Raw genomic sequence first — 57,270 nt, forward strand, 5'->3', positions numbered from 1 at the left:
ATCTCTCGTTGACGTGCAGGGCGACGATGTGAGTGCCCGCCGTCATACGGCGGGAACGGACGTCGAGGCGGATCGGATTCAGGCCAGCCACCGTGGCGAGCGCGATCTCGCGGGTGCCCGCGTCCGCGCCGAGGTCTCTTGCCACCTGTGGGTTCCCGAGGGCCTGAAGCTTGGTCAGGCAGGCGGCATCCGCGTCGAGCATGTCAACTTGGTTGTTGCGCCACCACCACGCCGTTCGACCGAACCGAACGAGGTCCGATGCGTGGAGCCGAAGGCGCCGCCGCCACACTTGCTGCGCATCCCCCTCGAGCGCCCGGTACACCTCCCGCAGCCGAGACGTCGGCAGTGAGTTGAGGTGAGCGATCGCCGAGTCGACCACGCCGGTCTTGTAGCGGAGCTCTTCGGTGACGAGATGGGCGTACTCCTTGTCAGCGCGCTTGCTGCTGCCCCGCGGGCGTCCGCGAGCCTGGTGGATGGCGTCGGAGCGGGCATTGGACAGACGCGCGCCGGGCGTGTGGTCGCTCGCTGTGATCTTGTCCGAGACCGCGCGGTGGTCGAGCGCAACGGTGGCGGTAGCCCACCTGACGAGGTAATCGAGGCGACCGCTGTCGACCATAGGTCCGCCAGCGACGAGGTGGCGTGCGACGACGTCGCGCAGGTTGACGAACGGAGTGCGCAGCTTCATCGCGCGGGCGCGATCTTCCTCGAGGAGGAAGCTGACTGCGAGGCGCTGGTGGGCGGTGAGCGGCGCCGGCACGGTCGCGGGCTCGCCGTCGAAGGTCAACGCCGGGCGGCCCATCTCAAGGTCCCGCTTCCAGCGCAGGCGGCTGGTTTCCACACCGGCCAATGAGTCGGCGATGGAGACGAGCACATCGCATGTCACCTGATCGGGGACCACGATGTGCAGTGGGCTTGGTGCACCGGGAATGAGGTCCTCGAGGTCTGCCATTGAGGTCGAGATCACCTCACCGAGCAGCTCCATGAGCGCGAGACGCGTGGCGGGCGACTGCGGCTCGTCGAACGTGTGGTACGACCACCGTGTCGGCTTGCCGGACTTCCGGACCCGCTGGATGGCCACCCCGTGGACGCCTAGGGCGGCGGCATCCGACTTCGCCAGCACCACGTTGACGGACCCGGCCACGCCGGCAGGGTCTATGCGACGTTGACCCGAGCTCAGCGGCATACCGCGAAGAGTGGCACGCACGGCCGCCACCACGGACTCGGGAACACGGCCGACCACTCCGGACCCGTCTACTACGCCGCGCAGCGCCGGGCGCAGCTCTCGGCGGATACCCAGCTCGATCAACAGGGCCTGTGGATCGTGGGCGGACCGGAGCTCGTCGCGGCAGTAAGTGAACATCGAGCATGCGGCGCAGGAGTTCGGGTCGTACTCGGCCGCGAGGTGGCCTACGAACGTGCACAGCCTTTCTATGTCGAGCACCGCCCAGTCGTTGCCCGCGAGCAGTGCGTTGCGCTCGGCCACGCGGGCCATGACCTCGGCGCGATGATCCTTGAGGTCTTCGATGACCGCTTCCGGCTGCAGAAAGGCATTGCGTGGCACGGCCAGGGCGCCGTGGCGGTGCACGACCATGTCCTTCGGCAGCTTGGACCAAGCTGCCGCGCTCTCGGCGCCGAGCGCGACCTGGAGGAAGCCCTTGAGCATGCGCTGGTCGCCGATCCGAGACCGGACCCTCTCGTAGTCCTTGGCATCGCCCATGACGAGCCAGGTACCCACAACCCTATCGGTCGCGGGGTCTCGGCGTGGGGCGACGACGGCGAAGTCAGGCTTGACCGGCGTGGCCGCGGGCTCGCTCTCCAGACCCACAAAGGGAAGGGCGAGGCTGGTGATGAGCGTAGCGACGTCCTCGTGAACCGCCTGGAGATGGGCTTGCTCAAGGGCCAGCGCCGTGGCCGGAACACTCACCTTCCCGTCGCGGCGCGAGACCACCGTAGGCCTCGGAAGGCCCAACCGCCCGATGGCGGTTGTCAGGAGTGGGGAGACGAAGCGCTGGTCGCGGACGAGTCGCTCGAACGTCATCGCGCGCATCCACCGGGCCTCGGGGATCCCCGCCGACGTGTCCGGGTAGCCGAGATGGGCGGCCGCCTTCCGCCGGCTCATGCCGATGATCATCGGATCCGTCTTGCGGAACCGCTCGCACCCGGCGTGCGCCGAAGCCGCGACGGCGCTGCTCCCGCCCCCTGTGCTGAGGGAAACCACCTGCCGCACACCCCTAGGTCGAACGATCTCCCTGTGATTGAAACACGCGGGATGAGCATCCACGCGCGTTTGACCTCACCTTCAAGCAGCCGCTGAGCGTACTGGGCACCGCCGTAGCTCCGCTTACCAAGGCGCTGAAAGACCTCGGAGTGCCAGCGAAGAAGGCACCAGGATGCGCACTGACGCCGCGCTCGATCGGTTGCTTTGTCGCGTGTGGGTCTGGTTCTCCGGGTGTTCATCCCGACTGCGAACCAACCCGCATTTCGCACAATTAGAGGAGCACTAGACGCAGGGCCTTGCGGAGGACCTTGACCGTCCTCTCCGCGTGGGCGCGTTCGCCCTCACAGGCATCGGCCTCGTCGTAATCGTGGTCCGCACTTGCCTCATCTCGAGCTTGGCGCCATGCGATCTCCTGCTCCTCGTTCCACTGGATCAGCTCGAGGATGAGGTCCGAGTCGTAGTCGCACAGCTTCGCGGCGTCCTTTGGGCGCAACGATCCCGGACGCTCGGCGTCGAGCTGGAGCAGGCGCAGCATCACGGGGTGCATTTCATCCTCCGAGTCGCTGTCGTCCTGTTGCTCGTCCGGCTCATCGGCCTCCAGGAACGTGCGCCCGCCAACCCGACCCGCGGCGAGCGCATCGTTGCTGGAGATCACCTCGCACATGCGAGCCACCACAGCGCGTAGGTGCTCACCGACAAAGGGCAGTGCCAGGAGGTCGACGCTGGCCACAATCCGGTCGTCGTGCAGCGTGAACTTCACGCCCGAGATCTCCCGGTTGAGCACAGCGAGCTCGCCGACCGCGGCCTCCTGGTCCCGGATCGCGACGACCATCTCGGCGAACACTCGGACCAGCGGTGACTGCCGGCTCGTGCGTACGAATACCACTGCAGATCCCGCCTGGAACGGTATGTCCCCATCGGAGTCACGGACCGGCACGTGCCCGATCATCGGCGTGAGCGCCTCGTCAACGAGGCGGTCCAGGTCATCGCGATTGACCGGCCTGACTGCCAGCTGCGCCTCGGGCGCGGGCGCCGGCGGTGCCGGAGGGCGGTAACCCGCCTGCCACGTGAAGTCGGCACTACTGAGAAAGGCCGGGTGCACGACGCCGAAGGCGCCGCGCAGTGCTGACACGGCCACACTCGCGGCCTGGTCTACGTGACTCACCGGATACGCCACGCGGTAGGTCACCTCCCCGCGCGAACGCCGGGTGAGGCCGAGCCGCCGGAGGCGGCGCAGACCAGCTGTGGGCAGCTGAAAACTCCGCGCGAGTGCCCGATTGCTTGGCACCTCGAGGACGAGCGAGGCACCCACCCGAGACACCTGCACGCCGGGTACGTCTTCGTCGATCGGCTCACCGGGGTCCAGGTAAACGCCGACGCTGTCTCCCTCGCTCAGGTCGTCCAGCGCGTCCGCCAAGGCACGCCGGAACCCTCCCCAAGCACTGTCGATCGTGGTCTCAAGATCCACCATCATGGCCAGCTCAACCCCTCTCCACGCGTTTCCCAATACCTCCAGAATAGGGTCCAGGTCTGACAGTGCTGAGGGGCCAATTCGCGCTGTTGACAGGAAGATCGGCTCGAATCACGTGGACAGCAGGCCGCATATTCAACGTCGGTAACTCAGCAGACGCGTTAGCACCCCATGGAGGGGCCAGAAGGCCGCATCGACTCACTGGGCTCGACCTGCCACTCGGAATCCCCAAGGGCCCGACGGCGGTCCATTTCGCCTACGAGTGCACCGTCCCAATGACTAAGGAGATCGGCACTGGTCGCGCTCGCATTGCGTGTCCAGCGGTCGCGTACAGCCACATCCTCGAGATCGATCCCGAAGCGTTCGGCGTGGTGCATGCGAGCGATCAAGGGACGCAGCGTGTCGGTCTTCTTCGCGCGGTCGATCTCGGCCTCTGTGACACCTGCGGTCCTGAGAATGTCGAGGTACCGGCCCTCGCGGCCAGCCTCGAGGACGGCGGCGCCTTCGGCGTCGAGCCGGCTCGGGCTGGTCGCCGCGGTGACCTCGGAGATACGTGTCGCGGTGGCGGACGTGTCCGATCCTGGCCGGGCGAGCACGGCCTTGAGCACGTCGACAGGGTCCAGGGGATCGATGTCGCAGTGCGCGGTCGCCTGGTCCGGGTCGTACATCGTGTCGACATAGAGAACGTTTGACTCACGGCCTCGCGTCGCCATGACGTACAGGGGCTCACGGGTGGTGGTGGCCGTCACGTAAGCGTGGGCGGTGTCCACGGTCCTGCCCTGGGCGCGGTGAGCGGTGGTCGCGTAGCCCAGCTCGACATGCTCACTCACGTACTCTGCGGGAAGCGTCACCGCGCGCCCGCCCACCGGCCTGCGGACCCGAAGGGATCCATCCGGGAAGGTCCTGGTGACGATCCACTGGTCGCCGTTCTTGACCCACTCCCCCACCCGGCCGAGGGCGCCATTCGGACCGTCGCCGGTGACGATGTCGCGCTGGTTAAGCCGCGTGACGACGTGGTCGCCGGCGCCGATGGTGGTGCCGTCCCGGACGGTGACGCCCTCCTCGGAGACACGGTCGGAGTTGACGCGTTCGGCACGGGCGCGCTTGTTGAGGTCAGTGACGGTCTGTGCGTCGGCGGCGATCATGAGTGAGGTGCGTCCTGCGGTGATGTCGGTCTGCCACGCGGTGAAGAGCGCGTCGAGGACGGTGTCTCGGTCGCCACCGATGACGCGGCCGTGCTTTTCGTAGTCGTCCGCTGCGGTGGGGCGTCCGGTGCGCAGCTTGAGGGAGGCGTCGCGTTCCCATTCATGTCGGAAGCGGCGCACGTCGTGCAGCTGCGGCACGTCGTCTCGGTCGGTTGCAAGTAGCTTGAACGCTCCCCCGGCCTGCACCGGTGATAGTTGGGCCCAGTCCCCGACGAGCAGCACCTTTGCAGCGGCTGCACTGGCCGATGTGGTGATCTGGTCGAGTTCGAGGGTGCCGACCATGCTCGCTTCGTCGATGATGACCAGCTGCCCGGGACGAAGCCGCCACCGGTCAATCTCGTGGGCGGTCCGACGTGCTTCGCGCTCCAAGGCCCGCGTGCGCAGGGACGGGCTGGCACGGTCCAGCCGGGCACGCAGTCGCTCGAGACGGGCTTGTCGTTCAGGCAGCCGTGCATGCTCGGTGAGCCACTTGGCGGTGTTCTCCGTCGGCATCCCAACGGCGTCGGCGAGGACCTCCGCGGCCGCGGCGGACGGCGCGAGCCCGACCACACTCCCCGGCCCGAACTTCGCTTCCCAGACCGCGCGGACGCCGGCCATCGTCGTGGACTTGCCCGTCCCAGCTGGCCCGACGAGCACGTCCAGGCTCCGCCCGGAGCCAGCGACACGGCATACGGCATCGGCCTGCTCGACCGACAGCGAGTGGTCACGTCCCGGCAGCGGCTGCGCCGCCACTACTGCCGCGGACTGCTCATCCACGGCGGGTGCGCCGACTGAGCGACCGGCGTCGAGGAGGCGCTGTTCGGCGTCGATGACCTCGCAGCTGGAGTACTTGATCGAGTCTCGAGGACGGAACCGGGAAGTGCCGTCCGGGCGGAGCAGTCCATCCGGGAGCAGCACGGGTCCCGTGTCGTCTGGGGTGAGCCGGACGGCCCGGGTGAGAGCGATGTCGGTCACGTGCTCTGCGGTCGCGACGCGCTCATCGGGAGTCGTGAAGCGAACCCCGGCGACCTGCCGCAGGACCTCCGCCAGGACGTTGGCACGAGTGAAGGTGGCCCGCTTGGCCGCCACATTCTCAAGGGCGACACGGGCGGCGTCGGCGAGAATCTCCTCCGCCAGATCCGCCGCCCGCAACCGGGGAAGGTCGTTGCGGTCGGCAAGGCTCGCGACCCAGGCCTGCTGCGTGTCCACGCCAGCGCCGACGTGCGGCTCGGCACGCTTTCGCCAACCGCTGACCATCTCCGACAGCGGCCGTAGGTGCTTGTCGGGTCGAGTGGCGAGGGTGGCCTGCTGTCGCAGCTTGAGCACCTCGGTGTTCGTGGGCTGACGGCCGTGTGCGGCGATGAAGTCCCTTACGAGCTGCTCCTTCGCCTCATCGATCTGGCTTGAGCGTTGCGAGAACTCCTCCGCCAGGGCCTTCGGCACACCGGTGATCTCCCACTTCGGCTCCGCCGACCGGCGCCGCGACTGCGGCTCCCACCCCACGCCGAGATCGGCGGTGAGCAGGTCCGCGAGGACCCCGTTGTACAGCTCGGACAGCCCGACCGCCGACCGGAACAACGCCTTCGAGTCGAGGGTGCGCCACCCGCCATCAGAGGCGGCCTGGACCCGGTTCAGCACGACGACGTGGGTGTGCAGCTGTGGGTCGCCAGCGCGGGAGTCCCAGTGGTCGAATGCCGCCGCGACCACGCCGCGGACGTCCTGCGACACCACACCGCCGCGGCCCGTCCGGGTGGCGAAGACCTCTCGCTCGGCGTACCCGATGACGAACTCCAGCGCCTTCTGGTGGGCCGCGTAGAACCGGTCGCGCATCGCCGGGTCGGCGAGCGCCCAGGCCACTGAGACGGACTTCGGAGCCGAGAACGTCAAGTCGAAACCGGAGACCGTCTTGGGAGCCTTCCGCGCCCGTCCGAGAGCATCGACGTATGCCGCTCGGCTGGCTCCCACGGGCCGGCCCAGGGCCGCGCCGCTGACCGGGTCCTGGAGCATCCCGAGCATCCGCCACAGGTGCTCATCTGTCACCCCGGAACCGGCCTCGACGCCGCGACCACCGTCGAGGCCGGCGAGTCCCGCGCCGAGGAAGCGGCCCGGCGGGGTGCCCTCCGCCGTGTAGTAAGCGGTCAGGGGATCCGACGTCCGCGTCGCCCGATCGGCGCGCGCGACCGAGGACATGAGGTACCGGAAGCCGGCACCCAGCGTCATCCGCCTGATCGACATCGTCACGCCCGGGACACGCCCCCGCGGGGGCACCAACCGGCCCTGCCGGCCGGGGCGACCACCTCTGGTGCCAGACGTGTAGGGCGAGGGTTGGCCTGTGGTCCCGGTGGACTCGGAGGAGAGCCTCTGGTGCGCCCTAGGCGGCGTCGCAGGAGCCGATGGATGCCGGAGGGAGGTCGTATGCCGCTGGGCTTGGTTTGGTGCCTACCGAAGGGGGCCCTCGGATGGGAACAAATGTTCGATACTGGGGGAATGGCGGGCGGCATGGGCAAGGGACTCGGGATCCCGCTGCGCGACCGCATGACTGTCGTGGGTAGCCAGGCCGTAAACCGCCAGCCGCGTCGACACTGCTGGGTCACCGGCCCTGCGGACGCCCCCGGACCACACCCGGGCCTCGTCATCTCGTGGGAACGCCGCGGCGATGAGTGGTGGGCCTACGTCGTGTGGACGGTCGTCGCCGACCGCACGGTGGTGCAGCAGTGGCTGCCGGCCAGCCTCATCCGCCCCGCCGGGTAAGACCGAACCGTCAAGATTCGCCTCGTTGAGCTGGCTTCAGACAGAACTTGGGGCGCCACGCCAGCAGTGCCCGCCGGCCAATCCGGGGAGGAGGGTGTGTTGGACCGGAGCGGGGCTGGTCACATAACCACTCGGGGATGCCTAATGGTTCCCTTCCGGGGAAGAGCCAATTTCCCCGAACCGATTGACGTCGCTATGGCGCAGGGCCACGCTAAAGGGGTGACCGATGATCGTGTTCCCGGCGTGCAGGAATCCGACACGGCCTTGTTCAGTTGCATGGTCTGCCCGGACGTGGAGATCTACGGGAATGACACCGTCCCCGACTGCCCCAACGCGACTTGGCATCCCATGACTGCGGTCGACGACCCCAAGGGCCGTTAGGGACTGTGTGATGGCTCGCGCCTCACGAGGCTTGTGCTTCTTGCGGAGTTGCATCTTTCATGAGCCGCAGGATGGTGCAGTAGCCTCGGGCACTGCCCAAGGCTGCTTGGTACGCCACTACGGCCAACGCCACGTATGCGCCTGCGATCATGATGAATGGCGCGATCAGGGGGGGCTTTCCCCAGGCGAGCACGATGGCAAGTGCCGCAATGCCCAATGCGATGAACACTAGCGTGCAGTACATGTCCAGCCTGGTGCGGAACTGATCGTGTTGCAGTCGGGCGCGTGGCTCGAGCCATGACCTACGGCGAAGCGCGAAGGTCAACAGATCCTCGCCCGTCTCATTCACAATTTCGTCCTCGGTGGCTCGCAATACGTTCCCCAGCTTGGTCGGCAGGATGCGAGCACGGGCCGGGTACTCCTTAACGGCCTGTCGAGCGTCATCAAAGCGGGCGAGATCCCATGGGTCGCAAGCTGTTCGCCAGTTCAGCTTGTCAAGCAGGGCCTGGTTTGCCGGCTCACTCGGCACTACTTTGCCGAGTTCGTGGGCTCTTGCCCTGAGTGCCATCACGACCTCTGCCGGCAGGGCAGCGATCTTGTGCTCGGAGTTGTCGAAGGCAACGCGTGCGTACCGCCCCTTTCGCTTCTTGAGAGTCTCCCAGCGGTGGACATGCCATCGGATAAGCAGCGACCGGAGCCACCTACTTGGCCATCGCCGCATCCAGTAGCCCTCCAAGGCTCGGATGGCCCCGAACGAGAACGCCTGCGTCAGGAGTGTCCCCAGAACAAGGACCGGGACAGCAAGCAGCAAGACTGGGAGCCATGCGCTTCCGATAGCACCGAGGGCGTCTTCCAGGTCGGCCGATCCTTGCGATCGGAACTGGAGAAGGACGGCCAGCGTCGCGGCGAAGAGGCCAGCAGGCAACCACGCGCTCAGACTCAGCTGGTCCAATACCTTCGCGGCCAGTGCCGACAGCCCTTCCGGCGACGCCTCGACCGCAGGATCACTTGGAGGCCGTGGGGTCGACGCTGCCGAAGGTTCTGTTTGCCGCGTCCGCATCGCCGTCGGTGACATACACAAAGAGTGCTCGGCCCCATGAGCCTTTCCACGGCGACGCGCCGCTAATGACCATCAAGCGGAACCGTGCATGCCCAGCTCGGTTTGCGGGCACAGTATCGAGGCGCGTCAATCAGGTCGCGGGCAACCTACTGCCGTTTCCGCGCGGCGGTTGGCACATCGCCCCCCGAGCCAGGAATGCACAGGTCTTTGGCCCGGGGGCAGAGGGTCCTTTCCGGGGAACTAGTAACTCCTCCTGTCGGTCATGGGTCCAGCTCGTCGGCTAGCGATGCTCACGGCAACCCTGCTAAGGGCGCGAGGTCGATAGTCGCCCACGCGGTTCGTGGTCCACGCATCGCATCAGTGATTGAACCGATCGACGAGGAGCAGCCGGTGACCGAGACCCAGCAGAAACGACGTCCTGTCAACGATGCAGCCCGAGAGCGGCTGCGCGACGCGCAGAAGGCCGAGGCCAACGCACTGCGCCTCGTGGGCGCGGCGGAGAAGGTCCGAGAGCGTGCTCAGCGTGCCCTCGAGAAGGCCGAGCACTCGCTCGCCCAAGCCCAGGCCGGGCTGGTCAAGGTGTCAGGTGCGGATCGGGCGGCTCTTCTGCTCGACGAGCCCGTCGGGGCCCTTCGCACCCGCCTGCGTCAGGTAGGTGCCAGCACACGCCGCGTGGAGTGAGTCCTTCGACCTCAGCGGCCCGCAACCGCACTGGCCCGAACTCCAAGCGCCAATAGGGTGGAGGCTGCGTCGCGGACGCAGCCTCCACCCGACGGAAAGGAGTGGGTCCATGGCCGACCCGGCAGGCGAAGGAGCTTGGAGAGTCATGGGTGAGCGACAGATCTATGAGAGCCAGTGGGTGACCCTTGGCAAGGCGGACGTGGTCCTGCCGTCGGGGCAGCGGTTCGAGCACCACACCGTGACCATGCCCGAGGCCGCGATGGCGGTTGTGGTGGACGATGCCGGCGACAACGTCCTCCTGTCCTGGCGGCACCGGTTCGTCCCGGACGTGTGGAACTACGAGCTTCCCGGAGGCTTGGTCGACTCCGGTGAGTCGCCGGCGGAGACCGTCGCCCGCGAGATCGTCGAAGAGACCGGCTACAGGGCGCGCTCCATCCGTCCAGCGGTGGAGTTTGAGCCGATGGTGGGGATGCTCCGGTCGCGGCACCACGTCTTCATCGCCGAGGGTGCCGAGCTCGTCGGTGAGCCGAGTGAGGCCGACGAGGGCACGTTCGAGTGGGTACCCCTGGCCGATGTGCCCGGGCTCATCGAGTCGGGCAAGGTGCTCAACTCAGGGACTCTTGTCGGGCTGCTCCACTTCCTTGCCTTCACAGCGCGCGAGGATCGCAAGTAGCCGTTTGCGTTGACGCCGGGAGCCGTAGCGGTCAGCCATGCGCAGCGCAGACCGAGCCTCCGTCGTCGCCGCGGTCAGGTCGCCAGCGTTGAGATGAGCCGTAGCCAAGTCGGCACGCATCGACGTGGCCGCGCGCACTGAGTCTCCCTCTGCCGTCAGGGCGGTCGCGATGGCGTCGACGGCATGGAGATCTCCCAGCTTGGCGAGGCAATGAGCCTGCCAACGGGCGAGATGTTCCGGGCTGAGCATGAGGAAGGGCAACTCAGCACAGTCGCCGGCGCCGTCGAGCAGCGTCTCTGCATCGTCGAGGAGCCGCCGGGCCGACGCGTCGTGACCGTTCGCGGCCAAAGCCTCGGCGGAGGCTGCGGCGAGCCAAGTGCGCATGAGGGCCGGCGTGCGGGATGAGCGGGTGCGTGCTGCGTCGATGGCTGCGATCGCCAGTCTTGGTTCCTGGGCATCGACGAGGACGAGTCCCTGCTGGGCCATGACATGAGCGAGGACGGTGTCGTCCCCGCTCTCCATCGCGGCCGCTTTGGCGGTCTCGTGGTACTCCCATGCCGAGCAGACCTCGCCGCGATCGAGGGCCTGCCAGCCTGCCAAGGCCGCGGCCTCGGCCAGCGTGCTCGCCAGCTGCGGCCTTGCCGGGCCGACGCAGTGGCGCAGGACGGATTCGACCTGGGTGACGTGCGCCTGGGCTTGTGCGGCCTGGGCTGCGGAGCCGAGCCGGCGGTCGAGCATGCGCAGGTGCTGCGTCTGGGCTTCGAAGATGTCAATGAGGGACTCGTCGACGTCGACCAGCTCGAGCCGCTTCTCGCGCAGCTCCGCCACCCGCCCTGTGTCGTCCGGAGGCGCGAACCCGAGGGCCTCTGGCGGCGCCTCGTAGATCTCCATGAAGGCACGCTGGTAGGCCGGCACGGTGACGGCGCGCTCACCAGACTCCCAGTAGCTGACCATCCGCTTGAGTGACGCGCCTTCGGGACACGAGTCCCCGTTTCGCTCAACGGCTGCCTGAAAGCGTCGCATGGCCGCGGCCTGGCTCCACCCCCGCCGCTTGCGGTGCGACCGCAGCGGCGTCGGGTCGGCACTCACTGGCGAGTCACCGTCAGTCACCTGCCGTCACCTGTTGCGTCCGGCGTGCGCCGGGAAGCGTTGAGCCACAAGCACTTCAACGATCCGTTTGGAGATCTCATGCGCGACTTCCCCGATCTTGCCCGCCAATCGACCACGTCTTGTCATGGTCGGCCGACGAGTCCGTCCGTGCAACCGGAGGCGCCTCGGGCTGTGGACAACCTCGCACTTGAGTTGTCCACAGCCCTTTACCCCCCGTCTCTTGACCGCACAGATGTGGAGCGCGCCCTTAGGGCAGGTGACCGACCGGCAGTGCCATGGAGTGACAGGAGGGAAGCCACCATGACCACAACGATTTCGGAAACACCAGATCCCGCCCCCCGGCGACCAGACGCCAGTGTCCAGCGCCTGTGGCGAGCTCTGCACGACTGCGCGCTCCTGACTGCCTGGACGCCGCAGAGGGACGCCCTGTGGCACGCCATCGACGACTTAGTGTGCACACGATCAGCCACGCGAGCCGTACCGTTCGGCTCGAACACCGAGGTGGAGATCACCGGCGAGTACGCGCATGACGAGCTGATCGCGGCGATCGAGTGGCTGACCGCCAACGAGGTGCGCGCCCGGGGCCTGGATCCGGAGCATCTGTTCGCCGTCCTTCGTGCCGTCGCGACGCGCAGTGCCAACGGCTCGGCTCGGGCGGCGCAGCTGGACATGCTCCATGGCATGACGAACGTGCCGCCCGGTGACCCGGTGCGGTGGTTGGCCCTGGACGAGGAGGGTGCCGCATGATCGCGGCGTCCCTGACCTTCGAGAAGTGGACGATCTGCAACGTCGGCCTGTCATCCGCCGACTTGTCCGAGCTCGACCTCGAGGCCGCCTTCGAGGTCTTGGTGTCCAGGTGCGAGGAGGCCCGTCGGCGCGGAGCCTCGGATCCGCTGATGTCGTTGTCCCCGAAGGGAGCCGGTGGCAACTCGCGGGCCTGCACGCGAGAGATGCTGATGCAGCTGGGGTACTCGCGCGGGCAGCTGCGGATCATCCACCGGCTCATGGGTGGCTCCCCCTCCGGCTGGCCCGGCCTGCTTCGGATCTTCGCCGAGGACCGTGACCTCACCGCGTGGGAGCGCGGATACGTGCGTCGTCAGGTCCGGGCCTTTCGCACCCTCGGCCCTACCGGGGTCGAGCGGCGCGAGCTGGCCGCATCACGCGCCCGGCGTGATCACAGGATCGCGGAGTGACTCGAGGCTGGGGTGACGGATCAGGCCCTCCGCGCCGTAGATGCAAGCGATGGCCATGACCGCCGGAACCGCGACGTGCGAACCGAAGAGGCCACAGGGGCGACCATCAGCGAAGTCGAGAACCATCCGCTGCTGGGCCAAATCGACCTCTAGCCCGACCACGGTCGCCCACCAGAACGACACGAGCTCGCCGTGGGCCCGACGCAGGAGGAGGCGCTGGTCCGTCACGACCGCCAGACACAGCTCCTCTCCGCTCCACTGTCCCCCCTCAAGGCTGCGGACCGAAAGCGGAACCGCCCGGGACGCGACCTCGCCCAGCACGAGGACCAGTCCGAGGGACATGGGGTCGATGCGCTGCGTGGGAGCGTGACCGGAGATCTCGAGGACCAGACGTCGCGCGTCCTCCACGACGGCACGCCGGAGCTCGCTCACGGCAGCGATCCCGCTCGCAGGGTCCTTGCGGAACATCGCCACACCGATCGCCTCCCTTCCACATCCATGGTGGCTCACATGAGGGACACCGCAACCCGGGGACGCGATGGTGACCCCGAGACCACGTTGCCCGGCCATGCAGATGACACGACTTGCCGCACTCGCCGCTGTCACGGCCGCTGTCGCCGTCTCCGGGCTCATCGCCCTCAGCGCGGCGGCGATGCCCACGCCCGCACCTGGGGCTGCAATCGGCGACCGCGGGCCCCTTTGCGTCACCACCGGCGGCCTACCCGGTCTTTCAGCAGCGCAAGCCGCCAACGCTCGAACCATCCACGCGACCGCGCTCGCCCGCGGCGGGAGCTCCGCGGCATACGTCGCTCTCATGACGGCGTTGGCGGAGTCCAACCTGCTCGTGCTGTCCAACCCCAACGACCCCTCCAGCTCGGGCATCCCCGCCCAGGGCGTTGGCTACGACCACGACTCCATCGGACTGTTCCAGCAGCGGCCCCCGTGGGGCACTGCGGCACAGCGGATGGACCCGGTCACCTCGACCAATCTCTTCCTCGACGCCCTGATCGCTGTCGAAGGCTGGTCGAGCATGGAGCCCTGGCGGGCGGCGCAGAGGGTGCAGCGGTCCGCCTTCACGGGCGTCCCCTCACGGGTAAACCACGGGTCGGCCGTCTACGGCGGCAACTATCTGGCCCAAGCTCCGCGCGCAGCGCGGCTGCTCACCGCAATCGAGACCGGTGGTCCGCTCGACTGCGGCGCGGCCGGCCTGACCGGCCCGGCACCGATGAGCGGACCCGTCGTCGCGGACGTCGCCGGCCTGCAACGCTTGGGCGCATCACAGGCCGGGGCAGTGGCGGCGAGCTTCGCGCTGGCCCAACGCGGCAAACCGTACGTCTGGGGCGGTGAGGGACCTGACGGGTACGACTGCTCCGGGCTCATGCAGACGGCGTGGGCGCGTGCCGGGGTGTCGATCAGTCGGGTCTCCAGCACCCAGTTCCGCGACGGCACCCCGACGACCCCCGACCGGCTCGTGCCCGGTGACCTGGTGCTCATCCCTGGGGCCTTCGGGACCCTCGCGCGTCCGTTCCACGTCGGGATGTACGTCGGCAACGGCAAGGTCGTCCACGCGCCCCGGACCGGTGAAGTGGTCAAGGTGACGACGCTGTCGTCGTTCATCTCCGACGGCGTCTCCGGCTACCGCCACATCCGATGAATGGCCCTGCCGCACTGCCCTTTCGACTCCACGCGCACCGTGAACTCCCATGGTGCCCCCGTCCCGCGGTGGACATGACCGAGCGCGGGACCGGCCCGCGATCAACACGAAGGGTCACTCGACATGCGTCTCCTGCCCACCGTTGACGTCACACCGAACACAAACGGCCTGCCCGGTCTCGCGGCGATCGAGAAGGTGGTCGGCGCCCTGCTCACCTTCGGCCTGGTGGCCGCAGTCGCCGGGATCGCCGTCTCCGCCGTCGCCTGGGCCATCGGCTCCAGCTCGTCCAACCCGCACATCGCCGGACGAGGCAAGACCGGCGTCATCGTCGCCGGCGTCGCGGCCATGCTGATTGGCGCCGCGAACACGCTGATCACGTTCTTCGCGAACGCCGGGGCGGCGATCCGATGAACCGCCCTTCGTTCGCGCGGCCCGGCCGCTGCGCGGTCGTCGCCATCGCCGTCCTCGTCGTCGGGTGGGTCGTCGGCGTCGGCCTGTGGGGTGCCGGACGCGACACCCATGAGGAGACGCGCCAGGCTCACGGCATCCAAGCGCCCCAGGGCGACCTGCCTGCCCCGGCCGGGCGCGACCTCGATTCTGGTGAGCTCGGACCAGTGGTCCAGGAGCAGCTCGCACAGCTTCGGGCGATGCCCGTCATCCAACCGGATCCGAGCCTGAGTGACCGGGTCCCGGCCGAGGCCAAGACCCACCCCGACCTGTATGCCGCCGAGTTCGTCCGCGTGCTCCTGACGCAGGACTACGGTCGACCTCGCCAAGAACACCTCGCCTGGGTCGCGACCGAGGCCGGCACCACCGCCGAGCCACTGATCGTCGGCCTCGTCCCGCCCGAGCTGCGCGACCGGCTCCCCGTCTACTCCGTGGTGGCGCAAGGCGACGGCCCGACCAGCTCGCCGATCCCGTCCGCCGCCGAGTGGGCTCGACTGGCCGCCCTCGGTGGCTACACGACCGTGACCGACATCCGGGTCTCCGAGCCGCTCGCGTGGTCCAACGCCGTGGAGGCCGGCCGGGTCACCGACCCGGGCGTGACGGCGCGGGAGATCACCGCCACCATCACCATGCACACGACGGCCGGTGGCGCGACCAGCGCATCGCGATCCTCCGTGTCCCTGACCGCCGACTTCGTTGGGCCACCGACACAGCCCTCTTGGCGCTTCGTCAACGTCGTCCTCTACACCAGCCTGCCGGAGGGACGGTCATGAGCTGCACCGGCCTCGACCTGCTCAACCCCGCGTGCCAGGTGTCATCAGCCGCCCAGAGCGCCGCCGAAAGCGCCTTCGGCAACATCGCCACCACCTTCGCGCAGGCCGCGACGACCGCCACCAACTGGCTCTGGTCCCAGATCGACACGGCAACGACCGTCGATCTTGCCTCGCCTGCCCTGCGCAAGGAGCTCGGTGTCACGGCCGCGATCGCGCTCGTCATCTGCTTGGGCCTCTTCGTCCTGCAGCTGATCACGGCGACCCTACGGCGAGATCCGGCAGGCCTGTCCAGAGCGGTCAAGGGGTTGTTCATCATGGCCCTCGGCTCCGGCTTCGCGTTGGCGGCCACTCGGGTCCTGCTGTCCGCCGTCGACCTGCTGGCCGATGCCGTCGTGAAGCAGACCATTGGCACGGGGATGGACGGCATCGGCACGCAGCTGGCCATCGGAAGTCTGGCCACGATGAACAACCCGGCGATCATGCTCATCCTTGCCCTGGCCATCTTGGCGTCCTCCGTCATCGTCTGGGTCGCGATGATGGTCCGGAAAATGCTCCTGATCATCTGCGCCGTGCTCGCGCCGCTCGCCTTCGCGGGAGCGACCGCGGACATCACCCGCTCCTGGGTGCGCAAGTGGGTCGAGTTCGTCGCCGCAATGATCGCCGCGAAGCTGCTCCTCGTCCTGATCCTCGCCACCGGAGTCGCGGTCATGCAGGGTGCCGGCCTCGCCGGTAGCCAGCCCAGCCAGGTCGGCACGCAGATCGCCGTCGGCGCGCTCATCCTCCTTCTCGGTGGTTTGTCTCCGTGGCTCGCGATCCGCATGTGCGTCTTCGTCGGCGACTCGCTGTATACCGCCCACCTCCAAGCAGGCCAAGCGACCACCGGTGCCCGGCTGGCCATGGCAGCACCTCAGAAGGTCGCCTACATGCGAGCAGGGCTCGCGTCCGGCATGGGCGGTCGCGCCTCTGGCGTCGTGACGCCTTCGCGTACGGGTGGATCGGGCGGCGCTGGCGGATCAACCGGCTCGGGTGGCTTGGGCGGCTCGAGCACCGGGCCGACATTGCGCCCCCCGGGCAAGGGCAATGGCTCAGGCGCTGGCGCGCTGGCCGCCATCCCCGGCCCCGCCTCACCGGCGGCCGGCGGGATTCGGACGGACTCGTCGTCGCGCGAGCCCGGGACCGTCCTCGGCGGTGAGGCACGCCTCGGCGGGCTCCAGCCACCTGAACCTGCTCGCACGACTCCCCCGGCGCCGCAACCTCCCCCATCACCAGCACCCCGGCAGCAGCCCGACTTCTCGAAGATCCGGAGGGACGACCGATGACCGACTCCACCACGGCCGGCGCTAGGCCCACGATGGTCCGCTTCGCCAGACTTCCTCAGCGGGGACTCCTACTGGGCTTGTCAGCGAGCCGAGTCGCCTGCATCGCCTTGGCCGCCGTCCTGGCCACGGTCTCCGTCTTCACGGCCGGACCGATCGGGTTCGCCACCGCGGCGCCCGGTTGGGGTGGACTGCTCGCGCTCGCGTTCGTCCGCAAAGGCGGTCGGGTCGCGGTCGAACTGCTGCCGACCGCAGCTCACTTCGCGGTGCGCGGGCTGCTGCGGCAGGACCGGTACCGAGTCCACGTCGATCGCCCCCGACCCGCCGGCACGATGGCGTTGCCGGGCGACAGCGCCGCGCTGCGCTTCCTCGTCGACGACCTCACGGGCGCGGCGATCGTGCACGACCCGCACGAAGGATCCCTGACCGTCGTCGCCCACGTCGACCACGCGGCATACATCCTGCTCTCCCCCGAGGAGCAACGCCGCCGAGTGACCGGATGGAGCCGCGTCCTGGCCGGGCTCGCCGCGTCCGGGCTGTGCGTGCGAGCCCAGGTCCTCGAGACGGTCTGCCCGGATTCGGGCGCGGGCGTCGTGGGCTGGTGGCGTCAGGCGCGTACCGAACCTGCTTCGGAGGGGGTGGCGTGGACGGCGACGCAGTACGAGCGCCTCCTCGAAACGTACGCCCCCACCGCCGCCACCCACCGCAGCCTCATCGCCATCGCGGTCAACGGACCCTCTGGGGCCCTCGGGTTCCTCCGCGCGGCGAGGCGGACCAAGGAGCTCGACCGGATCCGGCAAGAGATGGCCACTCTCGAGTCCAGCCTGCGCGCCGCCGACCTGCGCCTCGTGAGCTGGCTAGGCGAGGACCAGCTGGCGAACCTCGTCCGGTCCACCTACGACACGGGAGCACCGAGCACGCCGGCGCGCAGCCTCGACACCGCCGGCCCGGTGGCCGTGGATGAGCACTGGGACTGGGTGCGGCACGACACGGGATACTCCTCCGTCCTGTGGATCAGCGAGTGGCCTCGGACCGAGGTCGGCGCCGACTTCCTGCACACCATCGTCTTCCAACCCAACGTGACCAGATCACTGTCCATCACCGCGACCCCGATGTCCCCCCGTCAAGCGATCCGGGACATCCGCCGGGCCAAGGTCGAGCACGTCACCGATGCCGCGCAGCGGGCCCGGATCGGCGCCATAGCCGACCTCGCCGACTCCGCCGAGCTCGACGACGTCCTCGACCGGGAACGGGCCTTGCTCGCAGGCCACGCCGACCTGAAGTTCACCGGTCTCATCACCCTCACTGCAGCCACGCTCGAGGAGCTTGACGACGCCGTCGCCCAAGTAGAGCGCGCCGCGATCCAGTGCGGCTGCGAGACCCGGCGCCTGCAGGGCCAGCAAGCCCGAGCCTTCACCGCAGCGGCGCTGCCGCTCGCCCGGCCGCTCCACTGACACCCTTTTCGGAAAGGACACTTCAGATGGCCAACCCACGCGTGCACACAAGCGTGATCTACACCAGCCCGCAGAGGGGCCGAGCACGACGCCGTGAACAACGCGCCCTGCGACGAGCGACCAAGGCGCTGGCAGCGCAGCGAGAGTCGCAGGAATCGACGGAGTCGCAAAAGCCATCCCGGGATCCGCGGCCCTCGATGCTGCCGGCTCTGGGAGAGAACCGACCCGAGGCACTTCGCCAGCTGCGGACCCTCAGCCTGCCCGCGCACCGCGCCACCTCCGACGTCCTCGCGGGCGCCTACCCCTTCCTGGCCGAGGCGGGCCTCGGCGAGGCCGGCGTCTTCATCGGCCAGGACGCCTGGTCCGGCGGGGGATTCTGCTTCGACCCGTGGGTGCTCTACCAGAACGGTGTTCTGACGAACCCGAACTGCCTGCTCGCCGGCGCCGTCGGAAAGGGCAAGTCCTGCCTCGCGAAGTCCATCGCCACCCGCTCCATCGCGCTCGGCAGACGTGTCTACGTGCCAGGAGACCCCAAGGGCGAATGGACCGCCGTCGCCAAGCAGGTCGGCGGCGCAACCATCGCCCTCGGCGCGGGTACCCGCAACCGCCTCAACCCCCTCGACCCTGGGCCGCGACCGGCCGGCGTCGCCGACGAGGAATGGCTCGCTACCGTCGCGATGCGGCGGCGCACGCTGCTCGGATCCCTCGCGGAGTCGGCGCTCGGCCGGCCCCTGTCCGCCGTCGAACACACCTCACTCGACACCGCACTCGGCACGGTGGTGTCGACCGACGACGTGCCCACGTTGCCGCGCGTCGTCGAACACCTCCTGTCTCCCGCTCCGAGCAGTGGCCACGAACCTGGCGGTGGGTCGGTCGCTGAGTTGACCCGAGACGGCCGCGAGCTCGCCCACGCCCTCCGTCGCCTCGTCGCAGGTGACCTCGCCGGGTTGTTCGACGGCCCCTCCACCGTCGGCTTCGACCCCGACCTGCCCATGGTCACCCTCGACCTGTCTCGCATCCATGGCTCCGACCAGCTCACCGCCATGGTCATGACCTGTGCCAGCGCCTGGATGGAAGCCGCGCTCACCGACCCCGACGCAGGGCAACGCTGGATCATCTACGACGAGGCCTGGCGCCTCATCCGGCAGCCGGCACTGCTGGCCCGGATGCAGGCCCAGTGGAAGCTCTCCCGCGGGTACGGCATAGCCAACCTGCTCGTCATCCACCGTCTCTCCGACCTCGACGCCGTCGGGGACGCCTCCTCCGGCGCCCGCGCCATCGCGCACGGCCTCCTCGCGGACTGCGCGACCAAGATCGTCTACCAACAAGAGCCAGGCGAGACACCGCACGCCACAAAGAGCCTCGGCTTGACCAGCACCGAGGCCGCTCAACTGCCCGACCTGCGCCAGGGCGAAGGACTGTGGCACGTCGGCCAAAGAGCCTTCATCATCCGCCACCTGGCGACCGACGCCGAGCTCGAGCTCTTCGACACCAACGCAAGAATGCGGACGAGGTCCCCTGGATCCGCGGCTCTTTGAGGCTGGTCGACTGGCGCCGGAATGGGGCACCTCGCGAATCGTCGCCGAGGGCTCCTCAGGCGTCGCCAAGGTCGCCCCTTGAGAGACGGCGCTTCTTGCCGACTTTGCGCAGAACCGACCAGGGTTCGCGCGCGGCGCGCCCGTTACGACGGTTCTTGTGCGGCTTACAGAGCTGGCAGCTCTTGTGCTGCCGATGTGGTGAGTGAGCCATGATGGCTCCGATCCGTGACCAACACCCGCCACGGAGGGCGGGGTGGCTCGGCTCGTCCGCTCATGAGGTCAGGGTATCGGCCGTTGACGACACGCTGCGAGGCTCGCGCAAGGTCCGCTTCCGACTGAGCCGCTGCGTCCGCAGGCGACGGAAGGAGGCACGTCCGGGGCGCGAGCGCGGCCATCTTCCTTGACGGTCGAACATGCGTTCGGGTACCGTTCCGGCAGGACAAGGTGGCTGCAAGCGTCCGGCCATTGAGCCTGCGAGTCCCGGACAAGAGAGCTCGCGGTCCTAGCCACTCACGATTCGGCCGAAAGGGTCGCCACCGTGCAGCGACTGAGGGGCCGGGCCTTAGTCGCCAAGTGGTCCACCAATGACGCGAATCTCGCTCATCGCAGCCACCATTGTTGGCTCCTTCGCTGTTGTCTTGCTGAAGGGCTCACCCTCTGACCTTGCGTACGTGCCCCCGATACTGACCTCGCTTGCATTGCTGCTCCCGGATAACTCGAGTAAGACCGAGGCCGGTGAGCCGGCTCGGCGCAAGCGGTCGAAGCGGCGGCCGAGGCGCTGACCCCCGGACGACGTCCCGAGACCCGCCGGGAACCCGCACCTCCAACCCCGACCTCGTGATGAGGCCCGGAATTCGCCCCATGCCGATCTGTTTCCGGCCAATGCTTCAGCACGAATGCCCGCCCACACGCGGGACGAAGCTCTAGATTCGATTCATGGATTCGACGGCAGTTGTCGCTGCGCTAGGACTCCTCACAACGCTCGCCGCCGCTGGCGTCACAGCCTATTTGCAGCGAAGCAGCCAGCGAGAATCCAGAGTATTCGAGGCGCGCGTAACTGGTTACGCAGCTCTCGCAGCCGCCTTGTACGAGTACGAGCGGGCAACATACAACCGCGTCAAGGCGCGCCTTGAACAGCGATCTGACACAGAGCGCGACACCTATCGCCAAGAAGCTTGGGCAAGCAACGCGAAGGCGCGTGCCGCGATCGGCGTCGTCGCGCTACTAAGCACAAGTCCGAACCTTCACGCGCAATTCGACGATGTTCGCAGCAGCATAGGCGACTTGAAGAGCGCCCCTAACGAGCAAGACCTCTCAAAGAGCCACGAATCCATACTCAGAGCGCTGGAGGCTGCGCTGTTCAAGGCCAGACAGGAACTCTTGCCAGCGCGCGGCCGGGGGCATCGTCGGTGATGGTCCCTGTGCCCAGGGAGCATTGGTGCCTACTAGACACTTCCGGTAGGACCGGCGTCCGGCCAGACTCGGTCCAGGCGTCCGGCGGGAAGCTCTCCACGCGGCTGCCCACCAGCGTGAACGGTGTGGCTCTACAGCGGTTTGCGTTCCCGCCGGGCACCGCCCGTGAGGCGTGGCTCCAGAGGGGTCTGCCCAGCTCTCAGTAGCACTGCCCGCCTCGCAATCCCTACAGGTCCATCACGAGGCGAGGTAGCGGCATGGCGAAGGTGTTCATCGGGGTCGATCCCCACAAGCTGTCGGCGACGATCGAGGTCGTCGACGACCACGAGACCGTGCTGGCCACGGGCCGGTTCGCGACAGATAGGGCCGGCTACGCGGCGATGCGCAAGCACGTCGCCGCGTACCGGGAGCGGGTCTGGGCGGTCGAGGGCAGCAACGGCGCGGGTCGGCCGTTGGCGCAGCGGCTGCTGGCCGACGGGGAGGACGTCGTGGACGTCCCGGCAAAGCTGTCGGCCCGGGCTCGGTTGTTCGACACAGGGCACAACCGCAAGACCGAAGCCCACGACGCGCACGCGGTCGCCGTCGTCGCGGTCCGCACCAGAGGGCTACGAGTCCTGACCTACGACGTCGAGTTGGAGGCGCTGCGGATGCTGGTGGCCCGCCGCGAGGAGCTGTCCCGGGTCCGGGTGCAGACGCTCAACCGGTTGCAGCGGCTGCTGTCCGAGCTGATCCCGGGCAAGCGCAAGAAGGACCTGACTGCCTTGCAGGCCAAGCGGATCCTTGCCTCGGTGCGTCCCAGGGACCTGGCGGGCAAGACCCGCAAGCGGCTCGCGGCCGAGCAGCTGACCGAGCTCGTCGGGATCGACACGAAGATCAAGGCCCTGAGCAAGGAGCTCAAGGCGATGGTCAAGGCCTCCGGCTCGCGCCTGATGGACCTGGCCGGCGTCGGGCCCATCGTCGCCGCACGGACCCTGGCCGACGTCGGCGACGTCGCCCGGTTCGCCGACCGGAACCGGTTCGCGTCCTGGACCGGCACCGCACCCATCGCCGCCTCCTCCGGCGAGATCGTCCGGCACCGGCTCTCCCGAGCCGGGAACCGGCGGATGAACCACATGATCCACATCGCCGCGACCACCCAGATCCGGCTGAACACCCCCGGCCGCGCGTACTACCTACGCAAGATCGCCGCCGGCAAGACCAAGGCCGAAGCGATGCGCTGCCTCAAGCGCAGGATCTCTGACGCCCTCTACCGGCAGCTGCTCGCCGACGCCCAAGCCGCCGCCCCAGCGGCAGCTGAGACGGGCCCGGGAGGGCACCGCGGGGCGTCACACAAATCCAGCGCGGCCGGCTCGCACCCGCACACCGGCACTTCGGATCAGCCACTTCCCGGACCCACACCGAAGACGCTACCCGCGCCGACCCCAGCGAGGAAGACCAACGCCAGTAGGGACCTCGAACCCGCCTCTTGACGACAGAGTCTTCCTTCGCCCCTGTCGGGGCGGCCCGTCCCGGGCTGAAAATGGGGGTCCGGTCGCCCGTCGACGTCGTTACCCCTTGGTCCTGTTGAGGCCGTGACAGAGTCGGGTGCCGGGAGCTGTGTTGTGGGCCCTTCCATGTTGCTTCGAGCACGAGGACTAGCTTCGCCGTTCCGCCTGCAGCTCCTACGGGCGGCCGCCTGTGTGGTTCGCATCGAAGGTGGTGGCTGTGGTGGACGTTGAGCATGACGATCAAGAGATCATCCAACGGGTCGCGGCGTTGGACATTGGCAAGGCCGAGTTGGTGTGTTGCGTGCGGCTGCCCGGCCCGGGCCGTCGCCGGCTGCAGGAGGTGCGCACCTTCTCCACGATGACCCGCTCGTTGCTGGTGATGTCGGACTGGCTGGCCGGGCTGGGAGTCACCCGGGTGGTGATGGAGGCCACCGGCGACTACTGGAAGCCGCCGTTCTACCTGCTGGAGGGCTCCTTCGAAACATGGCTGGTCAACGCCAAGGACGTCAAGCACCTGCCGGGTCGTCCCAAGACGGATCGGCTCGACGCGGTGTGGCTGTGCAAGGTCGCCGAACGGCAGATGCTGCGGCCCAGCTTCGTGCCACCGGAGCCGATCCGGATGCTGCGGGACCTGACCCGGTACCGGGTCGACCTGATCGGGGCACGGACCGCGGAGAAGCAGCGCGTCGAGAAGCTGTTGGAAGACGCCCAGATCAAGGTCTCGGTCGTCGCGTCGGACATCTTCGGGGTCTCCGGCCGGGCGATGATGACAGCGCTGATCGCCGGCGAACGCGACCCCGAGATCCTGGCCGAGATGGCCCGCGGCCGGATGCGGACGAAGACCACCCAGCTGCGCGAAGCGTTCATCGGCCGGTTCACCGAGCACCACGCGTTCCTGCTGACCAAGATGCTCGCCCGCATCGACCAGCTCGGCGCCGACATCGCCGAGGTGGAGGAGCGCACCAGCGCCCAGATCGCCCCTTTCGCCTCAGCGGTCGCCCGCCTCGATGAGATCCCCGGGATCGGCGTCACCGCAGCGCAGGCGATCATCGCCGAGATCGGACTGGACATGACCCGGTTCCCAACCCCCGCGCACCTGTCCTCCTGGGCCAAGTTCGCGCCCGGGATCAAGGAGTCCGCCGGCCGCAAGAAGGGCAACGGTGCCGCCGGGCACGGCAACCACTACCTGGCCCGAGCCCTGGGCGAGGCCGCCGTATCGGCCGGCCGCACCGACACCTTCCTCGGCGAACGCTACCGACGCATCGCCCGACGACGTGGCAAGCAGCGAGCCATGGTCGCAGTCGGCCGCTCCATCCTGGTCATCATCTGGCACCTCCTCGGCCAGCAGGACGCCGAGTTCCACGACCTCGGCCCCGACTACTACGACTCCCGCGTCAACCTCAACCGCAAGCTGCGCAACCACGTCCGCGAACTCCAAAACCTCGGCTACCGGGTCACGCTCGAACCCGTCGCCTGACCACGACCACCTCGGCCGCCCGACCCACTCCGCGCCAGCGGGGACTCACCCACGCGTGGTCACGTTCATTTTCGGACTAGGGGTGCCGCTGTGACGCAGTCGCCGAGTGGATGAGCGACGGAACCCATCGTTTCAATGGTTTCCGTCGGCGTCTCTCTGAGGATTTTGGCAACTGGTGTCAGAGGCTGACGCGGTCCTGGCGGCGTCTCGAGTGCTTCGGCACTTCAGCGATTAGCGCGCTTCGGTAATTGGGCTCGGAGGTCGGCGAGAGTCGGGCCAGTCAAGGAGCCGACATGCCACATCTCCCACCCGCCGTATCCCGTCGAGTTGGTAGCGCCGAGTGATACTCCCGCGGCGAGCGAAGGGGTGCTGTACCCGACGCCGTCGACGATGATCTGTCCGTCCGATCCGATGGCGCCCTGGCCCTGTCGCCCTCCCCGGATGCACCGCAGTTCTGTGCCTGCGTGTAACAGGCCCTCGGCCAGCAGATCGGCGACTGTGCCAGGGATCTGCGTTCGCGTGGCCGCCCACGGTGTCGGCTCGTCTTCATCTGCCCGGTACGTGTCGATACCAGCGAGACGCACTGCGGCGAGAACTGACGACAGCAGCGCGTCTAGCGACATCTGCACGTGAGGAGGGAGCGTCGCATCGCCGTCGGCCTTGCCCTTGATGACGGTGACACCCGGAATCACATCGAGTTCCGCGGAGAGCCGTCCCTCCACGTAGCCCACATCCGCGGATGTGAATCCATTGGTCGTGTCGCGTTTGACGATCACCGCGCGCACCCACTCGGGCACTTGAGCGTTCCTCACCTTGTGTTGCAGAATCCGGGTGCGGAGGTCGGTGGACCTGCCGACGTAGAGTCGGTGCAGAGTGTCGTCGATCAGCACATACACGCCTGGGACCGTCCACTCGGACTCTGGGAGCCGGCTGACGTCTCGCCGTGCGATATACGCAACTCGGATCGCGTGCTCGGTAAAGTCGGCAATGATGGGCGCGGCGCCGGACGCCGGGACTTGCACGTTGACGGCGACGATCGTATGCATGGTCCAATCCTGCCGAGTAGTCCGAGATATCGCCACTGCCTCGCGGTTGTCTGGGCGCCTTGACGGGACGAAATGACTCGCCGCGCGTGGCCCTCTAACGAGTGCTCGCCGATGACGAAAACCGAGGTCCAAGGCGCAGAACGCCGCGGAGGTACGGGTATGCCGTGTCTCGCAATGGGCCACGAGCCGGCTATGGGGTTGACATCCGCCGTCATATTCGTTGTCGCGCCGGCCGGTCGAGCTCGGTGTTAGAGGAGAACGAATCGCAGAGCCTTCCGGAGGATCCTGACGGTCCGCTGCGCGTGGGCCCGCTCCCCCTCGCAGGCATCCGCCTCGTCGTAGTCGTGGGCGGCCATAGCCTCGTCTCGAGCCTCCCGCCACGCGATCTCCTGCTCCTCGTTCCAGCGGATGAGCTCGACGAGGAGGTCCGAGTCGTACGCGCACAGCTTCGCCGCGTCCTTCGGGCGCACCGATCCCGGACGCTCCGCATCAAGCTGCAGCAGGCGCAACATCACTGGGTGGATCTCCTCCCGCGGCTCAGACTCGTCCCCTTCATCCGCGTCCGGTTCCTCCCCTCCTAGGAACGTGCGCCCGCTGACCCGCCGCGCCGCTAACCCGTCGTTGCTCGAGATGACCTCGCACATGCTGGCCACCAGAACGCGCAGGTGCTCACCCACGAAGGGCAGCGCCGGCAGCTCGACACTGGCAACGATCCGGTCGTCGTGCAGTGAGAACTTCACCCCCGAGATCTGTCGGTTGAGCACGTCGAGCTCTCGGACAGCGGCGTCCAGGTCGCGGATGGCCACGACCATCTCGGCGAACACCAGGATCACCGGGCTCTCGTCGTTGGTGCGCACGAACACCACGCAAGACCCCGCTCGGAACGGGATATCTCCGTCGGAGTCGCGGACCGGCACATGCCGGATCATCGGCGTGAGCGCCTCATCGACGAGCCGGTCCAGATCGTCCCGGTTCACCGGCTTGACGGCCAGCTCCGTCTCGTGCGCGGCTGTCGTGACCAACGGCGGGCGGGAACCCGTCTCCCACGTGAAGTCCTCACTCGTGAGGAACGCCGGGTGCACGAGCCTGAACGCCACACGCAGCGCGGACACTGCGACACTCGCGGCTTGGTCCACGTGACTGATCGGGTAGCTCGCGCCGTACGTCAGCCCGCCCCGGGAGCCCCGCGTCAGGCCAAGTCGCCGGAGGTGGCGCAGGCCAACCCTGGACACTCGGAAACTGGGCGGGAGAGCCCGGTTACTCGGCACTGCGACGACAAACGAGGCCGCCTCCCGACACACCTCAGCCCCGGGTACGGCGTCGTCGACCGCCTCCCCAGGGTTCAGCGCAACGCGCAGACTCTCCCCCTCGCTCAGCCCATCCAGCGCCTCCGCCAATACCTGCCGGAAGCTTCGCCAAGCACTGTCGATACTGGTCTCCAGATCCACCGTCATCGCCCTCTCCTCCTAGCCCACACTTGGACCTAGGTATGACCACTCCTGTGTCCTCAATCTGCCGACCCCTCAGGCACACCCGCTCAGATCGGGGTCCGCGAGCCCCTCGGACTGGACTGCTGCACGGAGCGGTACCAGACAACGACGTAGCTTCCCTTGCTCGATGGAGTGGTCAGGCCGCCGACGGGACGACAGCCCAGATGGCTAGAGCCACCACCCGGAAACCCATCTGGTTCTCGAATGCCCGAATTCGTTGCGATAGGCATTGGGAGTACACCGCGGTCTCAGACAAACCGTTCTTCCGGGACGCGCACCTGGTACACCATCGGTTCAGCGTGATCCACAACGGTTTCCGGGTCCAGCTCGTAGTACCCCGGCGCGTCTCCGAGGGCCGCCGTGACCACTACCAAGATCCAGTCGGGATCAGTTCGCGCCGTGTCGTATTCATGCCTTGTCAGGAGGAAGGCCACGCCCGTGCCGCTCGTCCCCTTGACCTCTATGTGTTGTTCCTTCGCACCCTTGCTGGCCACGAGGTCATAGCCGAGCTTCTCGTCGCTCACGTCGGTGACGAAGTAGTCCTCAAGTTCGTACCGTTCGGTCACAACGTCCATCGCAGCGATCTCGATCTCGCGGTTGTGAACCGGATCCCCGAAGAAGGCGCCGCGGACCTCGAGCTCGTCTTGGTCTCCGGCGGGGTCAAGAACCCCGAAGAGCTCATCGAGCTTCTGCGCATCCGGGCTCTTGATTTCCCGCCCCGAGCTGAAGACCTGATTCCAGTGGAAATCCGGCACGAGCAGTTCGAGTTGAGAAATAGTGATCATCTTCGAGAGGGGAAGGGCAACCCACCAGTCGATCTCGACGTAGTTGGTTTCACGGCCATCGCCGCTCCAATGCTCGCCAGTCTCCGGCGTGCTGAGGATTTCTCCCATCGCGACCAGCCCGCGCCCGTGAGCTCCCTGACGCAACATGTATGCCAAGTCGCCAGCTTCTATCCCGTTACGTCTGCGGGCAACGCTCCACGACGTCATGACACCCTCGCCGGCCAAGGTGGGTTCAACCATCTCGTCATCCCATGCCTCGGGGTTCCACTGTTCGTCGTTCGCGGGCCCGGGGTTCCAGGTCATCAGGATGCGACGCATTTCTCAACCTCCCAGTTGCTGTTCTCGTTCAAACTCATGTCGTCCTCCGTCTGAAGGTCCAGGCGGAGCGGCTGCGACGTGAGGTGCCAGCCTTTGCAGTGGCCGCACGGGTACGCTCGCTGCTCCCGCCGCCGTGTCGTGGCCCCCCGCAAGAGGGACCATTTCCGCGCATTCGCGGCTCGGTGCAGGGCTTCAATGGCCTGCCGGTGGTCTCTGAAGCGGACCTTGCGCGTTCTCTGGCATGTGACTAGTGCCGTTCGCCGCCGGGCTGCCGCCTTACGTCCCATTTGCCCTCTCCGCCCCTTACGCTGAACCGTCACTCTTTGCTTGTAATAAATATACGCCGTTCCGTGCGTGTGCACAACATCCTGCCCGTAAGTTTCCAGCCGCTATCATGGCCGCATGGACGTAAGTGAAGAGCACCACCTGCGTCGACGGTTCGGGCGAGAACTTCGCCGCCAGCGGGGCGAGCGTTCCCAGCAAGATCTCGCCCAGGCGATGAGTGTCAGTGCTAGTTACGTTGCGTTGGTGGAGACGGGCAGACGACGTGCCTCGGATGAGTTCCTGGAGTCTTTCGCCAGCGTGGTGGAAAGTGACGCCGAGGAACTGAAGAAGCAGCGTGACCTTGTCGACTCCCTAGGGAGGCTCCAAGGACTCTCCCCTTCGCTACAGGACGAGATCCTGTCGCTCGTCGGGCACAGGCTTCAACGGGCCCCGTCTGGGCAGAATCTTCGCGAATCGAGGAGCCGCCAAATGAGCCTGGGCCTTATGTCGAGTACGAATGCCATGGCCTTTGCCCGGGGCTGGGAGAAGCCGCGGCGTGGTCGAAAGCCGCGGCGGGAGAGCCTCCTCGAGGAACTGGTCGAGAAGGCCAGCTCCCTCAATGACAGGCAGTTGGAACGCGCCGTCGCCTACCTCGATGGACTAAGTGACTCGGCCCCCAAGCCTGGCGCCGGTCCGGCGGATCCTGCCCCCAAGAGGCCCCCAGCCCGGTGAGCGTATGTCCGTCGCGCAGCCTCAGAAGACCAATAGGCGGCATACGGGAACGCCGCCGTGGGCTCGCGAGTCGGCCACAAACCATCCGCATCGTTCGCACGTCCGCGACGTCCGCGACGTAGTGAACGCTCAGCCGCTACCCCAGGCGATTGACTGGGCAGAGAGATCACCGACGAGTGGTGACTGAACAGCAGTCGAGTGGAGCCCCCGGACCACCGGCCACCGCTGCCCCTTGGACGATCTGCGAGTCACCGGGCCTACGGCCGACGCCGTTATGCGGCGAAGTGCCGCACAGACTCCCCACGACCTGCCAGGGGTTCCGTGGGGGCACCTTTTTCCGCACCGGCCGCGGAGCACGCTGCCCAATCGCCTGCCGCCCCCGTCCCGTTCTCAACAGGACGCTGCTGCCCGCACCGTCCGGGTGATGCCGCTCGCCGAAGCTCCCCAGGGTTGCTCATCGAAATTCCTCACCCGCGGGGCGGTGTCAGCGTAGTGGTTGGCGGGTGCCGGTGGTTGCGGCGCGGAGGGCTTCGCCTCGGGCGTGGTGGGCTCTGAGGCGGTAGGAGTCGCCGTCGAGGTTGAGCACGACGGAGCGGTGCAGGAGCCGGTCGAGCAGGGCCGCGGCGACGGTGGTGTCGCCGAGGACCTCGCCCCAGGAGCCGACGCCTCTGTTGCTGGTCAGGATGATCGAGGTCTTCAGGTACCGCTGGGACACGACCTGGAACAGGGCGGAGGCGGCTTCGGCGGGCAGCGGGAGGTAGCCCAGTTCGTCGATGACCAGGCAGGTGGGTCCGGCGAAGAAGCGCATGGTGGTGGCCCAGCGGCCTTCGATCGCGGCGAGGTCGGCGGCGGTGGTGAAGTAGGTGCGGTAGCCGGCCTGCGCGGCGGCCCGCGCGAGGCCGACGGCGAGGTGGGTCTTGCCGACGCCGGGCGGGCCGATCAGCAGGATGTTGGTCGCGGACTCGAGGTAGCGGCCGGTGGCGAGCTCGTCGATGAGGTGGCGGTCGACGCCGGGGGCGGCGTCGTAGTCGAAGTCGGCGAGGGTGGCCGGGGTCGGTAGGGACGCGAACCGCAGCCGCCCGGCGAGGCGGCGGGCTTCGGTGGCGTCGACCTCGATCGCGAGGAGCCGTTCGAGGGCGGCGGTCAGGGACAAACCTTCGGTGTGCGCGGCGTCGAGGACGGCGGGTAGGTGCTCGGCGGCGTCGTGCAGCTTGAGGGTGGCCAAGTGGCCGCGCAGCTGCTGGTACAGGCTCGCCTGTCCCGGTGTGGACGGGCCATTGATTGGGGCGGATTCAATTGGCGTCATTGGTGGTTCGTCTCCTTGGGCGTGTCCTGTGTGGGGGCGGGGGTGAGGGTGTTGCGGCCGGCGGCTGCTGCCGCGTAGCGGGTCAGGTCGACGACCACGTCGACCTCACCGCTCGAGGACGTGTCGCCGGTGAGCTGGCGGCGGATGTTGTCGGCCTCGGCGCGGGCTGCGGGGCTGGGCGGCCGGCGCTGTTTGCGGCGGTGTGGCCCCGCCGTGGTGAATGCGGCGAGGGCGGCCTCGGTCAGCGCGGTCACGTGGCCCTCGTCGCGGATGCTCGCGCCGGCGCCGGCGGGCGCGAGTCGGTGCCGGGCGATGACGGTCGGGACCGCCGCGCCGCGGCCGGGCGCGGGCAGGGTGGCGATGTCCAGGTGGGTGGCGCCGAGCCGGACGCTCACGGTGACGGTGTGCCCGTGCAGCTCGGGCGGGACGGAGTAGCGGTTCCCGGCGTAGGCGACCAGCGCCTGGGCGGACACCACCCGGGTGACGGTGAGGATGGCCGGGAACGGTGCCGGGACGGGTCGCAGCGGCTCGAGCTCGGCCAAGGCCTGGACCGTGGCGCGCCCGTCGGCGGTGGCCCGTAGCCGGATGTCGCCGCGGGTGGCGCACCACCTTTCGAGGCGCCGCTGCGCCTCCTCGACGGTCACGTCGTCGGGCAGCGTCCGCCAGAACCGTTGCGCGGCAATGTGGTTGGCCTTCTCGACGACACCCTTGCGGTTGCCTCGCCGGGGCGGGCACGGCTTGACCGTCACCCCATAGTGCTTCGCGACGGCCGCGAACGAGGCGGACACCTTCCCGCTCGTCGGGGACACCACCGTGGACATCCGGTCGAAGCGCCAGTCCCGGGTCAGGCCGCCGAGGGCGCGGGTGACCCGGTCCAGCCCATCGACCAGGAACGGCGCCTCCTCGGACTCGCACAACACGCCCCGCCACCTGCCGGAGTGGGACAGCGCGCCGACGAGCAGGTGCGCGGTCTTGCCCCACCCCCACGCCGCGGGCGGGTCGGGCAGCTCGACCCAGTCCCACTGGGTCTCCTCACCCGGCGGGTGCTCGATCACCGCCACGGCCCGGTCCTTCGCGGGCCGGCACGGCTCGCACGCCGGGCGCAGGCCCCGGTCCCGCAGCTGGCGGGTCAGGGTCGGGTACGAGCGTTCGTAGCCGAGCTCGAGCAGCTCGTCGAACAACGTCGCGGCCCACAGGTGCGGGTCGTCCGTCAGGCGCTGGGCACAGTACGCCTCGAACCTCTCGAACGGGTCCGAGCCCGCGCTCTCCCGAACGCCGGGCTCGCGGCCGGACAGGTATGCCCGGATCGTCTTGCGGTCCCGGCCCAGGTGCCGAGCGATCGCCGAGATCGTCCAGCCCCGCTTCCGCAGTGCATGTACGTCGATGTCTTCCTCCCGTGTGAGCATGAGCAGTGGGGCTCCTTCGGCTCGGCTGGTGCGTGGTCAGAGACCACCAGCGTCGAAGGAGCCCCACCCGGCTCGGTGGAGCCACACGGGTGGGGAATTTCAGTGAGCAGGTCTGGGGACTTTCAGATGAGCGCCATCACGGGCGACGAAAGATGCAGATTTACAAATGTTTACAGATGACGTACAGTTGGTGGATGGAGCAAACCACTCGGCAGGCGCTCAGTGCCATCGCCACCTCGAGCCGTACCCTCGCTGATGCCCTCGACAGGCTGCTGCTCGACGAGGAGACGTCGACCGCTTCCCGACCGCAGTCAGGCGGTGCGATGTCACCCGCGAGAAAGGGCCAGGCCGGGCAGGGCCCTCTCTGGGACCCGGAGGTGGACGCACCGCTCATCACGCCCAAGGTGGTCGGCACGCGCGAGGAGCAGGACTGGTGCTGCCTCACCTACTTGGGCGGCATCTACGCCATCAACAAGCGATACAACCGTGGTGCCAACAAGCACGAAGTGCGTGAGTACGCGATGAAGGCCGGCTACCGCGACGGCAGGGCGGTGACCGCGTGGTCGAAGGGGAACGGCGCGACTCAGAACGACGAGGACAAACAGCGCTGGGTGACCGACGCCGGCGTGAACTACTGGGTGAAGGGTCTTGCAGAGAAGCATGGCCTGGCCCTTCCCGCAGATCTAGCGGAACCCTGGGACGCTCCCGACTTCAGCCCAGACGCATAAATGGCATCCCTTCGGAGTTGACCCGAGCGCACTCAAAGCTGGCGACCGTTGACCGGCGACGCGGCGTCGGCCGTCCTTGGCAGCGGTGGACCAAGCATCAATGTGGGCGATGTGACGCTGCTCGAGTGGGAGCGCAGCATCGCCGAGTCGACGGTCGCTGGGGCAATCAAGGGTGCTCAGCCAGGCCGATCCACGGATCGAGGGCCGCTGGCTTCAACTGAGTCGTCGGGGAGTGACCCCGCACGTCCGTAATCGGGTCATGTCAGCCACAACAAGCCTGAACACCAAGACCAGTGACGTTGTGTTCGCGACGGTGGTTCTCTCCTCAGCAGGAATCTGGATCACACTGTGGGCGGCGGCGTGCTCCTCGGCCGCTCTGTCCGGAGGGAGCCCACCACCGTTCTCGGCAGCGGCTCCGTTGAAGGCACTCACCGCACCGGGCAACCCAAGCGGGGCCTGGGGCTCGTCCGTCGGCCCGCCTGCCCTGTACTGGTCCTTGGTCGCAGCGATTGCGGCCGTCGTGGTCGCCATCGTGGTGGCGGTTGCCCGATTCGGGAAGACCAACCCGGCCAAGGTCCCGGTGGATCGGCCGGGCATCGCCCGCCGGAGTGAGGTGTCCCGAAGCGCCGGCGCCAAGAGGCTCCTTCGCCGAGCCGGACAGCTCCGCGCCTCCCTTTCCCAGCCGTCCGTCGGCGACCTCGGATTCCGCCTCGGGAGCAGCCGAGGCGTCGACTGCTTTGCCACCGTGGAGGACTCGATCCTCGTTCTCGGTCCGCCGCGCTCCGGCAAGGGACTGCACCTGGTCATCCCAGCGATCCTGGACGCGCCCGGACCCGTAGTCACGACGAGCACCCGCCCAGACAACCTCACCACCACCCTGACCGCCCGCCGGGAACGCGGACCGGTCGCGGTGTTCGACCCGCAACGCCTCGCCCCGGGCGTCCCCTCCTCGGCCCGCTGGTCCCCCATCCGCGGCTGCCAGGACCCGCACACCGCGATGGTCCGCGCGAAGGCACTGACCACCGGCGCAGCCCACGGCACCACCGATGCCACGTTCTGGCAGGCCTCTGCGGAGCAGGCGGTGCGGGCTCTGCTGCACGCCGCGGCGCTCGCCGATGCCACCCCGACAGAGCTCTACGGCTGGTCCCTCTCGGCCACGAAGTCCCGCGATGCCGTCGACGTCCTGCGCACCGACCCGGCCGCCGCGCCCGGTTGGTATCAGGCTCTCGACGCCTTGACCACCGCCGACCCCCGCCAACGCGACGCCGTCTGGGCGATGGTCGCCATCGCCTTCTCCTCGCTCGCCGACCCCAAGGTCCTCGACGCCGTCTCCCCCGGACCCGACGAACACCTCGACCCGGCCCACTTCCTCACCAACGACGGCACCATCTACCTGCTCGGCACCTCCACCGGCGCGGCCGCCACCGCCGGCCTGGTCGGCGCGTTCCTCGAGGACATCCTCGAGACCGCCCGTCGGCTCGCCGCGACCCGCCCCGGCGCCCGGCTGGACCCACCCCTGTCGGTGATCCTCGACGAAGCCGCCAACTACCCCCTCCCTTCCCTGCCGTCGCTGATGTCCGACGGCGGCGGCTCGGGAATCACCACGACCGTCGTGCTCCAGTCGATGGCGCAAGCCCGTGCCGTGTGGAGCGAGCACGCCGCCGCAGCGATCTGGGACGCCGCGATCGACAAAGTGGTCCTCGGCGGCGGCAGCACAGCCCGCGACCTCGACGAGCTGTCCCGGCTCATCGGCACCACCCGCCAGCCCGTCCAGTCCCACTCGGTGGGCCACGACGGACACCGCACCACCTCCCACTCCACCATCGAGGCACCGATCCTCGACCCGGCCGCGCTGCGTACCCTCCCGTTCGGCACCGCCATCCTGCTGCTGCGCGAAGCCCCACCCATCGCCCTGACCCTGCGCCCGTGGACCTCCCGCAACGACGCCAGAGCCCTCCGCGACGCCCGCGCCGCGATGGAGGAGGCGATCCGTCGTGCGCATCACTAGGACCGCCTTCCGTCCCCACCCCATGACGTATGCCGCTGAGCTTGCTCCCAGCTCACGGCGCGGTTCCGTGCGCGCCGGCTCACAGCTCACGCCAGGCTCCGAGGTCGCGGGATGACGGCCGGACGGCCTGCGCGACCGGAGGACGATCCGGCATTCGGCCGGGACTTCGGCCAGCTCCGAGGGCCACTGCACTGGCCCTCCTTGACCAGTGCCGAAGCAGACCAAGCGCTCTCATCCCTTCGTGAGTGGGTCGAGCAGCTCGCCGCCCGATTCGCCCTCGACACGCGGGTCATCCCGCCGTGCTGGGACCGGCACCCCTCCGTAGTCGAGACCCTGTCCGCGTTACGCGACCACGAACGCGGCTCCTACGCCGACAGCGCCTCCCCCACCGCCGGGATCGACTTCGTGCGCGCGCTGCACGACACCCGGCACATCCTCACCGAGCTCGTCTCCCGCACCGGCTGCACACCGCACGAACACCGCGATGACCGCCGGCCGCTGTGGCACACGAGATCGGCAAGCCCGGCCTCCTCCAGGAGGGACTGAGCCGGAGCGCTCGGCGCCGACGGCCGATGGTCGCCCCGGATCGTCGTGTCCCTGGCATGACGCGCGAGACCGTCTCACGCACGAGAGGCACCCATGTCACACCCAGCCACCCCTGCCCCACCGCAGGCACCCCAAAGGCCGGAACGCCCACCACATCCCGGTCCGGGCGATGCGCGGCGCGTTGCGGAAGACCTCATCGCCTTGTCCCGCAACACTTCCCGCGGCCTCGCGCACGCCACCCCCAGCTCGAGTGGCGCCGACACCTCCCCCGATCAGCTCGGCAAGAGTGCCGACGACAGAGTCGACTACTGGTACCGCCTCGGGCTGCGCAACGCCTACGCTCAGGCCGCCGGGCTCCTCATCGCCCCCGCTGCAGCCGCGGACCCCTTCACCGTCGCCGAGCGCATCACCACCCGCATCGACGCCGGGGTCACGGACATCGCGGAACTCAGCTCAGCGGCATACGGAAGCACTCATGCCCAGCCCGGCGCCGCACTCGAATGGCACGGCGAGCGCGCCTTCGCTGCCCGCCACGGCGACCGCTCCCCAGCGGAACGGGACTACGGGATGCGCTGGGGCCCGCGTGGTGACCAGCGGATCACCCTACGCCCTGACGACACAGGTGACCGCGGGCTGCTGTACCTGTACGACCCGACCTGGGACGAGTACGCCCTTCTGGCCGCCGATGTCACCAGAGGCGCGGTCGAGGCCGCCTTCCGCGACGCGATCGAGATCCACATCCACCTGGATCCGGCCACGTTCGCGCGGATTGTAGAACAGCACGCCGTCACCGATGAGTCGCGTGTTCCGGACCAGGGTCGCCCTCCGATGGAGGTGCAGCTGTGACCGCACCATCCACGGTGGACTTCGCCCGGATCCGGTCCGAGCACCCCATCGCCGAGGTGGTCGCCGCGTCCGGAGTGGACCTGCAGCCCCGCGGCCATGGCTGGGTCGGCTGCTGCCCCTTCCACGATGACTCGAGCCCGTCGATGACGGTCGACGCCATCCCGGACCGGTTCCACTGCTTCGGTTGCGGCGCCACCGGCGACGTCGTCGACTTCGTGGGGCGCATGCACGGGCTCGGGGTCCGCGACGCCGTCGCCTTTCTCGACACGGGCGGAGTCCCGACGGCAGCCCCTGCTGCACGGCCGCGGCTACGGCTCGTCCGTGATCACGACCGTCCGCCCGTCACGCCGGACCGGGCCTTTGAGATCAACGCCCTCGCCTGGAACCACCTCGGAAGCCCCACTGCCGGCTGGTTCGCGAGCAAGTTCCTGTGGCACGCGCGCGGCATCGACCTCACCGCCCTTCGAGCCGAGACAGGCGTCGAGCTCGCCGGGTACGCCAGCCACGACTGGACCAGCCTGACCGACCGACTCCGCGCCGACGGGGTCAGCGACGACGAGCTGCTCGCGCTCGACCTGTCCCAGCGCGCTCGGACCGGGTCACTCATCGACACGCTCCGCGGCCGGCTCATCTTCCCCATCACGGAGCCCGACGGGCGGATCCGCGGGTTCATCGGGCGAGACACCACCGGCAATCCCCCCGCCCCGAAGTACCGCAACCCCACCCGCACACCGGTGCACGACAAGGGTGACGTGCTCTACCGGGCCACCCACCACCGGCTCGCCGCCGACGGGCACGTCGTCGTCGTGGAAGGCGTCCTCGACGCGCTCGCCCTCACGGCTGCAGCCGCCGAGGAGGGCCTGACCGATCGAATCGCCGCAGTCACCGCCAGCGGGGTGACGGTCTCGTCGGCGCAGGCCGAGCAGGTCCTCGCCCTCAGCGACAACCCGCCACGGATCGCCCTCGACGGAGATCAGGCTGGCCGCGACGGCACCGACCGCTGGCTCACCGCGCTCAGCCTGGACCGCGACCGCCCGACGTTGGTCACCACGCTGCCGGAGGGGACCGACCCCGCCGAGTGGCTCACCGCAACCGACCAGCCTCACCGGCTGCGACCCTTCGTCGCAGCGCCTGAACTACCAGGTCCGACGGCTATTGCCTGGCGGCACGAGCAGTCCTGGGGTGTCGCGGAGACAAGGCCTGCAGATGGCCCAGTGACATCCCTGCCGGGCCGGGACATCGTGCGGCTCACCCTCGAACGAGCCTCCGACCCCGTCCACGACACCGTCAACGCCGTCGTCCGGCTCTCCAGCCGACTGGGCCCCGGCCTCCGCCAGGCGCTCCTCATGGAGGCCACCTCCGAGATGACCCGGCGCGGTTGGAACCCCAACGGAACCTTCGCCACGGCCCTGGAGCGAGGCCTCCAAACCCAGCCCAGCGGCATACCACCGCCTGAGCGGACACTCACGCGCCCGCCCGGACCGGACCTGCTCTGACTCCCCCCCAACGCCGCAAGGAGACCTCCGTGAACCAGATCCCCCTCGACGCGGCCGCCGCGGAACTGCACGCCGCGGCGGCCCTCGCCGACCACCGTGCCGACGGTGACCCTTTCAGCCCCTGGACTGCGCTGGGTGGACAGCTGCGGCTCGTCGCCGCAGGCCTCGATCCCGCACCTGCGACGCACGCGCGACTCCGGAAGACCTTGGGCGGCCATACCGCGGCTGCGCTCGAGCGCCTTGACGCGCTCGACGTCTCGTCCAAGCCTGCGGATCTTGCTTTCTGGCGTCGCCACGTCGAGCACCTACATGAACAGGCCACGCGACTCGAGGGCGACACCGAGAACCGGCGGAGCAACCCGTGACCGCGCGAGCGACGGGCCGGCGGTCAGCCCAGGCCTACGCCTACCCGACGGCTACCACCGTCGCGGACCTCCTCGCCCGGGCGCAGCACGTCACCGAAGAGCTCAAGCGGTGCACCGATCCGGTGAGCCTCAACCAGTGGGAGGCGCTCGACCAGGCGCTCTACCGGCTGCTGGTCGAGCTCGCCGGAGCGCGTAGCGTCGGCCCCGGACCCGTCGACCGGGCCGCGGTCCCGCTCTATGACATCGTCAAGCGCTACCCCACGCCGCTCGCTCCAGCCACGCCCATCGTCACCGAGTTCACTGCCTGCGAAGCCGCGCGGTTCACCGGCACGAGTCGAAGGACCATCGGCGCCCGGATCCTCCGCGGCGCGCTGCCGGCCCGCCGCACCTCCGATGGCTGGCTCATCCCACGTCAGAGCCTCGACCTGCGCGACGTGCCACCCGGCGACGCTGGCGACCCCCACCCGCTGGTCAAGCTCGCAGTCACGTTCGGTGCGCTCACGGACGTCCTGCACGGCCACCAGGAGGATCCCGACAAGCCTTTCCTTACGACTGGTGCGGTGAACCGCCTCGCCCACGAATTGCTCGATGTGTCGGTCGCGGCGACCCGACACGCCATCGGTCTCATGGCGCTCCGGGACATCGAGCGCCCACTGGCGATCGCACGCCACGCCGAGTCCGCCGTCGAACGACTGGCGCCGCATGCAGTTGGCCAGTCGGTGCCGTATGCCGCCGTCCCCCCACCCGCTCGCAACCACCCGGGCCGTCCTCGGCCAGAAGCGCGCGGAACATCGGCGGGTGCCGAGGTGGTTGGCCGGCTGGACCATGCCCTCGCGGACTGGGTCCGCGCCTCCAAGGCGGAAGCCGCCGCCGTGGTGCCGAGCACCGACGTCATCCGAAACATCACCTCCCAAGGCATCCACCTCTATGCGGCGATCGACGCACTCCTCGCAGCCGAGGCCGCGGATCGGCTCTCCCTCAGGGACGCCAGCGGCGCCGCTGTCGCACGCGAAGAGCTGCGCGAGGCGGCCCAAGCGCTGCAGCGCTCCGGCACCAGCTGGAGCACGACAACCACAGGAATGCGTCCCAGGCGCGACTACATCGATGCGGCACAACGCCTGCACGACGTCCTCGAGGACGTCATCCAGGTCGCACCGCGCCTTGACCGCGCGCTGGCGTCCGCGACTCGGCACCGGTTGCTGGACAGCCTCACCGCCACCAGCCACGACCTCACGGCCCTGCTCCACGAGAACGCACCGGCCGCCAGACGGCTCATCGACGCCGGGGCACTCCTCGCCCCAGCGCGCGCTCTCCAGAGCGCCGACGACCGGTTGCACGCCAAAGCCAAAGGCCGCTTCGTGCCCGTTCGGTACAGCGACCAGCCCGGCCTCCTCGAAGCCGCGGTCGTCGCGGAGACGGCGGCGAAGAGGGCCGCTCGCGCCCTGCTGGAGTGGCAGGCGCCGTCTCCATCGCCGAATCACGCTCGCGTGGCTGGCCCTGAACTCTGAATGGAGTCCTTGGAGGGTCGTCGTGATCCGTCTCGCGCACGGATAGTTGCCCCGGCCGGTCGTTAACGGAACGAAACTTGACGAAAGGGGCTGCTATGGAACGCCTGGTCTCTGTCGCGGACGCAGCGACGATGCTCGGAACCACGACCCGATTCCCAAGACGGCTCATCAGCGAGCGACGGATCCGATTCGTGCGCGTCGGCCGGCACGTGCGGATCCCCGTGTCCGCACTCGAGGAGTTCGTCGCCGACGGGACGGTCGAGCCCATCAGCATCCGATGGGAAGGCGGGAAGGTGGTGACCTGATGCCAAGGGGGAAGCAGCGAGATCGCCGATTCGGAAGCGTCCGCCGCCTGCCGTCGGGGAAGTTCCAGGCATCGTTCATCGGCCCGAACGGCAAGCGCCAAGCGGCTCCAAACACCTTCAGCACGAGGGTGGAAGCCGAGCGCTGGCTCCTCCGCGTCCACGAGAGCCTCGAACGCGAGGAATGGCGCGACAGCGGCGCCCAACTCGGACGTCGCACCCTCAAGGACTACGCCGAGTCGTACCTGACAGAGAATCCCAACGTCGGTGAGCGCTGGGCCGAGACGTCCCGACGCAACATGCGCCTCCACCTCACCCCGCTGCTCGACATGCCAGTCGCGAGCATCACTCCGGCCGTGGTGCGCTCATGGCACGCCCAGGCGTTGGCCGGGACTGGCGGGCGAACGTCGATCGCGCAGACCTACCGATTGCTCCGTTCCGTGCTGAACATGGCAGTCCTCGATGAGGCGATTCAGAAGAACCCCTGCCAGATCCCTCGCGCCGGCACTGATCGCCCGAAGGAGAGGCCCATCGCCTCGCCCGCCGAGGTCGCAGCACTAATTGAGGCGATCACCCCGAGGTACCGGGCCGCGGTCGCTTTGGCGGCCTGGTGCGGGTTGCGCCGGGGCGAGCTGATGGCTCTGCGCGTCACCGACGTGGATCTCGAGAAGGCGACGGTGCGGGTCGACAAGACCTATGTCGAGCTGCTGGAGTCGCGGCGGCGCTTCGAGAAGGAACCGAAGAGCCAAGCCGGTCGGCGCGTGGTCTCCATCCCGCCTCACGTTCTTCCCTTGATGGCCGAGCACCTCGAGACATGGGCTGGACCAGAGTTCTTCTTCGTCGGTCACGACGGAACTCGCATGGCCGGGAATGCCCTGTACCAAGCGTTTGTCCGGGCGAGGAAGGTCGTCGGTGTCAACCTCTCGTTCCACGACTTGCGGCACACCGGCCAGACCCTCGCGGCGGCCACCGGAGCTTCGCTCGCCGACCTCAAGCGGCGTCTCGGTCACTCCTCTACGGCCGCTGCACTCCGTTACATGCACGCCGTCGAGGGCCGCGACGCCGAGATAGCCGCCGCACTATCAGCGGTCGCTGAAGCCAACAACGCAACCCAACTGCCGTCCAGGTGAGCCGATCGTCCGCTCGCGCAACAAGGTGGGCGTCACGATCGCCTTCCACGACCTGCGGCACACGGGCCGGTCGCTCGCGGCTGCTACTGGCGCGAGTCTCGTCGACCTCAAGTAGCGGCTCGGCCATTCTTCAACCGCAGCCACCCAGCGCTTGGAGCGCCTGCGCCTGTCGCCGTCGGCCCTGCCCTCTCGTATTCGGTCGTGCCGCCCTCCGTAACGGCGGCGCCGCCCTTCAGTCGGAAACTACGTTGGCGAACGCGTTCCCTCGCCCATTCTGACCTGAAGATGGCGACCATCGACCGCGCGCTCCAAGTTTGTCGGGTCCCGACACAGCCTCCCAAGGAGCGTCAAGATTCCCTCAGCGCCCGACCCGAGTCGCTCGCGCACGTGTACGCAGTCAGGGGGTCTTCCTTAGTTCGTCTGCGATCTCGTCCAGCGCTCCAAAGCTGCTGCGCAGCTGGGCGAAGTCTCCCAGGTAGGTGAGGTTCCAGAGCACGACGTGCGCCATGCCTCTGTCGGCAAACTGCCGGAGTTCCTGTGTGATGCGGTCCGGGGTACCGGCGAGGAGATACTTGCGCGCTAGTCCTTCGGGCACCGCACGCAGGGCTTTGAGGACCTGATCGTCGGACAGTCGAGTCGGAATATAGTCGAGGAGGCCGTAGGCTCCCTCCCCTAGGGGATGGACCACTCCGAACTCCTCAAAGGCAGACGAGGGTAGCGTGAGCATCCATGCGCGGATCAATGGACTGTCCAGCATCCGGTCGACCTCGGCGTCGCTTTCCGCGACGACTACGTGGGCCAGGAGGCCCGGCGTAAAGCGATCCAGCGCGCGCTTCGCGGTTGCTGCCGCTGACCTGATCTTGCTGTAACCCTCACTCCAAGGCTCGGGCCCTCCCTGATAGGTCGGAAGCCAACCGTCGCAGAGGCGGCCCGTGATCGAGAGCATTCGTGGTCCGTGCGCTCCACACCAGATGGGAGGTGGCAGGGGTTTTCCGTCCTCGTCGCTGCCGTACGGTCGGATGCCGCACACCGCGTCGCGCAGTGACCACCACTCACCGTCGAAGTCAACCGGCTCGCCAGTGCTCCAGAGCAGCCGCACGATCTCCAATGACTCCTCGAGGCGTGATACGGGCTTCGAGAACGAAAGCCCGTAGGGAGTGATGTTCTCTCCCTCCCCTGCGCCGATACCAAGCACGGCACGTCCCTTGGAGAAGTGGTCCAGCGTTAGGAACTCCTGCGCAAGCATCGCTGGATGCCGCCGGATTGAGTCGGTGACCGACGTGCCGAGCATGATCCGCTCGGTGTGAACGGCGCACGCGGCGATCGCTGCAACAGGATCAATGAATACGTGGGGACTCGAGATGCTCTTCGCGAGCTCCGTGATTTCGGGCTGCCACAGCTGCTGGGGGTGGAAGCCCATGAGGTGGTCGGGCCACCATAGGGAGTCGTAGCCACGCGCCTCCGCGCGCCTAGCTCCTTTCAGCACACCTTCCACTGGGGGCGTTATTCCGGCATTCGTGCCGACCGCGATCATCGTGTCTCGGACCGGTTGCCGGCGTGGAACGTAGTGAGGTACTGCTCGGCCCGTTCACGGACTTCTCGGTCCAACCAGCTGGCCGCCTGCAGGTAACGATCGGCATAGGTCGTGTCGCCCATCACCATGGCACGGGCGACCGCGTCAACGTGACCCTTCGTCGCCTCAATTGCGTACCTGGCCCGACCAGCGAGCGCTTGGGCAATCTGCTCAGTCGTGCTGTCCAGTTCCTCGGAGGGCACGACACGCGAGGCGAGGCCCAGACGCAACGCCTCTTCTGCAGGCACCCGCCGGCAGGTCGTGACAAGATCCTTTGTCCTTGCGGGCCCGATCTCTGCGACGAGCCTCGGAATCGCCCCCCACACGAGCGGAGTTCCGAGTTCCACCTCGGGTATCCAGTAGTAGGCATCTTCCGAGAGCACGCGCAGATCGGCCGAGAGGGCCAGGACGGCGCCGGCGCCGACAGCGTAACCGTGCACCTTCGCCACCGTAACCTGACGCAGGGCGCTCAGCGCGTTGGCCGCCTCACGCCCGAGAGCCGCCATTGTGATGGCGTTATCGGCACCCTTGAGAAGGCTGTCGACAGAGCCCGGCGAGCCCATGAACGACTCAAAGTCAGCGAGGTCGACCCCGGCACAGAATGCCGGCCCCCGCGCTTCGAGCACCACTGCCCTGACATTGGCCGCCGCAGAGATCTGCCGCGTTGCTTCAACGATCTCGCCAAGCATCGTTCGAGAGATGGCGTTGCGCTGGTCGGGACGGTTCAGACGAATTCGCCCGATAGGGCCATCAGTGTCCACCTCCAGCGTCTCGAAGGCCAACGATCCACCATCCTGAGTACGGGCATCACTCATTTGTCTGACTCCTGACGCAGCAGCTTCTTCTCGATCTTCCCGATGGACGTCTTGGGCAACGCTTCACGCAACTCGATGATGGTGGGGACCTTGAAGTGTGCAAGATGCTCGCGGCAGTACTGTTGGATTGCTTCCTCAGTGAGACCCGATCCCGGCTCAGCTACCACGAATGCCTTGACGGCTTCGTCCCGGATGTCGTCCGCGACGCCGATGACGGCGGCCTCGACGATCTGCGGATGATCCACCAAGACGAACTCGACCTCGCTGGCGGAGATGTTTTCTCCGGCACGTTTAATCACGTCCTTCTTCCGATCGAAGAAGTAGAAGTAGCCCTTGTCGTCCATGTATGCGTTGTCACCGGTATAGAGCCAGTTGTCGCGGATGGCTCGCGCGGTTCCCTCAGGGTCTTTGTAGTAGCCCTTCATCAGCGTCCGCCCAGGGATCCCGTGGACGATGAGTTCGCCCGGAGTTCCAGGAGGAAGGTCGTTGCCTTCGACGTCTACGATCCGTACCAGCCTGTCGTAGGCCGGCAGTCCGATCGACGGCCATCGTTTGGGACCGAAGACGGGTGCGACAGTGACTATCGTCATGGCCTCAGAGAGGCCGTAGCCGTTCACGAGCTCAACACCAAACCGGCTCTCGAACTGCTCACGCTCGGCATCGGTGACGTTCAGTGCGTAGAAGACCCTTCGCACGCGGTGGTCTCGATCGGTCTCGCGCGGCGGCTGGGCGAGCATTGTCCGCGCCAACATGGCGACCAGGCTGATCTGTGTGGCGTCATGGGCACGCACCTGGTCCCAGAACTTTGAAGCCCGGTACTCCTCGAGCAGGATGCAGGTCCCGCCGACTGTGAGCGCCGAGAGGACTGTGAGCGATTGCGCGTTGACGTGGAACACGGGCAGAGCAGTCAGGCACCTCTCGTCGGACGTCAGATACATGGACTTCGACGACCGCTCGCCCGATCTCAGGAGGTTCGCATGGGTGAGCAGCACGCCCTTCGGCCGAGCGGTCGTGCCCGAGGTGAACAACATTTCGACCACATCTTCGGACGTTGCGGTGCATACGACCGTTGCCCTTCCGGCTTCCTGTATGTCTGTGAAGAGCAACCAACCGTCACGTTTCTCCTTGGTGCGTGCCATGATCCGCTGACGGATCTCGGGCACCGACTGGACTGCCTCATCCACGACTGACAGAAAGGCGGGCTCGGTGATCACCGCTATCGAGTCCGAGTAGGACAAGATGTGCCGCAGTTCGGCAGGACGGTTGCTGACGTTGGACGGCACCACGATGGCCCCCAGCGTGGCGGCCGCGTACAGCGTCATCAGGAACTCCGGCGAGTTCGCCAGGTGGACCGTAATCTTGTCGCCCTTGCCCACACCGAGCTCGCTCAGGCCTGAGGCAAGCCGGTCGACCTCACTGAGCATTTCGACGTAAGTCCACTCTCGAACCTCCCCGTCCTGGGCCTCGAACACCAAGCAGGGTTTGTTCGGGTGGCGGCTGACCCGTTCCTCCAGGAGATCGCGCAACGTCCGGTTTCCAACTAGATCGATCATTGGTGGCACCGCCCCTTCTTCGCGTGTTCTAGTTGCTAGCCAGCAGCACTTTGCCGAAGACTGCACGGTCCTCTAGGGCGCCTTGTGCTTTCGCCGCCTCAGCCAATGGGAATTTGGCGTGCACCACGGCCTTCAAGGTGCCGTTCGCAGCCAATGAGAGCACCTTCTCCAAGTCCCGTCGAGTCCCTGCGAATGACCCGATGAACTTCTGCTCCTTGACGAATAGGTGCCACAGGTCGAAGGTCACCTTCGCCCCGCTGTGGGCGCCGCAGGTGACGAGCCGTCCGTTGCGCGCGAGGGCCCGAAGGCTCTGGTCCCAAGTCGCTTCACCGACGTGCTCGAACACCAGGTCAGCGCCTTTTCCGCCAGTCGCCCGCCGAACTTGGTCTCCCCAGTCCGATGCCGTGTGGTCGATCACCACGTCGGCACCGAGCTGGTGAGCACGATCCCGCTTGTCTGCGGAGCCGGCGGTGGCGATGACACGCGCACCGGCTAGCTTGGCGATCTGCACACCGAGGACGCCGATGCCCGAGCCCGCCGCGACGATCAGCACGTCCTCTCCGAGAGCGACCTGGCCGCGGGTCACGAGCATGTGCCACGCCGTCGACCCGGTCACGGCAATGGAGGCAGCGGTATCGAACGCGACCGCGTCAGGCAGTGCGATCACCTGGTCCGCGGGAGCTGTCACGTACTCCGCGTAGGCTCCCGTGGTTTGCACTCCAAAGATGCGGCCCGACCGGCAGACGTTATCCCGCCCTTCCCGGCAAGCAGTGCACCGGCCACACGACAGCGTGGGGTTCACCACCACGCGCTGCCCCAGCCTCCAGTAACCTGCGTTGGCGCCCACCGCCGCGATCGTGCCTGCCGCCTCTGTCCCAGGTGTGTGGGGAAGCTGCACCGGCGCGGGAGTAGTGCCCTCCCTAGAGAGGATGTCCACGCGGTTCACGCCACACGCTGCGACCTTGATCAGGACCTCGTCGTCAGAGGGCTCCGGGACCGGGACCTCCTCGGCCCGCAGGACACGTGCGGACCCATACTCGTGAAAACGGATAGCAAGCATGGCGATTCCCTAACGCTTGTTGATGCGGTTGAGGAGCTCGGTCTTGGCCTGCTTGAACTCTGTCGAGTTGAAGCAGAGTCCGTTCGCGACCGCCTCGACCCTCAGTTGGTCACGCAAGGGGCTGGACGCACCGTGCCGGACGATCATCTTGAGCGTCCGTCCGGCATCCGAGCCCATGCGGGCGATCGAATCCGTAATGGTGCGCGCGTGGTCGTGCATCTGCCCCACGTCATCGAAGGTCTCATTAACGATCCCCATTTGGGCGGCCTCACGCCCGTCGACCCGACGACCGGAGAAGACGAGCTCCATCGTCCTCGGCGTGCCGATGCAGCGCTGTAGTAGCCAAGTCAACCCGAAGTCCTGAACGACGTTGACCTGTCCTGGAATCATCCAGAACCTGGCGCTGTTCACGGCGAACCGCATGTCGCACGCCATCGCCATGCCGAAGCCACCGCCCCCCACGGCGTCACCGTTGACCACAGCTATGGTGGGCTGGGGAAGCTCGTGGATGCCCACGATGAGCTCGTGCTGCCAGTCCAGCAGTCGCATCCCTTCGAACACGGAGTCCGACTCCACGTTCTCCATGAAGAACGGGGTCCTGAGGTCCACCCCTGCGCAGAAGGCGCGCCCCTCGCCTGTCATTACGAGAGCCTTGACCTCGCGAGATGCGCGCACGACTTCGAGCACGCCCAAGATCTCGGGCAGCATGTCGGGCCCGAGTGCGTTCAGCCGGTCGGGGCGACTGAGCGTGAGCGTAACGATTCCGTCGTTCTCGGCTACCCGGACGCAACTCATCCGGGAGTTCAGATATTCAACATCAATCGTCAAAGTCTTCCTCCGTTAACATTCCATACCTGCGCGGTGACGTAACTGGCTGCGTCCGAGGCCAGGAAAGCCACTACCTCGGCCACCTCATGTGCCGTGCCCGGACGGCCGAGTGGGGCGTAGCCCTGGGCGATTCGCTCGAAGCGTTCACGGTTATCGTCATGAACGGGCGTGTCTATGAGCCCGGGCGCCACGGCGTTGGCCCGGACACCGCTGGCCGCGTACTCACGAGCGATGCTGTATGTCATTGTCTCGAGCGCTCCCTTCGCGGATGCGTAGTGAGCGGTCTCGCCAGGCCCGCCGCTTTTCGCCACGATCGACGAGAGGTTGACGATACTGCCGCGCTGCCGGGACCGCATGGAATCCAGGACGGCAGTGCAGCAATGCACCGCCCCATAAAAGTTCAGGGCCATTGACCTGTTCCAGAGTTCGACATCGATGGCGGCAAACGGCTGGGTCTCCCAGAACGCGCCGGCTGCGTTGACAAGGATGTCGATCGGGCCCAACTTATCCACGACTGCCTTGACCATGGCATTGGACTGCTCTGGGGAGGTCACGTCGGCGTGGACCGCGATTGCTTCGCCGCCCGCGCTCTTGATCCGGCTGACCAGGACCTCGGCGCGACCACGTCCGGACCGGTAGTTGACAGCCACCTGTGCCCCTCGACTGGCGAGGAGCTCGCACGTCGCGGCACCGATCCCACTGCTGCCGCCGGTTACGAGAGCGGTACGTCCTTCGAGTGATATGGCTGCGTATGGGTTCACCGTCATGCTCGGCCCTTCCATTCCGAGGCAGTCGTCCATAGGACGTCTTGGGGCTCTTCGATGAGCGTCACCAAGCCTGCGAGGAAGGCGGCGGCGTCGGCACCGTCCATCGCGGCGTGATCGAAGCTCAAGCTCAGGCCGAGCACCTGCATCTCTGCCACTCGGCCGTCAATCAGCGTCACAGCGGGCACTGCAGCGCCGACCCCGAGGATGGCGAGCTGTGGAGGGTTCACGAGCGGTGTGAACATCTCAACGCCGAACATGCCGAGATTGGACACCGTAAAGGTGGCGTCGACGAGGTCCGCAGGGTGCAACTTCCCCTGACGTGCCTTTTCGGCGAGGCGGCCGATTTCCGCAGCGGTCTCCCAGACCGACAGGCCTTGCGCGTCCTTGACCACCGGCACCACGAGTCCGTGCCCGGTGTCAACCGCCACTCCGAGATTCACCGCGCGGAAGAGCCGAACCTCGTTCCCCTCGATGTGGCCGTTGACGCGTCCCCAGCGTGTCAGGGCGGCTGCGACGATATGTGCCAGAGCCGCCGTCACAGTGACCGACACCGCGTCGGCGGACTCGGCGTTCAGCCGTCGCTTGGACTCGAAGAGGACGTCCAGACCGACTCTCGCGTGCAGCGTGACCTGCGGCTTCTCCGCGACAGCAGCACGCAGGCGCCGGGCGGTCACCTTCTGCAGCCGGTCCTGTTCTAATAGGTCGTAGGGCTGGCCTGTGGACTCTGGTCCACTCATTGTGGTTCGATCCGCGCGACCACCTGGCCTGGAACGACCGAGGCGCCCGCTTCGACCAGCAGCTCACGGACGATACCCGACGCTGGTGACTCGATGTCGCTGTTGGCCTTATCGGTCTCGACCTCGGCGATGGCCTCGCCCTCCGAGATTGGTTCGCCTTCAGCCCTGTACCACTCCACCAGCACTGCCTCCTCCATGGTGAGGCCCCACTTGGGAATCACGATGTCGATCATTGGGCGACACCCTTCAGGACTAGTTCGATCGCGCGCACGATCTCTTCGGCTTGGGGGAAGAACGCCGCCTCGAGGTTGGGCGGGAATGGCGTGGGCGCGAACGGAGGCGTCACGCGTTGCACCGGGGCCTTCAGATCGAAGAAGGCCTTGTCGGCTGCAAGCGCCGCGATCTCTGCACCGGGCCCGTAGGGCGAAGGCGAGTCATGCACGATAACGAGCCGACCGGTCCTCGCCACGGATTCGAGTACTGTCTCCTCGTCAACAGGGCTGATGGTGCGCAGGTCGATGACCTCCACCTCCACCTGCGGGGCCAGTTGCTCGGCGGCTGCAAGCACACGATGCACCGCAGCACCCCAGCTGACCACCGTGACGTGACTACCGGGGCGCGCAACCGATGCCTTACCGATGGGTACGATCACCTCGGGGTCCTCAGGCACCTCACCGCGCATCGACCAGAGCGAAAGGCTCTCGATCACGACCACAGGGTTGTCGTCCCGGATCGCTGCTTTGAGTAGGCCCTTTGCGTCGGCCGGATTGGAACCCCACACGACCTTCAGACCGGGCACGTTCCCCAACCAACCCTCGAAGCTCTGGCTGTGCTGGGGGCCCGTTCCCCGTCCAGCGCCCGAAAGCGTCCGGACCACCATCGGGGCTTTGTAGCTGCCCCCTGACATGTACGAGATCTTTGCCGCCTGGTTGACCAGTTGGTCCATTGCGAGGGGCATGAAGTCCATGAACATCACCTCAGCCACCGGGCGGAGTCCAGTCATCGCCGCCCCCAGCGCCGTCCCCACGATCGCCGCTTCGCTGATGGGCGTGTCCCGCACCCGCCATTCCCCGAACCTGTCAAGCAGCTTTACCGTGGCCCCAAAAGGACCGCCCGGCTCCCCGACGTCCTCACCGATGACGCAGACGGACGAGTCGCGCTCCATCTCCTCGGCCAGAGCGCTGTTGATGGCCTGCCAGTACTTGATCTGTCCCATGCTCAGCTCTCCGCACCCGTGTAGACGTCCTGGACCAGCGACTCGATAGGCGCTGGGGGTAGACCCTCTGCCCACTCGGCCGCGCGTTCGACCGAATCCTTGATTCGGTCGTCGATCTCCTCGAGCTCGGCCACGCTGATAACTCCCGATTCAGTCACGCGCGCGCGGAACTGAAGGATCGGGTCGCGCAGCTTCCATTCGTCCCGCTCCTGGACGGAGCGGTACTTCTGCGGGTCCCCCTCGAAGTGCCCATGCCACCGGTACGTCTTGCACTCCAGAAGTGTCGGCCCCTCGCCGCGGCGTGCTCGGTTGACCGCTCGCTCGGTCGCTCCCTGGACCGCCAAGACATCGTTACCGTCCACGATCTCAGCCGGGATGCCGTACGGCGCCGCGAAGTCCGCGACGTTCTCGGCACTCAGATGCTTCGAGACGTGGGTCAACTCGGCGTACCCATTGTTCTCCACGACAAAGACGATCGGGAGGGCCCATAGGGCCGAGAGGTTCAGGACCTCGTGGAAGACCCCTTCGGCGACGGCGCCCTCCCCGAAGAAGCTAACCGCTACCCGGCCGTCGTTCTGGGCGCGAGCGCTGAACGCAGCCCCGGCGGCCATGGGAATGCCCCCACCGACAATGGCATTAGCGCCCAGGATTCCCACGTTGGTGTCCATTATGTGCATAGAGCCCGAGCGGCCCTTACAGTAGCCCTCCGCCCGCCCGAAGAGCTCTGCCATCATCCCTTCGACCTCGCCGCCCTTGGCGATGCAATGACCATGCCCGCGGTGGGTCGTAGTAATGAGATCTCTGCCGTCGAGAACGCTGCACACGCCTGCGGCAACGGCCTCCTGTCCTAGGGACAAATGCAGAAAGCCGGGAAGCCGACCGCCGGCAAAGAGGGCGGCGGCCTTCTGCTCGAACATCCGAATGGTCACCATCGTCCGATAGAGCGACACTGCGTCCCGGGCAGCGACGGACGGCTGGTTGACTGTTGTTCCAACGCTCACGATAGGTCCTTCACTGGAAGCTCGACGGTTGCCCAACCAGGCGCGCAGATGTCGCCATGCTGGTTGATTTCGCGCAGTTCGCAATGCACGAGGCTGCCCTCGACCGCGGTGACCGTGCCGGTGCAGCGAAGCTTGTCGCCTGGCGTGGCCAGATGTCTGTTCTGCCAACGGAACCGGTGCAATGTCGCTCGCGGTCCAGCCCATGACATCACCGTCTGGACAAGGAAACACCCATGCAGATGGCTCTGGACGAGGACGTCGGGATAGCCCTCTTCTGCCGCGTACGCTTGGTCGTAGTGGATGCGGTGGGCGTTCCACGTGATTGCGCTGAAGCGGAACAGTTGCACATGGGTCGGCTCCCAAACGACCTCTGGAAGCTCGGTGCCGACGGTAACCTCGCCGGCGAAAAGCGTCTGTATGTCGAGCACGTTCTTCCCTCTCAGCGTGCGATGAAGGTCTCGCGGCAGGTCACCAGCAGCCGCTCGTCCCCGTCGAAATACCTGCGCAGCAGATGCAGCAGGAGGAGCGACCCTGAGGGGCCACTTTTTAGCTGAACGTCGTCGACCGACAACTCCATCCACACCTCGAGGCCGTCGATGACGTCGGCGTGGAACTCAAGGTCTTGGCCAGCTCCCATGAGACGAAGGCCCTCGAGCGGAACCTCACCAAGCTCAGTCCGCCCAGCTCCGTCTGGCCTGAGGGAGTTCTCCGGGGGGCCGGGCTCCCAAGTCATAAGCGAGGTGAGGAACAGCGGCGGCGCCACAGTCTGTTGGTGGCCGGCAGCCCTCGCGGCCTCGGCGTCCAGGTACACGTCATTTTGGTCTCCGATCGCGTAGGCGAAGCGCTGGAACTCCTTCTCGGTCACCGTCCCAAGGAGTGTTCGGTGCCGCTTGCCGATGCTCGCACGCGCAGCAGCGTAAGATTTTTCCACCGCCTCCGACTGGGTCTTCATCATCGGCCCCCAATCACGCGTCGGACTTCAGGCCCAGCAGGCTGCGGGCGATCATCCACCGGTGGACTTCCGCGGTGCCGTGTCCGATGCGCCAGACTCTGATCTGTCGATAGAAGCTCTGGATTGGCAACTCCTTGGTGTATCCCAGTCCACCGAAGATCTGCAGGCAGCGGTCCGTCACCCGCTGGGCCATCTCGGTCGCGTAGAGCTTGGCGGCGAACGCCTCGTTGCGGCCCCCCTCCTTGTCGTAAGTCATCGCTGCCTTGTAGACCAGCAGGCGAGCTGCCTCGAGTTCGACATAGGAGTCGGCGATCATCCATTGGATCGCCTGCCTTGTCGCAATGGGCTTGCCCCACGTCGTCCGTTGCTTAGCCCACTCGATCGCGAGGTCCAACGACCGCTGTGCCATGCCGAGCTGATAAGCCGCAATCCTGACGCGCCCGTGCGTCAGTTGGTGGTCCGCGATGGCGAAGCCCTTGTCGACCTCGCCGAGCACGTTCTCGTGTGGGACCCGGCAGTTCTCGAACGTCAGCTCGTACGGAGTCCAAGCGTCACCCATCGTGGGAATGGGACGCGAAACCTCGAATCCGGGGGTGTCCTTATCGACCAGGAAGCAGGTGACACCCCGAGAGCCGGCCCCCGGATTGGTGCTCGCGAACAGGATGAGGAAGTCTGCGCGGTCAACGTGGGAGATGAAAGTCTTGCGTCCGTTGATGACCCACTCGTCTCCATCTCGAACCGCAGAGGTCTTGATGCGTGCGAAGTCGCTGCCGGCGTCTGGCTCTGTGAAGGCGTAGGCAGATTTACGTTCCCCGTTGATCACGGGGTAGTAGAAGCGCTTCTTCTGCTCTTCGCTGCAAAGGTACAGCGCTGGCTCGGGGCTGCCTCCGAACTCGAACATGGCCGGATGCTTGTAGAGCTCTTCTGCTACGAGGCACATTGCGAACTCGTCCATGCCCTGGCCGCCGTCCTCCTCGGGGACGTCGAGCGCCCAAAAGCCGGCTTGCCGGCCCTTCGCTTCAAGTTCGAGACGCGTCTTCAGGTCCCAGTCCCCATTGATCAGGAACTCGTGCTCGAGCGGCATCAACTCGCGTTCGCGGAAGTGCCGCACACCGACAAGAAAATCCTTGAGTTCCTGGGGAATCTCAAAATCCATGACTGTCTCCAATCTCCCAACCGACCGACTGGTCGGTCGTAGGCTATAGGCACATCGGTCCCCCGACAAGGGGGGTGGAACACAATTACTGTTGTCAAGCCTCATCCGGCCCGGAGAGCGCCAGTCCTGCCAGCGTCGACCTTGATCCCGGAGGCAAAGATTCGCCAAAACATCTGACTGATCTCTTGCGGCGAGAGTTGGCCCTTGGGTCGGTACCACTGATAGGCCCAATTGCACATGCCGAACAGCGCGAAGGTCGCCATCTCGGCATTCTCGACCTTGAACTCGCCGGCCTCCTCACCGGCAATAATGAGGTCCCGTACGGTCGCGAAGTACTCGTCACGCTTTGCCCTCGACGTCGCTTGACACTTTTCAGGAATTTCGCGGTGGTGCTCAAAGTAGACGCGGAGGTGCCCGGGGGACGAGTCCAGCGTCTCGAAAATGTCGGTCATCACCATAACAAGACACTCAGTTGGCTGCATGCCCTGCTCAATGCGCTGATTGATTCTGTCGATAAAGCCGTCGCACAAACGGTCATGGATCCAGGCGACGATTTGTCCCTTGCTCTCCACATAGTGGTAGAGGGTAGGCTTCCGGATCCCCATCGCCTCTGCTATGTCGTCCATTGAGGCGTTGTAGTAGCCACGCGCCTCGAAGATGATGGCAGCTGTCTTCACGATTTCGTCCCTGCGCGTAATACTCTTCCTCGATGCCACTACGACACCCTCTTTCCATTGCACCGGACAACGAAAACTCTTCGCGCCATCACCTCTGCGCGGGCCCGCCGGACCTCCTTAAACTCCACCGAGGTACGCCTCACGAACGCGGGGGTCCGTCGCCAGCTTCTTTGCATCATCGTGCCCAACGATACGGCCCGCCTCGATCACATACCCGCGGTGGGCTATATCGAGGCTTGCCACCGCGTTCTGTTCGACGAGAAGCACCGACACGCCTCTCGCATTGATCGTGGTGATGAGCTCGAACATCTGCGTGACGAGCATCGGCGCCAGACCCAGCGACGGCTCGTCGAGCAGGAGGAGTTGCGGTTCGGACATGAGAGCTCTGCCTATAGCCAGCATTTGCTGCTCACCTCCGCTGAGACTGCCGGCCAGCTGGTTCTGACGATCCGCCAACTTCGGAAACATCTCGTACACGTGCTCGAGTCTTCGGTCGTACTCTTGAGAGGCGATGCGGACCGCATAGGAACCGAGTCGCAAGTTTTCGAGCACCGTCATCCCGGGGAACAGCTCCCGCGCCTCCGGGCATAGGACTAGCCCACGCTTGACCAGCCACCCAGTTGACCGAGAAGTGATGTCCTCGCCACGGAACGTCACCGATCCGGTGGATGCCGCGGTCAGTCCGGTCACCGTGCGTAGGGTGGTGCTCTTTCCCGCGCCGTTCGGCCCAATAAGGGCAACAATTTCGCCTTCGGCGACGTCGAGGTCAATTCCGTGGAGAACCTCCTTGCCGCCGTAACCGGCCTTGAGGTCAGTGATCTTCAGCCACATAGTTGGCCCCTAGGTAGGCTTCCAGAACGCGCGGATCGTTGCGCACCTGTTTCGGCGGTCCGATGGAGATAAGCTCGCCGTGGTCGAGTACTGCGATTCGGTCTGAGATGGACATCACCATGCGCATTTTGTGCTCGATCAGAAGCACGGTGAGCCCGCCCTCGCGCAACGTCGCGATGAGGTGCATCAGGTCGTCGACCTCGGTCTCGATCAGGCCACCGGTCGGTTCGTCCAGGAGAAGTAGCTTCGGGCCGCTGGCGATCGCCATCGCGATGGCAAGACGCTGCTGGTTGGCGGTCGAGAGTTCGGCCGCGCCGGTCTCCCCGGCACCGCCGAGTCCAACCCTGACGAGCACCTCTTCCGCGATCGCCCGGCATCGCCGCTCCTCGCGACGGAAGCCGCGACTTCTGAAGATCGCCCCCACTAGTGTCGCCCGGGACTCGCGCTGCAGTCCCAGCATGACGTTGTACGCCGCGCTCTGGTCCATGAGGATCTGCGTGCTCTGGAACGTCCTGGAGATCCCCATGCCGGCGATCTTGTGCACCGACACTGTCGACACGTCGGACCCCTCAAACGCTACGCGTCCACTGGAGAGAGGCGTTACCCCCGTAACCAAATTGAAGAGCGTGCTCTTGCCCGCGCCGTTCGGACCGATGATGCTAAAGATCTCTCCAGGCATCACATCGAAGGAGACGCCGTTCACGGCCGTCAGCCCGCCGAATCGTCGCGTCACCTGGTCGAGGTGCAGGATCGCGTCATTGCTAGATGCCATCGGACACCGCCCTCTTCCGCCCTCCACGTCGTTGTCTGTTGAGCAGGTGCCTCAGCCGCGACAGTCCCTGCATGAGGCCACCGGGCAGGAACGTGATCGTCACGATGAGCAGCAGGCCGATAAGAAGAACCCGGTACTCGTCGAAGAGCCGGAGCCACTCGGGGACCATGACGACAAAGAATGACCCGAGGATCGGACCCCACGTGGTCCCCATCCCACCCAGCACCACGTACATGAGTATGAAGAAGCTCGTCCAAAGGCTCGCGTCGTTCGGGCTCAAGTATGCGAGGTACGTCGCGTACACGGTGCCTGCTAGCCCCGCCATGAAGGCACTGATGGTGAAGGCGATGAGCTTATGGCGGACCACGTCGACACCCTGAGACCGCGCCACGAGGTCGTTACTCCGAATTGCAGCCAGCGCCCTGCCGAACCTCGAGTCGACAATGTTGCGGACGACGAGAACGGTGATCGCGAGCAGGGCGACCGCGAAGAAGTACTTCGCGAGGTCGCTGTCGAGACCCAAGCTGCCGCCGCCGGGAAGGGGCACACTCGGTGCGGGAGGAATATAGGTGATGCCTCGGGCACCACCCGTCACGGACTCCCACTTCTCGAGGACGAGTCCGACCACGATACCGAACGCTAACGTGCTGATGGCAAAGTAATGCCCGCGAAGTCTAAGTGTGAGCACCCCGAGCAGGAATCCGCTGATGGCCGCGACCACGCCACCGATCAGAAACGAAAGCCAGAAGTTCGCTGATGCGTTGACGACCAGGAGTGACGATGTGTAGCCACCGACGATCGCAAGTGCGCCATGTGCGACGGAGAGAAGTCCCGTATAGCCCATAACCAAATTGAGCGCAACGGCAGTGATCGACCAGATGACCGACATGGTCGCGAGATGAAAGATATAGGCACTTGGAACGAACCAGGGAGCGGCAATGAGGAGCGCAAAGACGGCGACGAACTGGCGTGGGAACCCTGTAGTGATCCGTGTCATTTCGTCGCTCCGAAGAGTCCTTGTGGCCTCATTGCGAGCACCAGCACGAGAATGACAAAACCAAACGCGTCCTTGTACTCGACGGACACGTAGCCGGCACCGAGTGCTTCCACGATGCCGAAGATGAACCCTCCCGCGATGGCCCCGGTGAAGCTTCCCATGCCCCCGAGAATCGTGATTACGAACGCCTTAATGATGAGAAAGGCGCCGAGCGAAGGAAACACGCTGCTGATGGGGGCGATGAGTCCTCCTGCAGTCGCTGCCACGGCCGACCCAATCGCCATGGTCAAGGTTGCGACCGCCCGTGGATTAATCCCCACCACGGCGGCGCCCGTCGGGTTCTGCGCCACGGCGCGGATGGTTGAGCCGAGGGTCGTACGACGAATGGTGGTGTGCAGGGCCAGGACGATTATCAAGGCCACGACGATGATCAGGAGACGCTGAGCTGTTAAGGACGCGCCAAGGATCGTGATCGTCTCGCCACCCAGTGGGGACGGGACCCTCTTGTAGGAGGAGCCCCATATGATCTGAGCCCCACTCTCGAGTACTAGAACGAGACCAAATGCGGAGATAAACGCGTTTATGCTAGGCGCGTTACGGATGGGATCGAACACTACGCGGTGCGCTACCGCGCCGAAGACCGCCATGATGACTGCGGCGGCGGCCAGAGCGATCCAGTAATTGAGCGACATCGAGACACTCAAGGTGAACACAAGGTACGCACCCAGCATTGCTTGGGCTCCCAAGGCGAATTGCGGGATGTGCAGCACGCCGAAGATGAGCGCCACACCGGCCGCGACGAGGGCGTAGATGCTTCCCAGCATGACCCCGTTGGCCAACTGTTGGATAAATGCGGCCAAGTCATAACCTCCTTCGAGAGACGAGCGAGCAAGGGTTCGGCATAGCGAACGCTCGTGACCGCAAGTCGTGGGTTTTGCCCCTCTCAGCCCTTGAAGCCCTTCACCGCTCCGCCCTCGACATAGCCGACGTACATCGGGAAGTCGACGTCCCCGGTCTCGGTCAGGTCCTTCATGTCAAACAGATTCGGCTCAAGGCCCTTCAGACCTGCCGCCATGGAGCCGCGGAGTGCCGACACGTCGTCGGCGGTTTTCGCTGCCTTGATGCTGTCGGCCAGCCACCGCGTCCCCTCGTAGCCGACTCCCGAGATGAACTGCGGATCCATTTGGAACGCCGCCTTGTAGGCCTCCTGGAACTGCTTTACCCCCGGCTCACCGAACGCCCAAGTCGAGGATTCGAGGATGACGCCATCCGCTTGGTCCTTCAGGACCGAGACCAGTTCCTCACCGGAACACGCCGCCGAGTTGATGAAGGTGCCCTTGAAACCCAGTTCTCTGGCCTGCTTGATTACTGTGGCCGAAGGCTGGCACACCGTAGTCAGGACGATCACATCGGGCTTGGTCGCCAGCAGCGTGGAGATCTGCGCGAAGAAGTCGGTACCGTTCGCGTCGTACGACGCTTTGCCTGTCACTTCGCCACCGTTCGACTGCCAAGCCTTCGAGAAGTTTGCCACCCAACTCTGGCCGAGTTCCGTGTTGACTTCCATGACCGCAGCGCGGGTTCCGATCGACTTCTGCTTGCCGTACTGCATCAACAGGCCGACGAACGGATCCATGGTCAGGTCGGTGTTGTTGATGAAACGAACTGCCAGCTTGTTCCCCTTCTTGGTGAAGTCCGGGGACTGCGAGGTAGCCATAAGCAGGAAACCAGTCTGCTCGTTGAAGCCCATCATCGGGAAAGCGGCCAGGCTCGACGGCGTC

Annotated in this window: 54 protein-coding genes (2 of these 54 only partly in view); 24 read left to right on the top strand and 30 right to left on the bottom strand. The window is 66.7% G+C overall.

Annotated features, from left to right (window positions below):
- The 3 genes from INTCA_RS15630 to mobF form a co-directional block, all read right to left on the bottom strand.
- On the bottom strand, positions 1-2,131 hold the 5' portion of the coding sequence (locus tag INTCA_RS15630) for a hypothetical protein (RefSeq protein WP_218916272.1). Its footprint begins 515 nt before the window's first position; 2,131 of the gene's 2,646 nt are visible here — the first part of the coding sequence; its start codon is at positions 2,129-2,131; its stop codon lies beyond the left edge, outside the window.
- A 358-nt stretch (positions 2,132-2,489) separates the two neighbouring features.
- Positions 2,490-3,692, bottom strand: a complete 1,203-nt coding sequence (locus tag INTCA_RS15635; protein WP_013493892.1) for a T3SS (YopN, CesT) and YbjN peptide-binding chaperone 1 — start codon at positions 3,690-3,692, stop codon at positions 2,490-2,492.
- A 158-nt stretch (positions 3,693-3,850) separates the two neighbouring features.
- A complete protein-coding gene (gene mobF / locus INTCA_RS15640; RefSeq protein WP_041308895.1) occupies positions 3,851-7,108 on the bottom strand; it encodes a MobF family relaxase in 3,258 nt (1,085 codons plus the stop codon).
- Positions 7,109-7,360: 252 nt separating this feature from the next.
- On the opposite strand from mobF, the gene INTCA_RS15645 reads away from it, so the two are divergent.
- A complete protein-coding gene (locus INTCA_RS15645; protein ID WP_041307836.1) occupies positions 7,361-7,624 on the top strand; it encodes a hypothetical protein in 264 nt (87 codons plus the stop codon).
- 403 nt (positions 7,625-8,027) lie between these two features.
- Here the strand turns inward: INTCA_RS15645 and INTCA_RS15655 are convergent, their stop codons facing one another.
- Positions 8,028-9,080 carry a hypothetical protein gene (locus tag INTCA_RS15655; RefSeq protein WP_148236637.1) on the bottom strand — a complete coding sequence of 351 codons (1,053 nt, stop codon included), beginning with the start codon at positions 9,078-9,080 and terminating at the stop codon, positions 8,028-8,030.
- Between the two features lie 345 nt (positions 9,081-9,425).
- Between INTCA_RS15655 and INTCA_RS15660 the strand changes: the two genes are divergently transcribed.
- Both INTCA_RS15660 and INTCA_RS15665 read left to right on the top strand, forming a co-directional pair.
- Positions 9,426-9,746, top strand: a complete 321-nt coding sequence (locus tag INTCA_RS15660; protein WP_013493897.1) for a hypothetical protein — start codon at positions 9,426-9,428, stop codon at positions 9,744-9,746.
- 145 nt (positions 9,747-9,891) lie between these two features.
- Positions 9,892-10,419, top strand: coding sequence for an NUDIX hydrolase (locus tag INTCA_RS15665; RefSeq protein ID WP_174411516.1), 528 nt, complete (start codon positions 9,892-9,894; stop codon positions 10,417-10,419).
- Here INTCA_RS15665 and INTCA_RS15670 read toward each other — a convergent pair.
- The gene (locus INTCA_RS15670; protein ID WP_052338038.1) at positions 10,357-11,373 is read right to left on the bottom strand and encodes an NsdA family TPR-like regulatory protein; all 1,017 of its coding nucleotides are present in this window, start codon (positions 11,371-11,373) and stop codon (positions 10,357-10,359) included. The genes INTCA_RS15665 and INTCA_RS15670 overlap by 63 nt on opposite strands.
- A 456-nt stretch (positions 11,374-11,829) precedes the next feature.
- On the opposite strand from INTCA_RS15670, the gene INTCA_RS19655 reads away from it, so the two are divergent.
- On the top strand, positions 11,830-12,276 hold the full coding sequence (locus INTCA_RS19655; RefSeq protein WP_013493900.1) for a hypothetical protein: 447 nt from the start codon (positions 11,830-11,832) through the stop codon (positions 12,274-12,276).
- Positions 12,273-12,722, top strand: a complete 450-nt coding sequence (locus INTCA_RS15680) for a hypothetical protein (protein WP_013493901.1) — start codon at positions 12,273-12,275, stop codon at positions 12,720-12,722. The genes INTCA_RS19655 and INTCA_RS15680 overlap by 4 nt, the downstream gene beginning before the upstream one ends.
- Here the strand turns inward: INTCA_RS15680 and INTCA_RS15685 are convergent.
- Positions 12,687-13,196, bottom strand: coding sequence for a hypothetical protein (locus tag INTCA_RS15685; RefSeq protein WP_013493902.1), 510 nt, complete (start codon positions 13,194-13,196; stop codon positions 12,687-12,689). The genes INTCA_RS15680 and INTCA_RS15685 overlap by 36 nt on opposite strands.
- A gap of 94 nt (positions 13,197-13,290) precedes the next feature.
- Between INTCA_RS15685 and INTCA_RS15690 the strand changes: the two genes are divergently transcribed.
- From INTCA_RS15690 to INTCA_RS15725, 9 genes are all read left to right on the top strand, one after another.
- A complete protein-coding gene (locus tag INTCA_RS15690) occupies positions 13,291-14,376 on the top strand; it encodes a C40 family peptidase (protein ID WP_013493903.1) in 1,086 nt (361 codons plus the stop codon).
- Positions 14,377-14,499: 123 nt separating this feature from the next.
- Positions 14,500-14,787 carry a DUF6112 family protein gene (locus INTCA_RS15695; RefSeq protein ID WP_013493904.1) on the top strand — a complete coding sequence of 96 codons (288 nt, stop codon included), beginning with the start codon at positions 14,500-14,502 and terminating at the stop codon, positions 14,785-14,787.
- Positions 14,784-15,596: a hypothetical protein gene (locus INTCA_RS19660; protein WP_013493905.1), complete on the top strand. Its 813-nt coding sequence runs from the start codon at positions 14,784-14,786 to the stop codon at positions 15,594-15,596. The genes INTCA_RS15695 and INTCA_RS19660 overlap by 4 nt, the downstream gene beginning before the upstream one ends.
- Entirely contained in the window at positions 15,593-16,915 is a 1,323-nt protein-coding gene (locus INTCA_RS15705; protein ID WP_013493906.1) for a hypothetical protein, read from the top strand. The genes INTCA_RS19660 and INTCA_RS15705 overlap by 4 nt, the downstream gene beginning before the upstream one ends.
- Positions 16,916-16,947: 32 nt before the next feature.
- Positions 16,948-18,366 carry an SCO6880 family protein gene (locus INTCA_RS15710; RefSeq protein WP_342341445.1) on the top strand — a complete coding sequence of 473 codons (1,419 nt, stop codon included), beginning with the start codon at positions 16,948-16,950 and terminating at the stop codon, positions 18,364-18,366.
- 26 nt (positions 18,367-18,392) lie between these two features.
- Positions 18,393-19,904 carry a TraC family protein gene (locus INTCA_RS15715; protein ID WP_013493908.1) on the top strand — a complete coding sequence of 504 codons (1,512 nt, stop codon included), beginning with the start codon at positions 18,393-18,395 and terminating at the stop codon, positions 19,902-19,904.
- 936 nt (positions 19,905-20,840) lie between these two features.
- Positions 20,841-21,317: a hypothetical protein gene (locus INTCA_RS19665; RefSeq protein ID WP_148236639.1), complete on the top strand. Its 477-nt coding sequence runs from the start codon at positions 20,841-20,843 to the stop codon at positions 21,315-21,317.
- Positions 21,318-21,574: 257 nt separating this feature from the next.
- Positions 21,575-22,786: an IS110 family RNA-guided transposase gene (locus INTCA_RS15720; RefSeq protein WP_013493909.1), complete on the top strand. Its 1,212-nt coding sequence runs from the start codon at positions 21,575-21,577 to the stop codon at positions 22,784-22,786.
- 238 nt (positions 22,787-23,024) lie between these two features.
- Positions 23,025-24,281: an IS110 family RNA-guided transposase gene (locus tag INTCA_RS15725; protein WP_013493910.1), complete on the top strand. Its 1,257-nt coding sequence runs from the start codon at positions 23,025-23,027 to the stop codon at positions 24,279-24,281.
- Between the two features lie 224 nt (positions 24,282-24,505).
- Here the strand turns inward: INTCA_RS15725 and INTCA_RS15730 are convergent, their stop codons facing one another.
- The 3 genes from INTCA_RS15730 to INTCA_RS15740 form a co-directional block, all read right to left on the bottom strand.
- Positions 24,506-25,327 carry a restriction system modified-DNA reader domain-containing protein gene (locus tag INTCA_RS15730; protein ID WP_013493911.1) on the bottom strand — a complete coding sequence of 274 codons (822 nt, stop codon included), beginning with the start codon at positions 25,325-25,327 and terminating at the stop codon, positions 24,506-24,508.
- Positions 25,328-25,575: 248 nt separating this feature from the next.
- A complete protein-coding gene (locus INTCA_RS15735) occupies positions 25,576-26,781 on the bottom strand; it encodes a T3SS (YopN, CesT) and YbjN peptide-binding chaperone 1 (protein WP_013493912.1) in 1,206 nt (401 codons plus the stop codon).
- A gap of 284 nt (positions 26,782-27,065) precedes the next feature.
- On the bottom strand, positions 27,066-27,920 hold the full coding sequence (locus INTCA_RS15740; protein WP_013493913.1) for a protein NO VEIN domain-containing protein: 855 nt from the start codon (positions 27,918-27,920) through the stop codon (positions 27,066-27,068).
- Positions 27,921-28,322: 402 nt separating this feature from the next.
- On the opposite strand from INTCA_RS15740, the gene INTCA_RS20685 reads away from it, so the two are divergent.
- On the top strand, positions 28,323-28,916 hold the full coding sequence (locus INTCA_RS20685; protein ID WP_083807925.1) for a helix-turn-helix domain-containing protein: 594 nt from the start codon (positions 28,323-28,325) through the stop codon (positions 28,914-28,916).
- 484 nt (positions 28,917-29,400) lie between these two features.
- Here the strand turns inward: INTCA_RS20685 and istB are convergent, their stop codons facing one another.
- Positions 29,401-30,222, bottom strand: a complete 822-nt coding sequence (gene istB, locus INTCA_RS15750; RefSeq protein WP_013493916.1) for an IS21-like element helper ATPase IstB — start codon at positions 30,220-30,222, stop codon at positions 29,401-29,403.
- Positions 30,219-31,628 carry an IS21 family transposase gene (istA, locus tag INTCA_RS15755; RefSeq protein ID WP_013493917.1) on the bottom strand — a complete coding sequence of 470 codons (1,410 nt, stop codon included), beginning with the start codon at positions 31,626-31,628 and terminating at the stop codon, positions 30,219-30,221. Before istA ends, istB begins: the two co-directional genes overlap by 4 nt.
- A 194-nt stretch (positions 31,629-31,822) precedes the next feature.
- Between istA and INTCA_RS15760 the strand changes: the two genes are divergently transcribed.
- The 9 genes from INTCA_RS15760 (at position 31,823) to INTCA_RS15800 (ending at position 40,557) form a co-directional block, all read left to right on the top strand.
- Positions 31,823-32,356, top strand: coding sequence for a hypothetical protein (locus INTCA_RS15760; protein WP_148236641.1), 534 nt, complete (start codon positions 31,823-31,825; stop codon positions 32,354-32,356).
- Between the two features lie 496 nt (positions 32,357-32,852).
- Positions 32,853-34,364: a type IV secretory system conjugative DNA transfer family protein gene (locus tag INTCA_RS15765; RefSeq protein WP_244859843.1), complete on the top strand. Its 1,512-nt coding sequence runs from the start codon at positions 32,853-32,855 to the stop codon at positions 34,362-34,364.
- Positions 34,365-34,565: 201 nt separating this feature from the next.
- Positions 34,566-34,910 carry a hypothetical protein gene (locus INTCA_RS15770; protein ID WP_244859844.1) on the top strand — a complete coding sequence of 115 codons (345 nt, stop codon included), beginning with the start codon at positions 34,566-34,568 and terminating at the stop codon, positions 34,908-34,910.
- Positions 34,911-35,111: 201 nt separating this feature from the next.
- A complete protein-coding gene (locus INTCA_RS15775; protein WP_041307851.1) occupies positions 35,112-35,756 on the top strand; it encodes a hypothetical protein in 645 nt (214 codons plus the stop codon).
- Positions 35,753-37,252, top strand: a complete 1,500-nt coding sequence (locus INTCA_RS15780; protein WP_013493922.1) for a CHC2 zinc finger domain-containing protein — start codon at positions 35,753-35,755, stop codon at positions 37,250-37,252. The genes INTCA_RS15775 and INTCA_RS15780 overlap by 4 nt, the downstream gene beginning before the upstream one ends.
- 29 nt (positions 37,253-37,281) lie before the next feature.
- Entirely contained in the window at positions 37,282-37,617 is a 336-nt protein-coding gene (locus tag INTCA_RS15785; protein ID WP_013493923.1) for a hypothetical protein, read from the top strand.
- Positions 37,614-39,125: a helix-turn-helix domain-containing protein gene (locus INTCA_RS15790; protein WP_013493924.1), complete on the top strand. Its 1,512-nt coding sequence runs from the start codon at positions 37,614-37,616 to the stop codon at positions 39,123-39,125. The genes INTCA_RS15785 and INTCA_RS15790 overlap by 4 nt, the downstream gene beginning before the upstream one ends.
- 95 nt (positions 39,126-39,220) lie before the next feature.
- Positions 39,221-39,430: an excisionase family DNA-binding protein gene (locus INTCA_RS15795; RefSeq protein WP_013493925.1), complete on the top strand. Its 210-nt coding sequence runs from the start codon at positions 39,221-39,223 to the stop codon at positions 39,428-39,430.
- Complete coding sequence (locus tag INTCA_RS15800) at positions 39,430-40,557, top strand: tyrosine-type recombinase/integrase (protein ID WP_013493926.1); 1,128 nt, start codon at positions 39,430-39,432, stop codon at positions 40,555-40,557. Before INTCA_RS15795 ends, INTCA_RS15800 begins: the two co-directional genes overlap by 1 nt.
- Before the next feature lie 397 nt (positions 40,558-40,954).
- Here the strand turns inward: INTCA_RS15800 and INTCA_RS15805 are convergent, their stop codons facing one another.
- The 19 genes from INTCA_RS15805 to INTCA_RS15895 form a co-directional block, all read right to left on the bottom strand.
- Positions 40,955-42,091, bottom strand: a complete 1,137-nt coding sequence (locus INTCA_RS15805) for an LLM class flavin-dependent oxidoreductase (RefSeq protein WP_013493927.1) — start codon at positions 42,089-42,091, stop codon at positions 40,955-40,957.
- Positions 42,088-42,945 carry an enoyl-CoA hydratase/isomerase family protein gene (locus INTCA_RS15810; RefSeq protein WP_013493928.1) on the bottom strand — a complete coding sequence of 286 codons (858 nt, stop codon included), beginning with the start codon at positions 42,943-42,945 and terminating at the stop codon, positions 42,088-42,090. Before INTCA_RS15810 ends, INTCA_RS15805 begins: the two co-directional genes overlap by 4 nt.
- A complete protein-coding gene (locus tag INTCA_RS15815; protein WP_041307857.1) occupies positions 42,942-44,498 on the bottom strand; it encodes an AMP-binding protein in 1,557 nt (518 codons plus the stop codon). Before INTCA_RS15815 ends, INTCA_RS15810 begins: the two co-directional genes overlap by 4 nt.
- Positions 44,499-44,526: 28 nt before the next feature.
- Positions 44,527-45,558 carry a zinc-binding dehydrogenase gene (locus tag INTCA_RS15820; protein ID WP_013493930.1) on the bottom strand — a complete coding sequence of 344 codons (1,032 nt, stop codon included), beginning with the start codon at positions 45,556-45,558 and terminating at the stop codon, positions 44,527-44,529.
- A gap of 9 nt (positions 45,559-45,567) precedes the next feature.
- Positions 45,568-46,386, bottom strand: coding sequence for an enoyl-CoA hydratase/isomerase family protein (locus INTCA_RS15825; RefSeq protein WP_013493931.1), 819 nt, complete (start codon positions 46,384-46,386; stop codon positions 45,568-45,570).
- Entirely contained in the window at positions 46,383-47,186 is an 804-nt protein-coding gene (locus tag INTCA_RS15830; protein ID WP_083807926.1) for an SDR family oxidoreductase, read from the bottom strand. Before INTCA_RS15830 ends, INTCA_RS15825 begins: the two co-directional genes overlap by 4 nt.
- A complete protein-coding gene (locus tag INTCA_RS15835) occupies positions 47,150-47,890 on the bottom strand; it encodes a 2-oxo acid dehydrogenase subunit E2 (protein ID WP_013493933.1) in 741 nt (246 codons plus the stop codon). Before INTCA_RS15835 ends, INTCA_RS15830 begins: the two co-directional genes overlap by 37 nt.
- Entirely contained in the window at positions 47,887-48,123 is a 237-nt protein-coding gene (locus tag INTCA_RS15840) for a lipoyl domain-containing protein (protein ID WP_013493934.1), read from the bottom strand. The genes INTCA_RS15835 and INTCA_RS15840 overlap by 4 nt, the downstream gene beginning before the upstream one ends.
- Positions 48,120-49,106, bottom strand: a complete 987-nt coding sequence (locus INTCA_RS15845; RefSeq protein ID WP_013493935.1) for an alpha-ketoacid dehydrogenase subunit beta — start codon at positions 49,104-49,106, stop codon at positions 48,120-48,122. The genes INTCA_RS15840 and INTCA_RS15845 overlap by 4 nt, the downstream gene beginning before the upstream one ends.
- Positions 49,107-49,108: 2 nt before the next feature.
- Positions 49,109-50,107 carry a thiamine pyrophosphate-dependent dehydrogenase E1 component subunit alpha gene (locus INTCA_RS15850; protein WP_013493936.1) on the bottom strand — a complete coding sequence of 333 codons (999 nt, stop codon included), beginning with the start codon at positions 50,105-50,107 and terminating at the stop codon, positions 49,109-49,111.
- The gene (locus tag INTCA_RS15855) at positions 50,104-50,535 is read right to left on the bottom strand and encodes a hotdog family protein (RefSeq protein WP_013493937.1); all 432 of its coding nucleotides are present in this window, start codon (positions 50,533-50,535) and stop codon (positions 50,104-50,106) included. Before INTCA_RS15855 ends, INTCA_RS15850 begins: the two co-directional genes overlap by 4 nt.
- 11 nt (positions 50,536-50,546) lie before the next feature.
- Positions 50,547-51,062 carry an FAS1-like dehydratase domain-containing protein gene (locus INTCA_RS15860; protein ID WP_041307860.1) on the bottom strand — a complete coding sequence of 172 codons (516 nt, stop codon included), beginning with the start codon at positions 51,060-51,062 and terminating at the stop codon, positions 50,547-50,549.
- A 10-nt stretch (positions 51,063-51,072) separates the two neighbouring features.
- A complete protein-coding gene (locus INTCA_RS15865) occupies positions 51,073-52,215 on the bottom strand; it encodes an acyl-CoA dehydrogenase family protein (protein ID WP_013493939.1) in 1,143 nt (380 codons plus the stop codon).
- Between the two features lie 101 nt (positions 52,216-52,316).
- On the bottom strand, positions 52,317-52,931 hold the full coding sequence (locus INTCA_RS15870) for a TetR/AcrR family transcriptional regulator (RefSeq protein ID WP_013493940.1): 615 nt from the start codon (positions 52,929-52,931) through the stop codon (positions 52,317-52,319).
- 78 nt (positions 52,932-53,009) lie between these two features.
- Positions 53,010-53,723 (bottom strand): ABC transporter ATP-binding protein, encoded by a 714-nt coding sequence (locus INTCA_RS15875; protein WP_013493941.1) that lies wholly within the window; start codon positions 53,721-53,723, stop codon positions 53,010-53,012.
- The gene (locus tag INTCA_RS15880; protein ID WP_013493942.1) at positions 53,704-54,495 is read right to left on the bottom strand and encodes an ABC transporter ATP-binding protein; all 792 of its coding nucleotides are present in this window, start codon (positions 54,493-54,495) and stop codon (positions 53,704-53,706) included. The genes INTCA_RS15875 and INTCA_RS15880 overlap by 20 nt, the downstream gene beginning before the upstream one ends.
- The gene (locus tag INTCA_RS15885; RefSeq protein ID WP_013493943.1) at positions 54,485-55,492 is read right to left on the bottom strand and encodes a branched-chain amino acid ABC transporter permease; all 1,008 of its coding nucleotides are present in this window, start codon (positions 55,490-55,492) and stop codon (positions 54,485-54,487) included. The genes INTCA_RS15880 and INTCA_RS15885 overlap by 11 nt, the downstream gene beginning before the upstream one ends.
- A complete protein-coding gene (locus INTCA_RS15890) occupies positions 55,489-56,352 on the bottom strand; it encodes a branched-chain amino acid ABC transporter permease (RefSeq protein ID WP_013493944.1) in 864 nt (287 codons plus the stop codon). The genes INTCA_RS15885 and INTCA_RS15890 overlap by 4 nt, the downstream gene beginning before the upstream one ends.
- 83 nt (positions 56,353-56,435) lie before the next feature.
- A protein-coding gene (locus tag INTCA_RS15895) for an ABC transporter substrate-binding protein (protein ID WP_148236643.1) crosses the window boundary here: on the bottom strand, positions 56,436-57,270 show its 3' portion. The gene runs 386 nt beyond the window's last position; 835 of the gene's 1,221 nt are visible here — the last part of the coding sequence; the start codon falls outside the window, past its right edge; the stop codon is at positions 56,436-56,438.

This window comes from Intrasporangium calvum DSM 43043 (assembly GCF_000184685.1).
Lineage (GTDB): Bacteria > Actinomycetota > Actinomycetes > Actinomycetales > Dermatophilaceae > Intrasporangium > Intrasporangium calvum.

Coding starts and splice junctions, on each gene's coding strand:
- INTCA_RS15635 (WP_013493892.1), bottom strand. CDS start 3,692: ATGATGGTGGATCTTGAGACCACGATCGACAGTGCTTGGGGAGGGTTC.
- mobF (WP_041308895.1), bottom strand. CDS start 7,108: ATGTCGATCAGGCGGATGACGCTGGGTGCCGGCTTCCGGTACCTCATG.
- INTCA_RS15645 (WP_041307836.1), top strand. CDS start 7,361: ATGGCGGGCGGCATGGGCAAGGGACTCGGGATCCCGCTGCGCGACCGC.
- INTCA_RS15655 (WP_148236637.1), bottom strand. CDS start 9,080: ATGTCACCGACGGCGATGCGGACGCGGCAAACAGAACCTTCGGCAGCG.
- INTCA_RS15665 (WP_174411516.1), top strand. CDS start 9,892: ATGGGTGAGCGACAGATCTATGAGAGCCAGTGGGTGACCCTTGGCAAG.
- INTCA_RS15670 (WP_052338038.1), bottom strand. CDS start 11,373: ATGGTCAGCTACTGGGAGTCTGGTGAGCGCGCCGTCACCGTGCCGGCC.
- INTCA_RS19655 (WP_013493900.1), top strand. CDS start 11,830: ATGACCACAACGATTTCGGAAACACCAGATCCCGCCCCCCGGCGACCA.
- INTCA_RS15680 (WP_013493901.1), top strand. CDS start 12,273: ATGATCGCGGCGTCCCTGACCTTCGAGAAGTGGACGATCTGCAACGTC.
- INTCA_RS15690 (WP_013493903.1), top strand. CDS start 13,291: ATGCAGATGACACGACTTGCCGCACTCGCCGCTGTCACGGCCGCTGTC.
- INTCA_RS15695 (WP_013493904.1), top strand. CDS start 14,500: ATGCGTCTCCTGCCCACCGTTGACGTCACACCGAACACAAACGGCCTG.
- INTCA_RS19660 (WP_013493905.1), top strand. CDS start 14,784: ATGAACCGCCCTTCGTTCGCGCGGCCCGGCCGCTGCGCGGTCGTCGCC.
- INTCA_RS15705 (WP_013493906.1), top strand. CDS start 15,593: ATGAGCTGCACCGGCCTCGACCTGCTCAACCCCGCGTGCCAGGTGTCA.
- INTCA_RS15710 (WP_342341445.1), top strand. CDS start 16,948: ATGGTCCGCTTCGCCAGACTTCCTCAGCGGGGACTCCTACTGGGCTTG.
- INTCA_RS15715 (WP_013493908.1), top strand. CDS start 18,393: ATGGCCAACCCACGCGTGCACACAAGCGTGATCTACACCAGCCCGCAG.
- INTCA_RS19665 (WP_148236639.1), top strand. CDS start 20,841: ATGGATTCGACGGCAGTTGTCGCTGCGCTAGGACTCCTCACAACGCTC.
- INTCA_RS15720 (WP_013493909.1), top strand. CDS start 21,575: ATGGCGAAGGTGTTCATCGGGGTCGATCCCCACAAGCTGTCGGCGACG.
- INTCA_RS15730 (WP_013493911.1), bottom strand. CDS start 25,327: ATGCATACGATCGTCGCCGTCAACGTGCAAGTCCCGGCGTCCGGCGCC.
- INTCA_RS15735 (WP_013493912.1), bottom strand. CDS start 26,781: ATGACGGTGGATCTGGAGACCAGTATCGACAGTGCTTGGCGAAGCTTC.
- INTCA_RS15740 (WP_013493913.1), bottom strand. CDS start 27,920: ATGCGTCGCATCCTGATGACCTGGAACCCCGGGCCCGCGAACGACGAA.
- INTCA_RS20685 (WP_083807925.1), top strand. CDS start 28,323: ATGGACGTAAGTGAAGAGCACCACCTGCGTCGACGGTTCGGGCGAGAA.
- istB (WP_013493916.1), bottom strand. CDS start 30,222: ATGACGCCAATTGAATCCGCCCCAATCAATGGCCCGTCCACACCGGGA.
- istA (WP_013493917.1), bottom strand. CDS start 31,628: ATGCTCACACGGGAGGAAGACATCGACGTACATGCACTGCGGAAGCGG.
- INTCA_RS15760 (WP_148236641.1), top strand. CDS start 31,823: ATGGAGCAAACCACTCGGCAGGCGCTCAGTGCCATCGCCACCTCGAGC.
- INTCA_RS15795 (WP_013493925.1), top strand. CDS start 39,221: ATGGAACGCCTGGTCTCTGTCGCGGACGCAGCGACGATGCTCGGAACC.
- INTCA_RS15800 (WP_013493926.1), top strand. CDS start 39,430: ATGCCAAGGGGGAAGCAGCGAGATCGCCGATTCGGAAGCGTCCGCCGC.
- INTCA_RS15805 (WP_013493927.1), bottom strand. CDS start 42,091: ATGATCGCGGTCGGCACGAATGCCGGAATAACGCCCCCAGTGGAAGGT.
- INTCA_RS15810 (WP_013493928.1), bottom strand. CDS start 42,945: ATGAGTGATGCCCGTACTCAGGATGGTGGATCGTTGGCCTTCGAGACG.
- INTCA_RS15815 (WP_041307857.1), bottom strand. CDS start 44,498: ATGATCGATCTAGTTGGAAACCGGACGTTGCGCGATCTCCTGGAGGAA.
- INTCA_RS15820 (WP_013493930.1), bottom strand. CDS start 45,558: ATGCTTGCTATCCGTTTTCACGAGTATGGGTCCGCACGTGTCCTGCGG.
- INTCA_RS15830 (WP_083807926.1), bottom strand. CDS start 47,186: ATGGACGACTGCCTCGGAATGGAAGGGCCGAGCATGACGGTGAACCCA.
- INTCA_RS15835 (WP_013493933.1), bottom strand. CDS start 47,890: ATGAGTGGACCAGAGTCCACAGGCCAGCCCTACGACCTATTAGAACAG.
- INTCA_RS15840 (WP_013493934.1), bottom strand. CDS start 48,123: ATGATCGACATCGTGATTCCCAAGTGGGGCCTCACCATGGAGGAGGCA.
- INTCA_RS15845 (WP_013493935.1), bottom strand. CDS start 49,106: ATGGGACAGATCAAGTACTGGCAGGCCATCAACAGCGCTCTGGCCGAG.
- INTCA_RS15860 (WP_041307860.1), bottom strand. CDS start 51,062: ATGATGAAGACCCAGTCGGAGGCGGTGGAAAAATCTTACGCTGCTGCG.
- INTCA_RS15865 (WP_013493939.1), bottom strand. CDS start 52,215: ATGGATTTTGAGATTCCCCAGGAACTCAAGGATTTTCTTGTCGGTGTG.
- INTCA_RS15875 (WP_013493941.1), bottom strand. CDS start 53,723: ATGTGGCTGAAGATCACTGACCTCAAGGCCGGTTACGGCGGCAAGGAG.
- INTCA_RS15880 (WP_013493942.1), bottom strand. CDS start 54,495: ATGGCATCTAGCAATGACGCGATCCTGCACCTCGACCAGGTGACGCGA.
- INTCA_RS15885 (WP_013493943.1), bottom strand. CDS start 55,492: ATGACACGGATCACTACAGGGTTCCCACGCCAGTTCGTCGCCGTCTTT.